The sequence below is a fragment of the Halopseudomonas sp. L-58 genome, assembly GCF_056859475.1.
Map to the genome: position 1 here is coordinate 1 of NZ_JBSXON010000086.1, position 57,671 is coordinate 57,671.

General features: G+C 62.5%; 51 protein-coding genes (1 of these 51 running past the window's edge). 31 read left to right on the forward strand and 20 right to left on the reverse strand.

Features of this window, described 5'->3' with window-relative positions; all coding sequences use genetic code 11:
• Positions 1-224: 224 nt before the first annotated feature.
• From AC13EY_RS17810 to thiI, 4 genes are all read right to left on the reverse strand, one after another.
• On the reverse strand, positions 225-1,283 hold the full coding sequence (locus AC13EY_RS17810; RefSeq protein WP_228247075.1) for an HD domain-containing phosphohydrolase: 1,059 nt from the start codon (positions 1,281-1,283) through the stop codon (positions 225-227).
• Positions 1,273-4,143: a sensor histidine kinase gene (locus AC13EY_RS17815; protein WP_228247076.1), complete on the reverse strand. Its 2,871-nt coding sequence runs from the start codon at positions 4,141-4,143 to the stop codon at positions 1,273-1,275. The genes AC13EY_RS17810 and AC13EY_RS17815 overlap by 11 nt, the downstream gene beginning before the upstream one ends.
• Positions 4,144-4,319: 176 nt before the next feature.
• A complete protein-coding gene (gene typA / locus AC13EY_RS17820; protein WP_228247077.1) occupies positions 4,320-6,131 on the reverse strand; it encodes a translational GTPase TypA in 1,812 nt (603 codons plus the stop codon).
• A 297-nt stretch (positions 6,132-6,428) separates the two neighbouring features.
• The gene (gene thiI / locus AC13EY_RS17825) at positions 6,429-7,883 is read right to left on the reverse strand and encodes a tRNA uracil 4-sulfurtransferase ThiI (RefSeq protein WP_228247078.1); all 1,455 of its coding nucleotides are present in this window, start codon (positions 7,881-7,883) and stop codon (positions 6,429-6,431) included.
• A gap of 311 nt (positions 7,884-8,194) precedes the next feature.
• Here thiI and glnA point away from each other — a divergent pair, with 311 nt between their 5' ends.
• The 5 genes from glnA (at position 8,195) to trmL (ending at position 14,077) form a co-directional block, all read left to right on the forward strand.
• Positions 8,195-9,598 (forward strand): glutamate--ammonia ligase, encoded by a 1,404-nt coding sequence (gene glnA, locus AC13EY_RS17830; RefSeq protein ID WP_228247079.1) that lies wholly within the window; start codon positions 8,195-8,197, stop codon positions 9,596-9,598.
• A gap of 144 nt (positions 9,599-9,742) precedes the next feature.
• Positions 9,743-10,378 carry a DUF4124 domain-containing protein gene (locus AC13EY_RS17835; RefSeq protein ID WP_228247080.1) on the forward strand — a complete coding sequence of 212 codons (636 nt, stop codon included), beginning with the start codon at positions 9,743-9,745 and terminating at the stop codon, positions 10,376-10,378.
• Between the two features lie 300 nt (positions 10,379-10,678).
• Entirely contained in the window at positions 10,679-11,758 is a 1,080-nt protein-coding gene (glnL, locus tag AC13EY_RS17840; protein ID WP_228247081.1) for a nitrogen regulation protein NR(II), read from the forward strand.
• A 123-nt stretch (positions 11,759-11,881) separates the two neighbouring features.
• Positions 11,882-13,324, forward strand: coding sequence for a nitrogen regulation protein NR(I) (gene ntrC, locus AC13EY_RS17845; protein WP_088276078.1), 1,443 nt, complete (start codon positions 11,882-11,884; stop codon positions 13,322-13,324).
• A gap of 288 nt (positions 13,325-13,612) precedes the next feature.
• A complete protein-coding gene (gene trmL, locus AC13EY_RS17850) occupies positions 13,613-14,077 on the forward strand; it encodes a tRNA (uridine(34)/cytosine(34)/5-carboxymethylaminomethyluridine(34)-2'-O)-methyltransferase TrmL (protein WP_088276077.1) in 465 nt (154 codons plus the stop codon).
• A 182-nt stretch (positions 14,078-14,259) separates the two neighbouring features.
• On the opposite strand, the gene AC13EY_RS17855 is transcribed toward trmL, so the two are convergent.
• Positions 14,260-15,237: an NADPH:quinone oxidoreductase family protein gene (locus AC13EY_RS17855; RefSeq protein WP_088276076.1), complete on the reverse strand. Its 978-nt coding sequence runs from the start codon at positions 15,235-15,237 to the stop codon at positions 14,260-14,262.
• Positions 15,238-15,410: 173 nt separating this feature from the next.
• Between AC13EY_RS17855 and AC13EY_RS17860 the strand changes: the two genes are divergently transcribed.
• Positions 15,411-15,815: a flagellar basal body-associated FliL family protein gene (locus AC13EY_RS17860; protein WP_228247082.1), complete on the forward strand. Its 405-nt coding sequence runs from the start codon at positions 15,411-15,413 to the stop codon at positions 15,813-15,815.
• 28 nt (positions 15,816-15,843) lie between these two features.
• Here the strand turns inward: AC13EY_RS17860 and gshA are convergent, their stop codons facing one another.
• The 3 genes from gshA to AC13EY_RS17875 all read right to left on the reverse strand — a co-directional run bounded on the left by gshA (position 15,844) and on the right by AC13EY_RS17875 (position 20,238).
• Positions 15,844-17,421, reverse strand: a complete 1,578-nt coding sequence (gene gshA / locus AC13EY_RS17865) for a glutamate--cysteine ligase (RefSeq protein WP_228247083.1) — start codon at positions 17,419-17,421, stop codon at positions 15,844-15,846.
• A gap of 77 nt (positions 17,422-17,498) precedes the next feature.
• On the reverse strand, positions 17,499-17,903 hold the full coding sequence (locus AC13EY_RS17870; protein ID WP_088276073.1) for a PaaI family thioesterase: 405 nt from the start codon (positions 17,901-17,903) through the stop codon (positions 17,499-17,501).
• 4 nt (positions 17,904-17,907) lie between these two features.
• On the reverse strand, positions 17,908-20,238 hold the full coding sequence (locus tag AC13EY_RS17875; RefSeq protein WP_228247084.1) for a Tex family protein: 2,331 nt from the start codon (positions 20,236-20,238) through the stop codon (positions 17,908-17,910).
• A 193-nt stretch (positions 20,239-20,431) separates the two neighbouring features.
• Between AC13EY_RS17875 and ompR the strand changes: the two genes are divergently transcribed.
• Positions 20,432-21,154 (forward strand): osmolarity response regulator transcription factor OmpR, encoded by a 723-nt coding sequence (gene ompR / locus AC13EY_RS17880; protein WP_088276071.1) that lies wholly within the window; start codon positions 20,432-20,434, stop codon positions 21,152-21,154.
• A 68-nt stretch (positions 21,155-21,222) separates the two neighbouring features.
• On the forward strand, positions 21,223-22,458 hold the full coding sequence (locus AC13EY_RS17885) for an ATP-binding protein (RefSeq protein ID WP_088276153.1): 1,236 nt from the start codon (positions 21,223-21,225) through the stop codon (positions 22,456-22,458).
• A gap of 10 nt (positions 22,459-22,468) precedes the next feature.
• On the opposite strand, the gene AC13EY_RS17890 is transcribed toward AC13EY_RS17885, so the two are convergent.
• The 8 genes from AC13EY_RS17890 to AC13EY_RS17925 all read right to left on the reverse strand — a co-directional run bounded on the left by AC13EY_RS17890 (position 22,469) and on the right by AC13EY_RS17925 (position 34,886).
• Positions 22,469-22,945 carry a chemotaxis protein CheW gene (locus AC13EY_RS17890; RefSeq protein ID WP_228247085.1) on the reverse strand — a complete coding sequence of 159 codons (477 nt, stop codon included), beginning with the start codon at positions 22,943-22,945 and terminating at the stop codon, positions 22,469-22,471.
• Positions 22,946-22,979: 34 nt separating this feature from the next.
• A complete protein-coding gene (locus tag AC13EY_RS17895) occupies positions 22,980-23,945 on the reverse strand; it encodes a chemotaxis protein CheB (protein WP_228247086.1) in 966 nt (321 codons plus the stop codon).
• Entirely contained in the window at positions 23,938-30,417 is a 6,480-nt protein-coding gene (locus AC13EY_RS17900) for a hybrid sensor histidine kinase/response regulator (RefSeq protein WP_482890429.1), read from the reverse strand. The genes AC13EY_RS17895 and AC13EY_RS17900 overlap by 8 nt, the downstream gene beginning before the upstream one ends.
• Positions 30,418-30,419: 2 nt before the next feature.
• Complete coding sequence (locus AC13EY_RS17905) at positions 30,420-31,304, reverse strand: CheR family methyltransferase (protein ID WP_269688462.1); 885 nt, start codon at positions 31,302-31,304, stop codon at positions 30,420-30,422.
• A gap of 55 nt (positions 31,305-31,359) precedes the next feature.
• Positions 31,360-33,399 (reverse strand): methyl-accepting chemotaxis protein, encoded by a 2,040-nt coding sequence (locus tag AC13EY_RS17910; protein ID WP_228247090.1) that lies wholly within the window; start codon positions 33,397-33,399, stop codon positions 31,360-31,362.
• Positions 33,400-33,487: 88 nt separating this feature from the next.
• Positions 33,488-34,024, reverse strand: a complete 537-nt coding sequence (locus AC13EY_RS17915) for a chemotaxis protein CheW (protein ID WP_088276065.1) — start codon at positions 34,022-34,024, stop codon at positions 33,488-33,490.
• A 45-nt stretch (positions 34,025-34,069) separates the two neighbouring features.
• Positions 34,070-34,435, reverse strand: coding sequence for a twitching motility response regulator PilH (pilH, locus tag AC13EY_RS17920; protein ID WP_088276064.1), 366 nt, complete (start codon positions 34,433-34,435; stop codon positions 34,070-34,072).
• 37 nt (positions 34,436-34,472) lie between these two features.
• The gene (locus AC13EY_RS17925; RefSeq protein ID WP_088276063.1) at positions 34,473-34,886 is read right to left on the reverse strand and encodes a response regulator; all 414 of its coding nucleotides are present in this window, start codon (positions 34,884-34,886) and stop codon (positions 34,473-34,475) included.
• Positions 34,887-35,113: 227 nt separating this feature from the next.
• On the opposite strand from AC13EY_RS17925, the gene gshB reads away from it, so the two are divergent.
• From gshB to siaD, 11 genes are all read left to right on the forward strand, one after another.
• Entirely contained in the window at positions 35,114-36,067 is a 954-nt protein-coding gene (gene gshB, locus AC13EY_RS17930; RefSeq protein ID WP_228247091.1) for a glutathione synthase, read from the forward strand.
• Positions 36,068-36,181: 114 nt separating this feature from the next.
• Complete coding sequence (locus tag AC13EY_RS17935) at positions 36,182-37,078, forward strand: energy transducer TonB (protein ID WP_228247144.1); 897 nt, start codon at positions 36,182-36,184, stop codon at positions 37,076-37,078.
• Between the two features lie 70 nt (positions 37,079-37,148).
• Positions 37,149-37,709 (forward strand): YqgE/AlgH family protein, encoded by a 561-nt coding sequence (locus AC13EY_RS17940; protein ID WP_228247145.1) that lies wholly within the window; start codon positions 37,149-37,151, stop codon positions 37,707-37,709.
• Entirely contained in the window at positions 37,709-38,149 is a 441-nt protein-coding gene (ruvX, locus tag AC13EY_RS17945) for a Holliday junction resolvase RuvX (RefSeq protein ID WP_088276060.1), read from the forward strand. Before AC13EY_RS17940 ends, ruvX begins: the two co-directional genes overlap by 1 nt.
• Positions 38,146-38,658 (forward strand): bifunctional pyr operon transcriptional regulator/uracil phosphoribosyltransferase PyrR, encoded by a 513-nt coding sequence (gene pyrR / locus AC13EY_RS17950; protein ID WP_228247092.1) that lies wholly within the window; start codon positions 38,146-38,148, stop codon positions 38,656-38,658. Before ruvX ends, pyrR begins: the two co-directional genes overlap by 4 nt.
• Positions 38,659-38,665: 7 nt before the next feature.
• Positions 38,666-39,661, forward strand: coding sequence for an aspartate carbamoyltransferase catalytic subunit (locus AC13EY_RS17955; RefSeq protein ID WP_088276058.1), 996 nt, complete (start codon positions 38,666-38,668; stop codon positions 39,659-39,661).
• 3 nt (positions 39,662-39,664) lie between these two features.
• On the forward strand, positions 39,665-40,939 hold the full coding sequence (locus AC13EY_RS17960; protein ID WP_088276057.1) for a dihydroorotase: 1,275 nt from the start codon (positions 39,665-39,667) through the stop codon (positions 40,937-40,939).
• 61 nt (positions 40,940-41,000) lie between these two features.
• Positions 41,001-42,992, forward strand: a complete 1,992-nt coding sequence (siaA, locus tag AC13EY_RS17965) for a biofilm regulation protein phosphatase SiaA (protein WP_228247093.1) — start codon at positions 41,001-41,003, stop codon at positions 42,990-42,992.
• A 28-nt stretch (positions 42,993-43,020) separates the two neighbouring features.
• Positions 43,021-43,563 carry a biofilm regulation protein kinase SiaB gene (gene siaB, locus AC13EY_RS17970; RefSeq protein WP_228247094.1) on the forward strand — a complete coding sequence of 181 codons (543 nt, stop codon included), beginning with the start codon at positions 43,021-43,023 and terminating at the stop codon, positions 43,561-43,563.
• Between the two features lie 22 nt (positions 43,564-43,585).
• Positions 43,586-43,963, forward strand: coding sequence for a biofilm regulation phosphoprotein SiaC (gene siaC, locus AC13EY_RS17975; protein ID WP_228247095.1), 378 nt, complete (start codon positions 43,586-43,588; stop codon positions 43,961-43,963).
• A gap of 7 nt (positions 43,964-43,970) precedes the next feature.
• The gene (gene siaD / locus AC13EY_RS17980) at positions 43,971-44,765 is read left to right on the forward strand and encodes a biofilm regulation diguanylate cyclase SiaD (RefSeq protein ID WP_228247096.1); all 795 of its coding nucleotides are present in this window, start codon (positions 43,971-43,973) and stop codon (positions 44,763-44,765) included.
• A gap of 19 nt (positions 44,766-44,784) precedes the next feature.
• Here siaD and AC13EY_RS17985 read toward each other — a convergent pair whose 3' ends face one another.
• Positions 44,785-45,939 carry a PilT/PilU family type 4a pilus ATPase gene (locus AC13EY_RS17985; protein WP_228247097.1) on the reverse strand — a complete coding sequence of 385 codons (1,155 nt, stop codon included), beginning with the start codon at positions 45,937-45,939 and terminating at the stop codon, positions 44,785-44,787.
• 61 nt (positions 45,940-46,000) lie between these two features.
• The gene (locus AC13EY_RS17990; RefSeq protein ID WP_088276051.1) at positions 46,001-47,035 is read right to left on the reverse strand and encodes a type IV pilus twitching motility protein PilT; all 1,035 of its coding nucleotides are present in this window, start codon (positions 47,033-47,035) and stop codon (positions 46,001-46,003) included.
• Between the two features lie 77 nt (positions 47,036-47,112).
• Between AC13EY_RS17990 and AC13EY_RS17995 the strand changes: the two genes are divergently transcribed.
• The 12 genes from AC13EY_RS17995 (at position 47,113) to AC13EY_RS18050 (ending at position 56,095) form a co-directional block, all read left to right on the forward strand.
• A complete protein-coding gene (locus AC13EY_RS17995) occupies positions 47,113-47,799 on the forward strand; it encodes a YggS family pyridoxal phosphate-dependent enzyme (protein ID WP_228247098.1) in 687 nt (228 codons plus the stop codon).
• A 23-nt stretch (positions 47,800-47,822) separates the two neighbouring features.
• Positions 47,823-48,641, forward strand: coding sequence for a pyrroline-5-carboxylate reductase (proC, locus tag AC13EY_RS18000; RefSeq protein WP_228247099.1), 819 nt, complete (start codon positions 47,823-47,825; stop codon positions 48,639-48,641).
• 13 nt (positions 48,642-48,654) lie between these two features.
• On the forward strand, positions 48,655-49,245 hold the full coding sequence (locus tag AC13EY_RS18005; RefSeq protein WP_228247100.1) for a YggT family protein: 591 nt from the start codon (positions 48,655-48,657) through the stop codon (positions 49,243-49,245).
• Positions 49,246-49,250: 5 nt separating this feature from the next.
• Complete coding sequence (locus AC13EY_RS18010) at positions 49,251-49,541, forward strand: DUF167 family protein (protein ID WP_228247101.1); 291 nt, start codon at positions 49,251-49,253, stop codon at positions 49,539-49,541.
• Positions 49,542-49,667: 126 nt separating this feature from the next.
• Positions 49,668-50,810 (forward strand): homoserine O-succinyltransferase MetX, encoded by a 1,143-nt coding sequence (gene metX, locus AC13EY_RS18015; RefSeq protein WP_228247102.1) that lies wholly within the window; start codon positions 49,668-49,670, stop codon positions 50,808-50,810.
• Between the two features lie 2 nt (positions 50,811-50,812).
• A complete protein-coding gene (metW, locus tag AC13EY_RS18020) occupies positions 50,813-51,403 on the forward strand; it encodes a methionine biosynthesis protein MetW (RefSeq protein WP_088276147.1) in 591 nt (196 codons plus the stop codon).
• Positions 51,404-51,425: 22 nt separating this feature from the next.
• On the forward strand, positions 51,426-51,857 hold the full coding sequence (locus tag AC13EY_RS18025) for a DUF4426 domain-containing protein (RefSeq protein WP_228247103.1): 432 nt from the start codon (positions 51,426-51,428) through the stop codon (positions 51,855-51,857).
• Positions 51,847-52,455 (forward strand): RdgB/HAM1 family non-canonical purine NTP pyrophosphatase, encoded by a 609-nt coding sequence (rdgB, locus tag AC13EY_RS18030; protein WP_228247104.1) that lies wholly within the window; start codon positions 51,847-51,849, stop codon positions 52,453-52,455. Before AC13EY_RS18025 ends, rdgB begins: the two co-directional genes overlap by 11 nt.
• 56 nt (positions 52,456-52,511) lie before the next feature.
• Positions 52,512-53,690 carry a radical SAM family heme chaperone HemW gene (gene hemW, locus AC13EY_RS18035; RefSeq protein ID WP_228247146.1) on the forward strand — a complete coding sequence of 393 codons (1,179 nt, stop codon included), beginning with the start codon at positions 52,512-52,514 and terminating at the stop codon, positions 53,688-53,690.
• A gap of 239 nt (positions 53,691-53,929) precedes the next feature.
• Positions 53,930-55,093: an iron-containing alcohol dehydrogenase gene (locus AC13EY_RS18040; RefSeq protein WP_228247105.1), complete on the forward strand. Its 1,164-nt coding sequence runs from the start codon at positions 53,930-53,932 to the stop codon at positions 55,091-55,093.
• A gap of 16 nt (positions 55,094-55,109) precedes the next feature.
• Positions 55,110-55,547 carry an acyl-CoA thioesterase gene (locus tag AC13EY_RS18045; RefSeq protein WP_228247106.1) on the forward strand — a complete coding sequence of 146 codons (438 nt, stop codon included), beginning with the start codon at positions 55,110-55,112 and terminating at the stop codon, positions 55,545-55,547.
• On the forward strand, positions 55,547-56,095 hold the full coding sequence (locus AC13EY_RS18050; RefSeq protein WP_228247107.1) for a DUF922 domain-containing protein: 549 nt from the start codon (positions 55,547-55,549) through the stop codon (positions 56,093-56,095). The genes AC13EY_RS18045 and AC13EY_RS18050 overlap by 1 nt, the downstream gene beginning before the upstream one ends.
• Before the next feature lie 164 nt (positions 56,096-56,259).
• Here the strand turns inward: AC13EY_RS18050 and gloA are convergent, their stop codons facing one another.
• Together gloA and AC13EY_RS18060 are read right to left on the reverse strand one after the other, a co-directional pair.
• The gene (gloA, locus tag AC13EY_RS18055) at positions 56,260-56,790 is read right to left on the reverse strand and encodes a lactoylglutathione lyase (RefSeq protein WP_228247108.1); all 531 of its coding nucleotides are present in this window, start codon (positions 56,788-56,790) and stop codon (positions 56,260-56,262) included.
• A gap of 250 nt (positions 56,791-57,040) precedes the next feature.
• Positions 57,041-57,671, reverse strand: the 3' portion of a protein-coding gene (locus AC13EY_RS18060) for a crotonase/enoyl-CoA hydratase family protein (protein ID WP_228247109.1). It continues 230 nt past the right edge of the window; the window shows 631 of its 861 coding nt (coding positions 231-861); the start codon falls outside the window, past its right edge; its stop codon occupies positions 57,041-57,043.

The window sequence follows — 57,671 nt, forward strand, 5'->3', positions numbered from 1 at the left end:
TCTCGCGACGCGTCTTGCGCTTCTTGGTCTGGTACTCGGCTTCGGAGAAGGTGATCTGATCCATGGCAGCAACGAATCCTATAGGTTTGGCGATGGATGTATTATCGCCGATTTCGGGGAGTTATTCAGACCTTCCCTAGCATTCTGTCTGCAGAAAACGAATCCCGTTGCCCGCCGCCGGACCTCAGGTTGCCACCCCCGTCCCGCTGCCGCCCCAAACCCCGTCAGGGGTCGCGCAACGAATCCCTGATGCGCTCAATTTCATCAAACAGCCCGGCCATGATCTCCACGCCCCTGGGGTCAAAGTGCTTGCCGGACTGTTCAAGAATGAATGCCTGCGTTTTTTCTACGCTCCAGCCCTGCTTGTAGGGACGAGAACTGCGCAGGGCGTCATAGACGTCACACAGGGCGACAATACGCGCAGAGATGGGAATTTCCTCCCCCTTGAGTCCGGCAGGATATCCGCTGCCATCCCACTTTTCATGGTGATTGAGGGCAATCTCCGCCGCCAACTCCAGCAGCGATGAACGCCCACTGTCAGCCAAAATGGCGTGCCCGATGCGCGCATGCTGCTTCATGATGTCGAATTCTTCAGGCGTCAGCTTGCCCGGTTTGAGCAGAATGTGGTCCGGGATCCCGATCTTGCCGACATCGTGCATGGGTGCAGCCAGCCGTAGCAGCTCGACCCAGGTTTCCGGCGCACCAATTTGCCGGGCCATCAGCGCTGCGGTCTCGCCGATGCGCATGATGTGATTGCCGGTCTCGTTATCCTTGTAGTCAGCTGCCCGCGCCAGCGCCCGAATCACCGCCTGATAGCTGTCGCGCAGCCGAGCGGTACGCTCCTGCACGCGCTCCTCCAGCGCCGCGCGCTCCTGCTCAAGCTGGCGGTGGGCATAACTCAGTTGCAGGCAATTGCGCACCCGCAACAGCAACTCCGGCAGATCAACCGGCTTGGTCAGATAGTCGTTCCCGCCCAGGTCAATACCGCGGCGGCGACTGGCGGCGTCGCCAAGCGCGGTGACCAGAATCACTTGCTGAGCCGTACGATCGCGCTCACTCAGCGCCTGCAGAATCGCGAAACCGTCCGGCGCCGGCATGTCCAGATCCAGCAGCAACAGATCCCAGGGGTTTTGCTGCAACCACTCGAGGCCGAGCGCCGAATCACTGAAACCATGCACCTGCCCCAGCCCCATAGTCCGCAGGCTTGATTCAAGCAGTCTCAGATTGGCCTGCACATCATCGATCACCACCACCCTGGCCTGCCGAAAAACCTCATTGGGCATCGCCCGTCTCCCCCTTCGTCAACAGCGCACTCACCAGCGCGTCAAGCTCATCACTGTCCACCGGCTTGCGCACCAGGCCCTGACACTCGCTCATCAACTGGGTTACCAGTTCCGACCCGAGCGTATCGGCCAGCAGCAGCACCGGTGGTACAGGGGCCGGCAGCTGCTGCCGCAGGCGCCTGAGCATCGGCAATGTCGAGGCATCCAGTGCCGCGCTGTCAATCAGCAGCAGCGCGGGAACAGGCTGTCCACCAGCATGATCAAGCAGGGTCACCGCATTGCCGACCTGCAGCTGCGCCCGCTCCGACAGCGCCTGACGTATCTGCTCAATCAACTGCGAATCCGAACTGAGGCAATAAATGAGCGGCCTGTGGCTTGAGGGCAGCGGTTGCACCGAACTGAGCGGCAGCTCCACCCAGAATCGACTGCCCCTGCCCGGCTCACTGTCCACGCCAATCTCTCCGCCCATGGCACGGGTATATTCCCGGCAGATAGACAACCCGATTCCGGTACCCTGAATGGCCGTATTCTCTCGACCCAGGCGCTGGAACGGCTCAAACAGCAGCGCCTGATCCTCGGGCTTGATGCCCATGCCGGTGTCTTCGACTACCAGCCGGAGGCGGCTACCGAGCACCTCACAGTAGAGCCGCACCGCCCCGCCGGTACTGTTGTACTTCTTGGCATTCGATAGCAGATTGATCATTACCTGCCGCAGCCGCCGCGGATCAGCCATCACGGTCAACCCTTCAGGTGCAGGCGTTACCTCGAAGGACAGCCCCTGCTCACTGATCGCAAGCCGGACCATCTCGGCGCTTTCACTCATGATCTGCCCCACATCGGTGGGCACCCGCTCGACCCTTCGCGCGTCCACCTGGATCGTCGACCAATCGAGAATGTCGCTGAGCAAGGTGTTGAGGTGCCGGCTGGCGAGCAGGATTTCTTCGACATGCTCCGAGGGCTGGCCCTTCTCCTGACTATCCAGTTCCATCAACTGGGCGAAACCGAGAATCGCATTCAATGGCGTGCGCAGCTCGTGGCTCATGCTGGAGATAAAGCGGGCCTTGGCCAGGTTGGCCGCTTCTGCTTCGTGGGTAGCCGAACGCAAGTCACTTTCGATGTGCTTGAGGTCGTCAATATCAACGTGGGTGCCGGCAACCAGCACCACTTTGCCGGTATCCGGATCACGCTCCAGTATCCGTCCGCGGCTCAGCAGCCAGTGATACAGCCCCTGCTCGTCGGCAAAGCGGAACTCGGCGGCGTAGTGACCGCCGCTGCGCAAGGCTAGCTGCTCGGCGTCCCGCACGCGGGTACGATCATCCGGGTGGATACGCAGCTGGAACTGCTCGAATGGGATTACCCCCCGGGGCAAGCCGAAACGCTCGCAGAAGCGTCCGCGCAACTCGATCAGGTTTTCATTAACATGCCACTCCCAGATGCTCTCGGTGGTGCTGTCGAGTACCAGCTCAATACGCTGCTGGGCGTTACGATTGTGCTGTTGGCTTTGCTCCAGTTGCAGGCCTATCTCATGGGTATGCTGCGCCATGCCGTCCAGCTCGGCGATCTCCGAACGCACTGGAGCAGGCCGCCAGCGTTCGGCGCCAATATCGGTCATCATCCGCGAGATACCGTCGATCGGCGCCAGCAGCCGGGCTGTCAAGCCCCGGGCCCGCACCCACAGAAAGGCAAAGAAGACAATGTAGAAGGCCACCAGCCCCGCGATCAGCCACATACCGACGCGGCGATACTCTTCGGCCAACGAGTTGGTCTGGGCGAACAGAGTCTCCTCGTCAACCACCGTCAGCAGCCGCCAGCCAGTCTGCTCAACCCGTTCCCAGCCGACCAGCAGTGCCCGGTCGTTCAGCTTTAACTGCTCAACACCCTGATCACGGGCTTGCAGCACCTCGGCCAGCCCGGCGGTTTCCGTGCGTTGCGCCAGGTTGAAGTCCGCCGGCTTGAAAATCTCGCGGCGAATTGCCTCCTGGTAGGTGTGACTGGTCAGCTCCTGGAGGCCAAAATCCTGCTCTGCCTTCGGTGGCATGGCCATGATATTCATGTCCGAACTGATCAGCATGGCATAGCCATCCCAAGGCACCGGCAGACCATTGATCTCACTCAGGATACCGTCGACGGTTACGTCAATACCCACCACACCCTCGAGAAAATCCCCACGATAGACCGGTGCAATGGCCGACATCATCCAGCCCTGCCCGGCCGGATCGAGATAGACGTCGGTCCATACCACGCCGCGACTGGGATTATGTTCAGCATCGGCCAAGTAGTAGAAATTGTAATCCGGGATGACCATGTCATGCGGATACTGCTCCGCCGTATGGAACCAGGGGTAGATATGATTGAGGCTGTCCCAGCTGTTGAAGTAGACGCTGGCAATCAGCGGGTTGCTGCGCTGCAGTTCGCGCATGACCGGGTCCAGCGTCGTTAGCCGGCGAACCTTGTCCAGGTCCTGCCGCTCTGGCGCCGTTGCGCCCGAGTAGAAAACCGCAGCGCCGCCGGCATCCCGAGGACTGAACATCACGCCGCTGTCGGTGCGATCGATCTCGACATCAGGTAACGTCATGGGTTTTGCCAGCGCCTCGGCTACCAGATTGCGATAACCATCGGTCAGCGCGGCCAACTGCTCAAGACGGCTGTTGATGACACGCGTCTCAAGCTGTGCGGCGCTGCTCAACTCGGTCAGCGCCGCCTGGCGCAGGTAGGAAGTCTGCTCGTCACGAATGGCCGCGTTGCTGAACAGATAGATGGCAATAAGGGCCGCTTCAACCAGCACCAGCGGAATCAGCGCACTGCGAACAAACGCGCGCCATATCCAGCGCTGCAGCCCAACCCGATTAGTTTCAGCCATCATCCGCCCCCACGGCAGTACGTTACGCAAAATCTGATATCACAATGATATCACTTTGAATTTTTTGTTTTGCCTTTATAAGCTAGCCATTGGTCGGGCATTGCGCCAACCCCGACCTTTGGACGCAAAAAAACCCGCGCCGGAATCCGGAGCGGGTTTCTTTACCAGCGGCAGCCTTAGTTCTTGCTGGCGCGCTTGCGGTCGGTTTCGCTGAGCAGCTTCTTGCGCAGACGAATGGACTTCGGCGTTACCTCAACCAGTTCGTCGTCATCGATGAACTCGAGCGCCTGCTCCAGGGTGAACTTGACCGGCGGCACCAGCTGGATGGTCTCATCCTTGCCGGAAGCACGCATGTTGTCGAGCTTCTTGCCCTTGGTCGGGTTGATGACCAGGTCGTTGTCACGGCTGTGAATACCGGCCAGCTGACCTTCATAGATCTCCTGACCAGGCTCCAGGAACAGCTTGCCGCGATCCTGCAGGGTTTCCAGCGAGTAGGTCAGCGCCTTGCCGGTTGCCATGGAGACCAGCACGCCGTTCTGACGGTGGCCCACGTCACCCTGCTTGATCGGCCCGTAGTGACTGAAGGTGCTGGTGATGATGCCGGTACCCGAGGTCATGGTCAGGAAGCTGTTACGGAAGCCGATCAGGCCGCGTGCCGGAACAACATACTCCAGGCGAATACGGCCCTTGCCATCCGGAACCATGTTACCCAGATCACCCTTGCGCAGGCCCATCTGCTCCATGATCGGACCCTGATGCTGCTCTTCAATGTCGATGGTGACATTCTCGTAGGGCTCCTGCTTTTCGCCATCCACTTCCTTGATGACTACCTCAGGACGGGAGATCCCCAACTCAAAGCCTTCACGACGCATGGTTTCAATCAGTACCGACAGGTGCAGCTCGCCACGACCGGAAACTTTGAACTTGTCGGCGCTGTCGCCCTCTTCAACGCGCAGAGCCACGTTGTGCAGCAGTTCCTTTTCCAGACGCTCCTTGATGTTGCGGCTGGTGACGAACTTGCCTTCCTTGCCGGCGAACGGCGAGTCATTGACCTGGAAGGTCATGCTTACGGTCGGCTCGTCGACCGTCAGTGCCGGCATGGCTTCAACGTTCTGCTGGTCGCACAGGGTGTCGGAGATGAACAGCGGATCAAAACCACTGATGCAGACGATGTCGCCAGCCTGCGCTTCTTCCACTTCAACGCGCTGCAGACCGTGGTGCCCCATGATCTTCAGGATACGGCCGTTGCGCTTCTTGCCCTGCGCATCGATAGAGGTGACGGGGGTGTTGGTCTTGACCTTGCCGCGACGGATGCGGCCGATACCGATCACACCCAGGAAGCTGTTGTAGTCCAGCGCCGAGATCTGCATCTGGAACGGACCGTCAAGGTCAACGTCAGGGGACGGCACACGGTCAACGATGGTCTGGAACAGCGGGGTCAGATCCTCGGCCATCTCGTCCGGGTCCATACCCGCGATGCCGTTGATCGCGGAGGCGTAGACGAACGGGAAATCCAGCTGCTCGTCGGTCGCACCCAGGCTGTCAAACAGGTCGAATACCTGATCGATTACCCAGTCAGGGCGAGCGCCCGGACGGTCAATCTTGTTTACCACCACGATCGGACGCAGACCGGCCTGGAAGGCCTTCTGGGTTACGAAGCGGGTTTGCGGCATCGGGCCGTCAACCGCATCAACCAGCAGCAGTACCGAATCAACCATGGACATTACGCGCTCAACCTCGCCACCAAAGTCGGCGTGGCCGGGGGTGTCGACGATGTTGATGTTGTAGCCGTTCCACTTGATGGCGGTGTTCTTCGCCAGAATGGTAATGCCGCGTTCCTTTTCCTGGTCGTTGGAATCCATGATCCGCTCGGAATCCAGTTCCTTACGATCCAGGGTACCGGATTGACGCAGCAGAGCGTCGACCAGCGTGGTTTTGCCGTGGTCAACGTGCGCGATGATGGCGATATTGCGGAGATTCTCGATCACTGTGGGCGTCCTGGGTGATGCGGCGACAGCCGGCATACTGAAAAAAAGAGGGAGGCATTATACAGATATGGGGGTTACAGTGTGTGTTTTTTGTGCAAGCGGGCGCGCGAGCTTCAAGCAGCAAGCCACAAGCTGGAAGCAAAACCGGCTCGCTCTTGACCTCTGAGAGCTTCTTGCAGCGTTGAAGCCAATTAAGAGCCTGACAACCCTTGCCGGCCCTTCTTCCCGGCACGCCCTGTTTTGCTTGCGGCTTGCGGCTTGCGGCTTGCGGCTCAAGCGGTAGCGCGAGCGCGAGCGCTAGCGCTTCGGCCTGAGCACCCGCACATTCCCATATCCCTCATCCAGCAAATACTGGGCATGCAACTGACTCATCACCCCTTTCTCGCAATAGAGCAGATAGGCGCGCGAAGGGTCGAGCTCGGCAAAACGGCTGTTGAGGGTGTAGAACGGAATCGACAGCACCTCGATGCCATCCAGCTGCACTGGGCGCAGTTCCTGTTCGTCGGGGTGACGGATATCGATCACGATCTGCCCGGTCAGCGCCTGCTCGACAATCTCGACCGGAGAACCACCCTCGAGCATCTCGCCCAGCTCGCTGCATTCGCTGTAAACCGCGCTTTCAATGGCCTGCGACAACACCTCGAAGTTGAACGATGCTTCGGCCGCTTCAACCCGCGCCACTGTGGTACGAATGGCCGGACTCACCGAGATAACACCGCAGTACTCAGGCATGCTGCTGGAAAACTCGAGCGTGCCGATGCGGCGGGCAACATCAATAATATCCAGCTTGCTGGTGGTAATCAGCGGACGAATGACCAGCCGCTCGGCCGCCTTGTCGATAACGCTCAGATTCGGCAGCGTCTGGCTGGCAACCTGGGCAATGGCCTCACCGGTGACCAGCGCATCGATACCCAGACGGTAGGCCACACGGTCCGCCGCCCGCAGCATCATGCGCTTGAGCACTACACCCATTTGGCTGTTTTCAACGTTCTGCAGAATCTCGGCGACTACGCCCTCGAACGGAACACTGACAAAGCGCAGGCGATGACTGCTGGCGTAGCGCTCCCAGAGGTAATGGGCAACCTGGCGCACGCCCAGCTCATGGGCACTACCGCCCAGGTTGAAGAACACGAAATGCGGCAGCAGACCGCGCTGGAGCATCTGATAGCTCGCCACAGTGGAGTCGAACCCCCCGGAAAGCAGGCTGAGCACCGGCTCCATGGTGCCCAGCGGGAAGCCGCCCATGCCCTCATGACGCGCCTGGATCAGATATATTTTCTGATCCCGAATCTCCACATGCACTTCTACTTCAGGATCTTTCAGCGACACACCTGCCGCGCCACAGCGGCTGTTAAGCGCGCTGCCAACCTTGATCGCCACGTCCTGCGAGGAGAACGGATGAGTGCCCACCCGCTTGCAGCGCACCGCGAAGGTCTTGCCGCGCAGCTGCTCGCCCACGCTGGACACGCACAGCTCAATCAACTCATCGATGCTGCCAAGCGGATACTCGTGCACCTCGAAGCAGTGCGAAATACCCGGCGTGTTGCGCAGACGCTCAATGCAGCGCTGCTGCAGCGCCGCATCAGGCCCCAGATTGACTTCAAGACTGTCCCAGTTCCCGTTGACCCGGGCCTGGGGGTCGACCGCCGACAACACCTTTTTCAGGTTGCCCTTCAATTGTGCGACAAAGCGTTTACGAACCTGGCGGCTCTTGATGGTGATTTCCGGGAAAAATTTGATGATCAGTTTCATGGGGCTGGCGTATCGTGCGCAAAGCGCTGCATTATACGCGCAGCAGGCGCTCGGCGCTCGGCTAACTGCCGCGTGCAACGTGCACCAAGTTGGGTCGCTAGCCACACCAACTGCACCAACAAGGTGCTCCAGAATGGTGCGAACCATCGGTTTATGGAGCAGAAGATGTCAAGAATGGGGCTTTCAGCCAATGCTCCGAAATGGCACACCTTTTGCTCACTTGTAATGCAACCGAACGGCGGCCTGTCCGCTAGACGTTATATGAGGCGCCAGACCCGCTGTCTGGCAAAAGATTCCTGTTGGAGGAAACCATGTCGAAAGCGATGCAACTGATCAACGAGCATGACGTGAAGTGGGTAGACCTGCGCTTCACCGATACCAAGGGCAAGCAGCAGCACGTCACCATGCCGGCACGTGATGTCAATGATGACTTCTTCGAAGACGGCAAGATGTTCGACGGCTCCTCGATTGCCGGCTGGAAAGGCATCGAAGCCTCCGACATGATCCTCATGCCCGATGACAGCACTGCCGTTCTGGACCCGTTCACCGAAGAGCCGACGCTGATCATCGTCTGCGACATCATTGAGCCCTCCACCATGCAGGGCTACGAGCGCGACCCGCGCGGTATCGCCAAGCGCGCCGAGGAATACCTGAAGTCCACCGGTATCGGTGACACCGTATTCGTTGGTCCGGAGCCGGAATTCTTCGTATTCGACGAAGTCAAATTCAAGTCCGACATCTCCGGCTCCATGTTCAAGATCTTCTCTGAGCAAGCTTCCTGGAACACCGACGCCGATTTCGAGACTGGCAACAAAGGTCATCGTCCTGGCGTCAAGGGCGGCTACTTCCCGGTTCCGCCGGTCGACCACGACCACGAAATCCGTACCGCCATGTGCAACGCACTGGAAGAAATGGGCCTGACCGTTGAAGTTCACCACCACGAAGTGGCAACTGCCGGCCAGAACGAAATCGGCGTGCTGTTCAACACCCTGGTGAAGAAGGCCGACGAAGTACAAACCCTGAAGTACTGCGTGCACAACGTTGCCGACGCGTTCGGCAAGACCGCTACCTTCATGCCGAAGCCGCTGTACGGCGACAACGGTTCCGGTATGCACGTTCACATGTCCATTTCCAAAGACGGCACCAACACCTTCGCTGGCGAAGGCTACTCCGGCCTGTCTGACACCGCCCTGTACTTCATCGGCGGCATCATCAAGCACGGCAAGGCGCTGAACGCGTTCACCAACCCGGCCACCAACTCCTACAAGCGTCTGGTTCCCGGCTTCGAAGCGCCGGTCATGCTGGCCTACTCCGCCCGCAACCGCTCTGCTTCCATCCGTATCCCGTACGTTTCCAGCCCGAAAGCACGCCGCATCGAAGCGCGCTTCCCGGACCCGGCAGCCAACCCCTACCTGTGCTTTGCTGCACTGCTGATGGCCGGCCTGGATGGTATCCAGAACAAGATCCACCCTGGCGATGCAGCCGACAAGAACCTGTACGATCTGCCGCCGGAAGAGTCCGCACAGATCCCGCAGGTTTGCGGCAGCCTGAAGGAAGCACTGGAATCGCTGGATGCAGACCGCGAATTCCTGACCAAGGGCGACGTGTTCACCAACGAGTTCATCGACGCCTACATCGACCTGAAGAGCGCCGAAGAAATCAAGGTTCGCACCTTCGTTCACCCGCTGGAATACGACCTGTACTACAGCGTCTGATCCAGAGACAGGCAACTGTCACAGCAAAAAGGGGCGCCCGGTCGGGCGCCCCTTTTTTACGTCTGTCGCCAAGGCAGACCGGAGCAGTTGCCAGCCCTCCCGGACGGTGCCAGCATGGGGGCATGTCTCAAGGAGAGTACGACAATGCCGCGCACGCTTATCTATGCCCTGTGCAGTGCCCTGATCTTCAGCCAGAGCGCCACCGCCGAGATCTATACCTGGACTGATGCCGAGGGCAATACCGTCTACTCGGACCAGCCCTCACCCAATGCCAGACGCATTGAGGTCAGCGCCCCAAACGCAATGGAGCCGCCACGCCCCTCACCATCCTACAATCAGCCCGACGAGAGCAGCAGCAACTCGGCTGCCGCCCAGGGCCGTTACCGGCGACTGGAGATCACCAGCCCTGCCAACGACAGTGCCGTGCGCGCCAATGACGGCAACCTGATTCTCGGCATTGCCATTGATCCTCCCTTGCGCACCGGTGCGCTGCTGCGCGCCCGGGTCGACGGCACCCTGTCAGCACAGGCGCTGCCGGGTTCGGGTCAGACCGAAGCCAGCCTGACCCTGCCGAACCTCGACCGGGGATCGCACCAGATTGAAGCCGTCATCACCAATACCAGCGGCGAGGAACTGAGCGCCAGCAGCCCCATTACCGTGCATGTGCAACGCACCTCGCTCAACCAGCCGGGGAGGATCAACTCACCGAATCAGGCGCCACGGGCACCGGCAGCCCCCACAGCGCCCAACGTACCCAAGCCACCCGCCAGCACCCCGTGACCCTCCTCAGCCCGAATGACGAGCGCACCATTTCGGTGCATACTCGTCGCTCGCGACTCCAATTCGCGCACCGTTGCAATGCGCCTGACCGACAACGCTTAACCCGACGAACGGCTAAAGCCTCTGTCAACGCCAGCCGGCGATAACAAGAAAGCCAGTAAATACAGGGCCTGCGCACGCCCCCGGGCATGGCAGACGCAAGCCGACAAACAAATGGGCAAGCGATTGCCCGCGTCGCCCCGAATGCGCCCCGAATTGGTTCGCTTCTTGCATTTCCCTGCCCAAACGACGGATATAGCCATGCTGCCAGACCGATTTCTACGCCAGATTCTCGATAACCTGACCACAGCGGTACTGCTGCTGGACAGCGACCTGCGCCTGAGCTTCATGAACCCCGCGGCGGAAATGCTGCTCGCTGTCAGCGGGCAAAGGGTGTATCAGCAGCCCGTGCAGGACCTGTTCACCGACAGTGCAGCGGCACTGGACTCACTGCACAACGCAGTCCAGAACGGACACCCCTTCACCAAGCGCGAAGCCCAACTGACCCTCAGCAACGGACAAAGCATGATGGCGGATTACTCGGTCACGCCGATCATAGCCGCCAATCGCAACTGGCTGCTGATGGAGCTGTACCCGCGTGATCGCCTGCTGCGCATCACCAAGGAAGAGGCACAGCTGTCCAAACAGGAAGTAACCAAAGTGCTGGTTCGCGGCCTGGCCCACGAGATCAAGAATCCGCTCGGCGGCATTCGCGGCGCCGCTCAGCTGCTGGCCCGGGAACTACCGGAAGACGGTCTCAAGGACTACACCGACGTCATCATTGAAGAGGCCGACCGCCTGCGTAATCTGGTCGACAGCATGCTTGGCCCGTACCGGCCACCGGCGCTGCGGCCGATCAACATTCACGAGATTACCGAGCGCGTCTGCAGCCTGATCGAGGCCGAAACCCAGGGCGCGCTGCATATCAAGCGCGACTACGATCCAAGTATTCCGGACGTGCAGGCCGACCGCGAGCAACTGATTCAGGCGCTGCTGAATATTGTCCGCAACGCCATGCAGGCACTCGCCGCCAACGGCCCGCTCGAACAGGGCCAGATCACCCTGCGCACCCGGACGCTGCGCCAGTTCACGATCGGCCAGACCCGTTACCGACTGGTGTGCCGGGTCGAAGTCATCGACAACGGCCCCGGCATCCCGGCCGATATTGCCGAAAGCATCTTCTACCCGATGGTCAGCGGTCGCGCCGAGGGTACCGGCCTCGGCCTGTCGATTACCCAGAACATCATCAGCCAGCATCAGGGGCTGATCGAGTGCGACAGCGTACCGGGAGAAACCACTTTCACCCTGTTTCTGCCACTGGAACAGGAGGGAGCCGACTGACATGACCAGCCGCCTCCGAAGAACAACGACAGCTGCCCCGCCGGCAGCTCGATCCTACGCATGCCTGCCTCTGCGCAATGCCTCAACTGCCTGCCGGCTGGACCGGACCTGGAGAACTGCTTTATGACCCGCTCACAGAATCGCGCCGAGAATGTCTGGATCGTTGACGACGATCGCTCCATCCGCTGGGTACTGGAGAAGGCATTGCAACAGGAAGGCATGGATCCGGTCGCCTTCGATAGCGCAGACGCCGCACTGGCGCGCCTGCAGCGCCAGCATCCGGATGTGCTGATCAGCGATATTCGCATGCCCGGCACCAGCGGGCTGGACCTGCTGGCTACCGTGCGCGAGCGCTACCCCAAGCTGCCGGTCATCATCATGACCGCCCATTCCGATCTGGACAGCGCCGTCGCCTCGTACCAAGGCGGCGCGTTCGAATACCTGCCCAAGCCGTTCGACGTGGACGAAGCCGTTGCCCTGGTCCGCCGCGCACTGGCCCACACCCATGAGCAGGAGGCGCAGGAAGAGGAAATCCTGCAGACTCGCACGCCGGAAATCATCGGTGAAGCGCCGGCAATGCAGGAAGTCTTCCGCGCCATCGGTCGCCTGTCGCACTCCAACATCACCGTACTGATCAACGGCGAATCCGGTACCGGTAAAGAACTGGTCGCCCACGCCCTGCACCGCCACAGCCCGCGTGCGCGCAACCCGTTTATTGCGCTGAACATGGCCGCGATTCCGAAGGATCTGATGGAGTCCGAGCTGTTTGGTCACGAGAAAGGCGCGTTCACCGGCGCCGCCGTGCAGCGCCGCGGCCGTTTTGAACAGGCCGACGGCGGTACACTGTTCCTTGACGAGATCGGCGACATGCCCGCCGAGACCCAGACCCGCCTGCTGCGCGTGCTGGCTGACGGTGAGTTCTACCGGGTCGGGGGTCATACCCCGATCAAGGTCGACGTCCGCATCATTGCCGCCACCCACCAGAACCTCGAAGGCCTGGTGCAGGCCGGCAAATTCCGCGAGGACTTGTTCCACCGCCTCAATGTCATCCGCATTCATATTCCCAAGCTGGCCGAACGCCGCGAGGACATCCCAGCGCTGGCACAGCACTTCCTCGCGCGCGCCGCACAGGAACTGGCCGTCGAACCGAAGACCCTCAAGCCGCAAACCCAGGACTATCTGCGCAACCTGCCGTGGCCCGGCAACGTGCGCCAGCTGGAAAATACCTGCCGCTGGATCACCGTCATGGCATCCAGCCGAGAAGTGCTGATCGAGGACCTGCCCCCGGAACTGCTCACCCAGCACCAGGACAGTGCGCCGGACGGCCATTGGGAGCACGGATTGCGCACCTGGGCCGACCAGGAACTGGCCCGTGGCGTGACCAACCTGCTGGATATCGCGGTACCCGCATTCGAGCGCATCATGATCGAAACCGCCCTCAAGCACACCGCCGGCAGACGCCGCGATGCCGCGCAGTTACTGGGCTGGGGCCGCAATACCCTGACCCGCAAGATCAAGGAACTGGGCATGAATGTCGACGGTTCCGACGACGATGAAAGTGAATAACGCACACCCACGGAGAAATTGGCACGCTTGATGCTAAATGACTAATGGGTGTATTTGGGGTGACCTCGGTTCAGGCAGGCTGGGGTCGCCTTTTTTTTGAGCTGCAAGCGGCAAGCCTCAAGCTACAAGCTACAAGCAACCCCAACCCCAAACCCTTCCAGCCTCTAGCCTTCAGACCAACACCAAGGCTCGCAGCACCACGGACTGCTTGCGGCTTGAAGCTTGAAGCTTGAAGCTTGAAGCTTGAACCGGGTAGCCTACCGCTCCGCCCTTGCGTAGCCGCCAGCCATGTTCCATATCGCCCTGCTCGAACCCGAAATCCCGCCGAACACCGGCAACATCATCCGCCTGTGCGCCAATACCGGCTGCCAGTTGCACCTGATAGAGCCGCTCGGTTTTGAGCTGGATGATAAGCGCCTGCGTCGCGCCGGGCTCGATTATCACGAGTTCGCGGCCGTGCGCAGTTACCCGGATCTGACCAGTTGTCTGGAACAGGTGCAGCCGAACCGGGTGTTCGCCCTGAGCACCAAAGGCACCCGCTGGTTCAGTGAGCCCGAGTATCAGGCGGGCGACCTGTTCCTGTTCGGGCCGGAGAGCCGCGGCCTGCCGGCAGAGATACGCGAATCCCTGCCAGCCGATCAGGTACTGCGCATCCCGATGCAGGCCAACAGCCGCAGCCTGAACCTCTCGAATAGCGCCGCGATCCTGATCTACGAAGCCTGGCGCCAGCAGGGGTACGACGGCGCGCTGTGAGCGCGCCCAGCCGCAAGCCGCTCAGTGTGTCCCTGACACTGATGCTGCCAAATGATATTTACCGGTTAGAGTGCCCTCGCGGCCCATGAAAAAACCCGCGCGATTCAGCACCGCACGGGTTTTTCTTGTAGCTTGCCGCTTGTGGCTTGTGGCTTCCCGCCAGGGCCAGCCTGCGGCTGGCGTCAGCGGGTCTTGACCACCACCTTGCCTACCGCCTGACGGGTGCTGAGAATGTTCAGCGCGGCTTCGTACTCGTTCAGCTCGAAGGTCTTGGAAACCAGCGGCTTGAGCTTGCCTTCGCTGTACCAGCGGAACATTTCCTGGAAGTTTTCCAGATTGACCTGCGGCTCGCGGGCAGCAAAGGCACCCCAGAACACACCAACGATGGACGAGCCTTTCAGCAGCGCCAGGTTGACCGGGAACTCCGGAATACGGCCGCTGGCGAAGCCGACAACCAGCAGACGGCCTTTCCAGTTGATGCAGCGCACCGCTTCGTCGAACAGGTCACCACCGACCGGATCATAGATCACATCGGCGCCCTGGCCGTTGGTCAGCTCCTTGACCGCATCCTTGAGGCTGACTTCACTGTAATTGATCAGCTCGTCGGCACCAGCCGCCTTGGCGACTTCCAGCTTTTCAGCACTGGAGGCTGCAGCAATGACGCGCGCGCCCATGGCCTTGCCCAGCTCAACCGCAGCCAGACCCACGCCACCGGAGGCGCCCAGCACCAGCAGGGTTTCGCCCGGTTTCAGCTCGCCGCGCTGCTTCAGCGCGTGCATGGAAGTACCATAGGTCATGCTGAAACCGGCGGCGGTGACAAAGTCCATGTCAGCGGGCATCGGCAGCACGCGCATCGCATCGGTTGCCACCTTCTCGGCAAAGCTGCCGAAGCCGGTCAGGCCCATCACACGGTCGCCGACTTTCAGGTGTTTGACGTTCTCGCCAACGCTGGCCACCACACCAGCCGCTTCGCCACCCGGAGAGAACGGAAACGGCGGCTTGACCTGGTACTTGCCTTCGATGATCAGGGTGTCAGGGAAGTTGACGCCGGCAGCATGGATGTCGATGACGACTTCGTTTTTCTTGGCAACCGGATCGGCGGTCTCTTCCAGCACCAGACTGCTGGCAGGACCGTAGGCTTTGCACAGTACCGCTTTCATTGTTGTCTCCTTGGCTAAAGCTAAACATTGACCACAGTCTAGTCGCGAACCGGGCCACAGGGTCAATCACCATGCCCCGAGGTGATAGGTACGCATAAGACCGAAGACACGGGCATTTGGCGCTGAACGGCGGCTCGGCTATCCTGTGCGGACTTTCATGGAGTTTCAACCCGATGCATTGCAAACCGCTGTATGCCCTGCTGCTGGCCCTGACGCTGACAGCTACCCCGGCCCTGGCCGAAGAAGACGCCGCCGCACCGACCGCCCAATACGTCGAACTCAAGCCGTCGTTTGTCGGCACCCTGGGAGGCGGCCCGAAGATTCAGTACCTCAAGGCCGACGTTGCGCTGCGCACCAACGACGCCGCGGCAGTGGAGCGCATCCACTACCATGATGCGCTGATCCGCAACGCACTGGTGTTTCTGTTCAGCGAACAGCTGCCGGAAAACCTGGGAACGCTGGAAGGCAAGGAAGCCCTGCGGGCCAGTGCGCTTGCCGTCGTGCAATCGGTGCTGGAAGAGGAAGAAGGTGCGCCGTTGGTTGACGACCTGCTGTTCACCAACCTGATCGTGCAGTGACGGCAGCAGGGGCTTGCGCCCCTGTGTCTCAGGCCTGCTGGCTCAGATAACGATCCACAAAGGTATCGAAGTCAACATCGTCGGCCGCCTCAATCGCGGCCTGATCGGCCAGTGACGCGGCCGCTTCGGCGGCCAGCCGCGCCTGCGCTTCGGCGTCCAGCGGGCGATTGCGGAAGTACGCATCGTGCTCTTGCGACTGCGCCAGGGCGAAACGGAAGAAACTGTCGCCCTGCTCGGCAATCGCCGCAAGCACCCGGGCCGAGGGCGTCAGGGAAGAGTCCTTGAGCTTGGCACGCTGGATCGCCAGCGCCTCTGCAAACACCGAGCCGCCCTGGGCCTGATCAAACAGCGCAGCGCACCCGGCAATCTCGTCGAGCAGCGCTTCACCCCATTCAGTCAGGCTGCGCTCACGACCGTTTTCGTTCAGCATCAGGCCTGGCTCACGCCCCCGCTTGACCGCCAGACTGAAATTGTTGGCAGCGTGCTCACATTCGCTGTCGCTCAGCTGCGGGCTGTCGCTGATAGCACAGTACAGCAGGAAGCTGTCGAGGAAGCGGGCCGTCGCCGGCTCGATTCCGAGCGGCACGAAGGGGTCGATATCCAGGCAGCGCACCTCGATATACTCGACTCCGCGCTCACGCAGGGCATGCACCGGCTTCTCGCCGCTGTTGGCAACCCGCTTGGGACGGATCGGGCTGTAGAACTCGTTTTCGATCTGCAGCAGATTGGTATTGAGCTGCTGCCACTGGCCGCTGGCGTCGTGGGTACCCAGCGCCGCATAGGGGGCGTAAGGCAGGCTGATTGCGTCCAGCATGCTGCTGATGTAGTTATCGAGGCTGTTGTAGCAGACGTTCAGGCCGGACTGGGCGTTATTGTTATAGCCCAGATCACTCATCCGCAGACTGGTTGCCCAGGGCAGGTAAAGGCTTTGCTCGCCGAGCGGCTGCAGGCGATGATCACGCCCTTGCAGGAAGCTGGCACACACCGCCGGAGAGGCGCCGAACAGGTACATCAGCAACCAGGCGTAGCGGCGGAAATTGCGAATCAGCGCAAAATAACGCTCGGACTGATAGTCCTGCGCGCTGCGGGTGTCGCCCTCCTGTGCCTGCAAAACCTGCCACAGCTGCGGCGGCAGCGAGAAGTTGTAGTGAATGCCGGCGATGCACTGCATGGCCTTGCCGTAACGCACCGCCAGCCCGCGCCGGTAGACGTATTTCAGGGTGCCAACGTTGGAGGTGCCATACCAGGCGATCGGAATCTCCTCGTCGGTGGCTGGCAGACGACAGGGCATGGACTCGGTCCACAGCCGCTCCTCGCCCAGAGCGCTGTAGGTAAAGCGGTGAATTTCGTCCAGCTGGCCGAACAGCTCGTCGATTTGCCGGCTGACCGGGGTGATCAGTTCCAGCAGCGCTTCGGAGTAATCGGTGGTGATCCGTGGATGAGTCAGCGCCGAGCCCAGCGCCGGCGGATGCGGCGTCTGCGCCAGCGTCCCGTCGGCGGAGATGCGCAGACTTTCCTTTTCGATACCGTGCTGACATTCGCTCAGCAATGAGCGGTTCGCGGGTGTCGCCAGCAGGGCGAGGCGTTCACGGAGCAGTGGTGACAAGGCGTCACTCCTCAGGCAATGGATCGACGCATGCCGTCGATCCGTTTGATCAGTATAGAAAGGCCACCGGGGCTCGCTCAGATACGGGCGAAGGTGCCCAGGCACTTGGCTACCAGCACGCCATCCTGCCACACCTCGCCGTCCACGACGATGGTGCGCGTACCGGCATGCATCACCTTGCCGGTGCATTCCAGCACACCGCCGGTGACTGCTCGGGTGTAGTTGATCTTGCACTCGATGGTGGCGGTGCTTTCATGCGGCTCCAGCACGCTGAACGCCGAGGCGCCCATCGCCGAGTCCAGCAGGGTAAACACCACACCGCCATGCACCCGGCCGGTGGAATTGAAGTGCTTGTCGTCGATCGGCAGACGCAGGGTGCACAACCCGCGCTCGATGGCCGCAAACTCGATGCCCACCAGGGCGGTGAACGCGCTGCTGCGCTCGGCAGCAAAGGCGGCCAATGCCGGATGCAATTCGCTCATGGGATCATTTCTTCTTCAGGTTCTTGGCATTGGCAAACAGGTTGGCGAAGGTGCCGCCCGCGTCGGTCGGGCGGGTATTGTTGCCGCCGGCATTACCGCGCGGCGCACTCTGCCGGCCACGATTGCGCTCACCTGGCTGCTGACGCTCACCGGCAGGCTGAGGCTTGTCGTCAAGGCGCATGGTCAGGCTGATGCGCTGGCGCGGGATATCCACCTCGAGCACCTTGACCTTGACGATATCACCGGCCTTGACCACGTCACGCGGGTCCTTGACGAACTGGTGCGAGAGCATGGAGATATGCACCAGACCGTCCTGATGCACGCCGATATCGACGAAGGCACCGAAGTTGGCGACGTTGGTAACCACCCCTTCCAGCGTCATGCCCGGCTTGAGGTCCTTCAGGCTCTCGACTCCTTCCTGAAATTCGGCCGCCTTGAACTCGGGGCGCGGATCGCGACCGGGCTTGTCCAGCTCGCGCAGGATGTCGGTAATGGTCGGGATACCGAAGTGTTCGTCGGTGTAGCGCGCCGGCTCAAGCTTGCGCAGAAACGCCGAGTCGCCAATCAGACCCCGGACATCGCGGCCGGTCTGCTCGGCGATCCGCTCGACCAGCGGATAGGCCTCCGGGTGCACTGCCGAGGCATCCAGCGGGTTATCGCCGTTCATCACACGCAGGAAGCCCGCGGCCTGCTCAAAGGTCTTTTCACCGAGGCGGCTGACCTTGAGCAGCTCACGACGGTTGCGAAAAGCGCCGTGGCTGTCGCGGTAATCGACGATGTTCTGGGCGATGCTCGGGTTCAGGCCGGAGACCCGGGTCAGCAGCGCCGCGGACGCGGTATTCAGGTCCACCCCAACGGCGTTCACACAGTCCTCGACCACCGCGTCCAGCCCGCGCGCCAGCTTCACCTGAGAAACATCGTGCTGATACTGGCCAACACCGATCGCCTTGGGCTCGATCTTCACCAGCTCGGCCAGCGGATCCTGCAGGCGACGAGCAATGGACACCGCGCCACGATAGGTCACGTCCAGATCAGGGAACTCGCGTGCCGCCAGCTCCGACGCCGAGTACACCGACGCACCCGCCTCGGAGACCATCACCTTCTGCATCTTCTGGCCACTGCACAGCTTGATCAGGTCGGCGGCCAGCTTGTCGGTTTCACGCGATGCCGTGCCGTTGCCGACGGCAATCAGGTCAACCTGATGCTTGCTGCACAGCGCTGCCAGGGTTGCCAGCGAGCGGTCCCAGTCATTGCGCGGCGCATGGGGGAAGATGGTGGCGGTGTCGAGCAGCTTGCCGGTAGCATCAACGACTACCGCCTTGACCCCGGTACGCAAGCCCGGGTCGAGCCCGAGGGTAACGCGCGGGCCGGCCGGCGCCGACAGCAGCAGGTCTTTCAGGTTACTGGCGAATACGCGGATCGCCTCGTCTTCGGCGGCTTCTCGCAGCTCGCCCAGTAATTCGGTTTCGAGGTGACCAAGCAGCTTGACCCGCCAGGTCCAGCGCACCACCTCGTTGAGCCAGCGATCAGCGGCGCGTCCCTGATTGACGATGCCAACGGTCTCGGCCACCAGCGCTTCGCAGGGATGCATGGTGCCGGGTGCCGGTTCGGCGTCGCCCAGCTCCAGCGCGATGCTCAATACACCCTCGTTGCGGCCGCGCAGAATCGCCAGCGCGCGGTGGGACGGCACCTTCTTCAGCGGCTCGTCGTATTCGAAATAGTCGGCAAACTTGGCGCCTTCCTGCTCCTTGCCGGCGACCACACGGGACACCACCCGACCGTCGTCACGCAGCGCGCTGCGCAGACGCTCCAGCAGACTGGCGTTCTCGGCAAAGCGCTCCATCAGGATGTACTTGGCCCCGTCCAGAGCTGCCTTGGCGTCCGCTACGCCCTTGTCGGCGTCAACATAACCGGCAGCAGTGCTCTCCGGATCCAGCGTCGGGTCGGCAAACAGCGCGTCAGCCAACGGCTCCAGGCCTGCCTCGATGGCGATCTGGCCCTTGGTACGGCGCTTGGGCTTGTAGGGCAGGTACAGGTCTTCCAGCCGGGTCTTGGTGTCCGCCTCGCGAATGTCGCGTTCCAGCTCGGGGCTCAGCTTGCCCTGTTCGGCAATGCTCGACAGCACCGCAGCACGACGGTCCTCCAGTTCACGCAGATAGCGCAGGCGCTCTTCGAGGTAGCGCAACTGGGTGTCGTCCAGACTGCCGGTTACTTCCTTGCGGTAACGGGCAATAAACGGAACGCTGGCGCCCTCATCCAGCAGGCTGACGGTAGCGGCGACCTGCTCGGGGCGAACCGCCAGTTCGCTGGCGATGCGCGAGGCGATACTCTGCATGGTAGGACACTTCCACTCTTGGCTATGACAGGGCGGGCAGTATACCCGACACAGAGGCTCTGGTCGGCCTTCATAAAGCGGCTGGATGATGGCGCCATAACAGGGTAAAAAGAAACCTCTTGTAACAATGGCCAGCCCGCAAGCTACGGGGGCTGGGTCACAATGCAGGCTCATTCACTCCAATAGGTGATACATGGCTGACGAAGGCGAAAAAATCCTGATTGTCGATGACGATGTGCGGTTGCGGCGGCTGCTCGAGCGCTTTCTCGGCGAGCAGGGCTATCGCGTTCGCGCCGTGGAAGATGTGGCACAGATGGACCGTCTGCTGGCCCGTGAAATCTACTCGCTGATCGTGCTCGATCTGATGCTGCCCGGCGAAGACGGCATGAGCGCCTGCGCACGCCTGCGGGCCGAGGGCAACACCACGCCGATCATCATGCTGACGGCCAAGGGCGATGAGACCAGCCGGATTCAGGGTCTGGAGATCGGTGCCGACGATTATCTGCCCAAGCCGTTCAATCCGCGCGAACTGGTTGCCCGCATGAAGGCCGTGCTGCGCCGGCAGGCGCCACAGGTACCGGGCGCCCCGAGCACCGACGACGATCAGGTCACCTTTGGCGAGTTCACCCTCAATCTGGCCACCCGCGAGCTGACCCGCGGCGACGAGGTCAACATGCTGACCACCGGCGAATTCGCCGTGCTCAAGGCGCTGGTGCGTCATCCGCGCGAGCCGCTGACCCGCGACAAGCTGATGCAGCTGGCTCGCGGCCGGGAGTGGGATGCGCTGGAACGCTCGATCGACGTGCAGATTTCCCGCCTGCGCCGCATGCTTGAGCCCGACCCGTCCAAGCCGCGCTACATCCAGACGGTCTGGGGCGTCGGCTACGTCTTTGTGCCGGACGGCAAGAATACGTGAAGGGCGGCCCCGGCTGGCACCCGCTGCTGCCACGGAGTTTTTTCGGTCGGACCATTCTGCTGGTACTGATGGTCACACTGTTCTCGCAGATCCTCACGCTGCTCTACCTGCTGAGCAACGAGGACCTGCTGGTCGACCGTCAGTACAGTCACGGCACCGCGATGCTGGTCCGCGCCTACTGGGCCAGCGGTCCGGATGCGCGCCGCGATATCGAAGAGATGACCGGCATCCGCATCACGGTGCCCGAGCAGGTCCCGCAGGGGGAAGTGCACTGGCCCTACTCCGGCATTTTTACCCACCAGCTGCGGGACGAACTGGGCGACCAGACCGAGGTACGGGTGCAAACCCAGGACCATCCGGCGGTCTGGATCCACCAGCCGATCTATGGCAACTACTGGCTCAAGGTCCCGCTGTATGCCCATCCCCTGCGCGGCCAACGGGTCTGGCTGGTAGTCACCTGGCTGGTACTGATCGGCATGCTGTCAACAGCCGCTGCCTGGCTGCTGGTCCGTCAGCTCAACCACCCGCTGAAGATGCTTGAGCGCGCGGCCCAGCGTATCGGCCGCGGCGAGAGCGTGCGGCTGCTGGACACCAGCGCGCCAGCGGAGATTTCCGAGGTCTACCGCGCCTTCAACCAGATGTCCCAGGATGTCGAGCAGGCCAACCGCGACCGCACCATGCTGCTGGCCGGCGTGTCCCATGACCTGCGTACGCCATTGACCCGGATGCGCCTGTCGACCGAGCTGCTGTCGGATGCAGAGCCCGAACTGACCGATGGCATGATTCGCGACATTGAGGACATGGACGCCATCCTTGAACAGTTCATGAGCTACATCCGCGATGGCAGTGCCGAACCGACCGAAGAGGGCGACATAAACGAACTGATTCGCGAGGTGGTAGCGCCGCTGAACAGCAATGGCGAGGTCGTGCGACTGTGTCTGGCCGAGGTACCGCTGCTGACCTTTCGCCGACTGTCACTCAAGCGGGTGCTGATCAACCTGATCGACAATGCACTGGTGCATGGCGGCAAGGGTGTGGAGGTCTGCACCTACGTCAATCGCGTCGGCGCCCAGCGCCAGCTTACGGTCAGCGTGCTGGATCGCGGCCCCGGCGTGGAGATTCTGGAGAACGATGCCCTGTTCAGCCCATTCATCCGTGGCGATCAGGCCCGCTCGACCAAGGGGACCGGCCTGGGCCTGGCCATCGTCAAACGCATTGCCGACAGCCACGGTGCCCGCGTGCAACTGCTGAACCGCGTCGGCGGCGGCACCGAGGCGCGCCTCAGCTTCCCGTTGACCGACTGAACCCGGTCGCTCAAGCTGCCCGGCGCAGCAGCCCGGCCTGATCCAGCACCCGCTCCAGTGCCTGCAGGTCGGGAATCAGCAGGTCCTCCGGCTCGTCGCTCAGGCTCACCTGCTGCAATGTCCACTCGGTTGCACCAGCGGTCGCCGTCAGATCGGCACGTTGCAACTTGCGCGCCCGGGGAATCCCCCAGACCCGCAGAGCGATGAAATGCACGCCCGGCGTACCGCCAATGGCGTTGAGAATCAGCGTCCGCGGCTGCACCTGCGGGATTGCCGCAGCCTCGCCCATCAACAGGTCAAGATCGACCATCGGCACCGGCTGATCCCGCCATAGTGTCCGCCCGAGAAACCAGTCTGGCCCGCCGCTTGCCTCTTCGCTCAGACGATAACCCACCAGTTCTGCTACCGCCACGTTGGGCAGCAGCAACAGCCGCTCACGCAACGGCACGATCAGACTGTTCAGTGTTTCAAGCGCATCAGACGCCATGTCCGCATTTCCTCAAGATGATCAAAGTTAGTGCTCAGCTTGCTGCCGACCATTCCCTTGCCAGCCAGCGCTCCAGCGCAGCTGCCAGTTCCTCGGGAGAGCCCTGGCGGTGGCTGAAGCCGGCATCGAGAACCGCGCTCGGCATGGTCGCACAGGCAGCGCTGACGGTATCCTGGGTCCAGACCTCGCTGCCCTGCTGACGCAGACGTCCGCAGGCAGCAACACCATCCTCGCCCATACCGCTGAAAATAATCGCCCCGCACGCCGGCCCGAATTGCCGGGAAACCAGATCCAGTACCGTTTCTATCGACGGCTGATAAGGGCCGGGCCAGGGCTCGTCACTGACGGCCAGGCTGCCATCCTCGGCAAAACCCAGTTGCCGGTTGATGGGCACAACCAGCACCTCGCCGGCCTGCAATCGGCTGCCCGGCCGGCAGTTGAGTATTTTCCAGTCGTTCTGCCGGCCAATCACCTGGGGTAGCTGCTGCTCGAATCCGGGATCAATATGCTGGGCGTAGACAAAAGCGAGCGGCAGACTCGCCGGCAGCGAGTCGAGAAAGCGCTTCACTGCTGACGGCCCACCCAGGGAGGCGCCCAGCACCCAGACGCAGATTGGATGCGCCTCCGGGTTTGGCGTCGGTGGCGCCGCAAGCGAAGGAGCCTGGCCCAGAGCCGGCGTGCCCAGTAGCGGCTGCAGCTTGCCATACAACCGGCATTGCCAACGCGGATAGTCCTCGCAATCAGCGGCAGGAATCTCGCCAGCACCCAGCAACACCGGCACATCGCTGTGCTCGAGCAGCCATTCGGTAAGCGGCGACTCATCCGCCAGCTCAAGCAGCCAGGCATCGACTTTGATTTGGGCCAGATCCTCGGGCTGCAGTGACGCAGGGTCCTCGGCAGACACAATGCGGTAGCCGAAGGTACTCAGCACCTGTACCAGTTGCTGACGCTGGCCCGCATCACAGGCCAGCAGCGCGATCCCGGGTGCCTGATCAGTCACCACTCTCTACCAGTTGATCGATCACCTCGAGCAGCTGGGACTCCTGATAAGGCTTGCCCAGATAGACATTCACGCCGATGCCGAGCGCCCTTTCACGGTGCTTCTCGCCGGTCCGCGAGGTGATCATCACGATTGGCAGCTTCTCAAGACGCGGATCGTGACGAACCAGTGTGGCCACCTCGAAGCCGTCCATGCGCGGCATCTCGATGTCCAGCAGCATGATGTCGGGGGTGATGTCCTGGAGCTTGGCAATGGCCTCGACCCCATCCTTGGCGGTAACCACCTCCATGCCATTACGCTCGAGCAGACGGCTGGTCACCTTGCGCACAGTGATCGAATCGTCGACGACCATCACCAGCGTCGGCCGTTCCTCTTCATACTCGCCAACCAGCGCGGCGCGCTCGGCGGCAAGCTGCAGTTGGGCCTGCTGCGCCTGCTGGGCACGGATCACCGCCAGCAGATCAAGAATCACCACCACGCGGCCGTCACCCAGAATGGTCGCACCGGAAATACCCGGCACTACCGCAAACTGCTTGCCGAGGTTCTTCACCACGATCTCGCGCGAGCCGGCCAGCGCGTCCACCTGAACCGCAACGCTGTGCTCGGCACCGCGGACCAGAATCACCGGCAAGGGCAGACTGTGACCGGACAGCTTGGGCTGCTGCCCGGTCACCAGCAGGTCACCGAGATAGCGCAGATCATAGGTTTTGCCGGCATACTCGAACGGCGGTGCATCCGGCGCGTAGTAAGCCTCCAGCTCATAACCGGAGACCCGCACAATACCCTCGATGGTGTTCAGCGGAATGGCGTAGAGATCTTCGCCGGAATAGACCATCAGCGCCCGGTTGACCGACACGGTAAACGGCAGTCGGATGGTGAAGGTCGAGCCGTTGCCCGGCTCGGTAGTCAGCGTCATGCTCCCGCCAAGCTGCTTGACCTCGGCGTTGACCACATCCATGCCCACACCGCGGCCGGAAATCTGGGTCACCTTCTCTGCCGTGGAGAAGCCCGCCTCAAGGATGTACTGCAGCACTTCCTGATCGGTCAGCTCGGTGTCGGCATCCATCAGCCCGCGCTCGATGGCCTTGCGGCGCACCGCTTCGAGATTGATACCGGCGCCGTCATCCTGCAGGGTCAGCACAATCTCGCCGCCCTCACGTTGCAGGTCCAGACGGATTCGGCCCTCACGCGCCTTGCCCACAGCCTCACGCTGCGCGGGCGCTTCAATACCGTGATCCACTGCGTTGCGCAGCATGTGTTCGAGCGGCCCGATCATGCGCTCCAGAACACTGCGATCCATTTCGCCTTCGGCGTTGCCAATGACAATATCGACCTGCTTGCCCAGTTCGCTGGCAACCTGACGCACCACCCGGCGCAAACGCGGCACCAGCCGCTCGAACGGCACCATGCGGGTGCGCATCAGACCTTCCTGCAGCTCGGTATTGACCCGCGCCTGCTGCAGCAGCAGGGTTTCGGCGTCGCGACTGCGGGTGGCCAGGGTTTCCTTCAGGTCGAGCAAGTCGGACGCGGACTCGAACAGCGAGCGCGACAGCTGCTGGAGCTGGGAATACTGGTCCATTTCCAGCGGGTCGAAGTCCTCATAGCCAGGCCCCATCTGATCCTGGTGGCGCGACAGAATCTGCGCCTGGGTCTCCATGTCCAGACGGCGCAGCTGATCACGTACCCGGTCGATGGTGCTTTCCACGTCTTCGAGGATCTGCCCAACGTCGGTGACCTGCTGCTCGATACGGCCGCGGAAGATGGAGGTTTCACCCGCCAGGTTGACCAGTTCCTCCAGCAGCGCAGCAGAAACCTTGACACTTTCCTGCGCAGCCGCGCGCTTGCTGCTGTCGGCGCTTGTCGGGCCTGAAGACTCCATCGCCTGCTTCAGGACCGCGTTAACCTCGGCGAGCGACATACCTTCTGCGGGCGCTGCCGGAACATCGCGCTGGGGCGCGGATGCAATGGGCGACGTCACCGGTGAACTTGCTGGCGCTGATGCAGGCAAAGACGCCGGCTCCTCCGCCTCGGGAGCAAGGTCTGCAACGGCACCATGCAGAGCAGCCAGTTCGGATGCCTGCGCTGAGCCATCTATCAGCGCCCCTTCCAGGCGCTTGGCCTGCTCGGCCAGGGCATGTTGACCAGCCAGGCGCGCACTGCCCTTGAGGGTCTGCACACGATGCAGCAGATTCGCCGCAGCGGCGGCGTCGTTGTCCTTCGCCGCAAACAACCCGTCGCAGGGAGCCAGAAGCTCGCGGGCTTCCTCGACAAACATGCCGAGCATACCCTGCATCGGCGATGCAACAGGCGACTCCAGCGGCCTTTCTTCCGGCTGCGGGCTGGCCACCGCCTCGTTATCCGGCAGGGTCGGTACGGTATTCGGATTCTTGCGGAAACCATTGATCGCAGCGATCAGCGCTGCGCCATCACTGATCGGCCTGGACGCGACCACCCCCTCAATCATCTCGGCGAGGGCATCATGGCAGGCGTGCAGCAACGCAATCAGACCATCGCTGGGCTCATAGCGCTGGTCGCACAGACCTTCGTAGACAAACTCCATTTCATGGGCCAGATCGCCTACCGGGCGAATCTCGGCCATACGCGCACCGCCCTTGAGGGTATGCAGATCACGCTGCAATGCTTCCACTGCCAGCGTGTTACCGGGGTCGGCAATCCACTTCTGCAAGCTGGCTGCGGCGCTGTCGATGATTTCCTGCGCTTCCTCGAGGAAGATATCAACCAGTTCGGCATCGGTACCCGCTTCACTCAGGCTCCAGCTGCCGCCTGCCGGAGCTGCCGGCGCGGACGCCGGAGCCGTGGCCGGCTGTTCAGCCAGCGCCCCGGGGATCAATACCTGCAGCGCGCGCAGCTCGGCATCAGCCGGCAACAGATGCTGATGGGCAGCAACCTGATCCATCATGCTGATCAGCCGCTCATGGGCCGCTGCCAGTGCATCCAGTACCGCCTCGTCCAGCGCCAGCGTACCGGCCCCAAGCCGCTCGTGTACCTGCTCAAGGGTATCGGCCAGACGCTCAAGTGGCGCCAGCTCGACCTCCGCTGCCACCTCGGCCAGGGCACGCAGGCTGGCAGCCAGCTCGCCGCTGTCGAATTCCGGCGTGCTGCCGGCAGAGCGCATGTTGAGATCGTCACTGACGTCGAGCAATAGATCGATGCCCTCGGTCAGGAAAATCGACATCAGATCCGCACCGGCCGCCCGATCCAGATCGGTGCGGCCGCTGTCACGGGCACTCAGGCCCTGCTCGCGTAGTTGCTCGATCCGCCGCAGGAAGGCATCGGTGCCAGGCAACGGTGCCTGCGGCGCCTGCACCAGTTGCTCAAGCCCGGCCTCGAACAGGGCCACGGCATCACCCAGCAGCTCGACCAGCGCCTGATCGGCAGGCACCAGGTTGGCCTTGAAATCCTTGGTCAGTTTTTCCAGCGGCGTAGCCAATAGAGCAATCGGTTGAATGCCCGCCATGTGGGCACTGCCCTTGAGTGTATGCAGGGCACGCTGCAATGCATCGCTCAACGCGCGCGGCGTGCCGTATTCGTGGCACTCACGCAGGTAGGCGTTGATCTGATCGATATGGTTACGGGTTTCGTTACGGAAGATATCCAGCAACACCGGATCCATGCCGCCAGTTGCTTCGTGTTCAGGCTCGGGCTCCGAAGCCACAACGCCCAGTCCGTCACTGTCAGCTGCGCTCGACCAAACAGGAGCCTCTTCATCCCCGGCCGACTCGTCGATGGCGCCGACGGACTCGTCCGGCTCGATCTCATTCGTCAGCTCGACTGCCTCGCGATCGCCTGGCTCGGAGACGGCCCGCGGTGCCTCGTCAAGGCTGGAGGTGTGCTCGGCGTCATCCAACACCGGCTCATCATCAAGCGAGGTGAAGGCGTCGTCTTCCGGCGCTGCGGACTCTTCAAGCTCCGGCAGTTCGAACTCGCTCAGATCGACCAGCTCAATGGCTTCGGCTTCGGCTTCGGCTTCGGCTTCGGCTTCGGCTTCGGCTTCGGCTTCGGCTTCGGCTTCGGCTTCGGCTTCGGCTTCGGCTTCGGTATTCAGTGTGTCTGCGGAGACCATCGGGTCAAGCGTTTCAGCCGCATCTTCACTGGCTATGCCGACATCGGCAGCCGGCGGGCCCGCGTCCGGCAACGCCTCACCCCGGGCCAACGCCTCGGCCTGAGCCGTCAGGCGCCCGACCTCCGGCAACGCCTGCTGCCGACCTGCGGCAAAGTCCTCTACCAGTCGCGGCATCAGTCCGCGAACGGCATTCACCACCTGGAAAAGGGCACCATCGGCTTCGATGCTGCGATCCAGCACGCGATTGAGCATGTTCTCTACGGCCCAGGCCAGCTCGGCCAGAACCCCTGCACGCACCATGCGGCCACTGCCCTTGAGCGTGTGGAAGGCACGCCGCACCTCGGCCAGCGCCTTGTCATCCTCAAGATCGGCCTGCCATTGGGGCGTATACTCGGCCAGGGTTTCCAGTACTTCCCCGGCCTCTTCGACGAAGATCTCTACCAGTTCTTCATCAAGCTCGTCTTCTTCCGCCGCCGGCGGCGGGCTGGGCGGCGCCACCGGTTGCAGTTCTGGCTCTGGCTCTGGCTCTGGCTCTGGCTCTGGCTCTGGCTCTGGCTCTGGCTCTGGCTCTGCAGGCTGCATCTGCTCGGCTGCCTCGGCAAGCGGTTCATCCGATATCGACACCTCGGATTCGGCCTCTTCCGCGTCCTCGACCGACGCCGGTTGCTCGGCGACCTCCTCTTCGGGCAGGTTCTGCGGGTGATAGCCCAACAGGCCAAGACGCTCCTCTGCGACATCCAAAATGCTGTCACCGCGACCGCTATCGTCCTCGGCCAGGCGTTCGAGGTAGTAGTCAATGCTGGTGATGACGTCAGCCAACGCGTCCAGCGCGGGCCAGTCCGGCACCAGAGAGCGGCCAATCAGCTGTTCGGTGATATAGCGACGGCACGCCGCTATCGCCGCGGCTGCGCGGGCCAGCGGCACCATGGCCAGACCGCCGCGCACGCTGGTAAGCAGGGCATCGACAGGGGCCAGCTGGCTGTGATCCCACTGATTGGCAATAAAGGCATTGATCGATTCGCGGGTTTCTTCCAGCGCGTTACGCGCTTCCTGCACCACCAGTTGATGGACCAGCGCTATATCCTGCGCTGCAGCAAGCCCCTGCATATCGCTGTCGGCAGCACCGTCCTGATCGCTGCGGTCAACGCCGAGAATGCCCTGCAGACTGGCTTCCACGTAGAGCATGCCACCGGCCACATCCATCAGGGCTGCATCGGTGATCGCCGACTGGCCCGACGCCAACCGCATGACCTGTTCGATCTGCTCGGTCAGCACCCGCCGCGGCTGGCCAAGCCCCAGCATCGCCAGCGTGTCGGCAATGCGCTTCATCACCGGCAACATGCCTTCCAGAGCGGTCAGGTCACGACGATCACTGCGTACGAACAGGTCGAGCTGATCCTTGACCTGCATAAGCTCTTCGCCCAGCGCCAGTGCGACCGACTGCATGGCCTCACGATCCGGACCGACCAGCCGATCACCGGCGCCGCGCTGCTCTTCGTTCCAGCTGCCCTTGAGCTGATAACGCTCCTTGAGGGCATCCAGCCGGGGGCTGCCGTCGGCACTCTTGGCAACATAAAACAGCAGGTTGCGCAGCAACTCACGGGGTGGAGCGCTTTGCAGCGCCGTCGCACCCCGCGCCATCAACTGACGCAGCTCCTGATCAGCCTGGCGCAGCAATTGGCGCACCGCCGCGCTGTTGTCGATGCTGCCGATTTCCAGACCTTCGGCAACGCCGGCAAAAATCGACCAGAGCTGGGCATAGGGGGCATCCGCACACAGCGCCTCAAGACGCACAAACACATTGCGCAAGTGCCGGCTATTCTGGGGCACATCCTGGCCACGGATCACATTGGCCTGCGCCATCTGCAGCGCCTGTCGCAGCTTGCGCAGCTGGCGCACACTGGCTTCATCACTCAAATCGGCGACAGCGGCACCGCGAGACGCGGACTCTGCACCGTCCAGCGCCGGACTGAAAACCGCATTCTCGGACAGCAGCTTGTCGCCACGGGCGGTGCGCATGTCGTTGAGCAGTGGCAGCAGTACCATCGGCAGGTCACGTCGCGCGCTCTGCACCCGATCCAAGTACGCCGGCATCTGCAGGATGGCCTGCATCAAGACTTCGAGTGCCTCGCCCTCGCGGCTGGCCGAGCCATTCATCAGCGCCTGGGCGAGCTGTTCCATTTCCTCTGCGAGCAGGGCTGCGCCATAGAACTCGACCATCTGCAGCGTGCCATGAACCTGGTGGATATAGGTCAGACAAAAGCGCAACCGGGTCGAGTCCTCGGGATTTTCGACAAAGGCTTCAAGCGCCTGACGCGCCTGATTCAGCGTTTCGGATATCTCGCCCTTGACCCAGTCAAGCGCGACATAATCATGCCGATCACCCATATTCACTCCAGACGTCCGTTGCTTTCCCGCCGCACATAGGCCTGCACCTGATCATCAGGCAGACGCTCGAGCAGCGGGTTGTTCCAGTCCACGATTTCACCCAGTCCGATAACCAGCATGCCACCTGGAGCCAGCCGTCTGGCGAGCAGGTTCAGCAGGTCGCGACGACGCCAGCGACGGAAGTAGATGAGCAGGTTCTGGCAGAAAATGATATCCAGGTCCTGAATCGGAGCCTGGGCCAGTTCAAGAATATTGACGCGGGCAAAACAGACCCGATCACGCAGGGCATAGGCCACTTCATAACGGTCGTTGGCCAGCGGCTGCAGCCACTCCCGACGCTCACGTTCGTTGAGTCCGCCCAGCCGGGCGCCCGGATACACGGCAGTACGCCCCTGCTCCAGCGCCTTGTGGCTGATATCGGTTGCCCAGATCCCGTAGCCGCCCGGATGACCACCTGCCCGGCGCAGGCTCTGCTCGACCATGATGGCCATCGAGTAGGCCTCTTCACCGCTGGCGCAGCCCACACTCCAGAGCTGCAGCGGCCGCTCCTTGTCGCGCCCCTTGAGCAGCAGGTCGAGGTGGCGCCCTACCGCTTCGAAGGACGGGCGATGGCGCATGAAGCTGGTTTCGCGCACGGTCAGACGCTCGATCAGTGCCGACCACTCGACGGCGCCAGCAGCGCCGTTGGTGACGTACTCGAAGTAGGTCTGATAGTCGGCCAGGTTGAGCTCGCGCATGCGCGCGCCCAGGCTAGTCTGCAGAAAGGTCTTGCGCTGGTCGCTGACGCACACGCCCGTACGCGCCTCCAGCAGCGTTTGCCACTGACGAAACTGCTGCCCATCCATTTCCGGCAGCGGTTGCAACGACCAGTTTTGCGTTGTCTGCACGTAAGCCCCTCGTACTCAGCGTCCTCGGGTGGCACCGGGTGCCACCCGTATCAGCTTAGTCGCCCTGCTGCGGCAAGGTGAAACCATCGACCGACTGACGCATCGCCTCGGCCAGTTTCGCCAACTCGCCAATGCTGCGAGCGGTCGCGGTCGTACCGGCAGACGTCTGCGAGGTAATTTCCTGAATCACGTTCATGGTGTTGGAAATGTGACCAGCGGACGACGCCTGCTGACGTGCTGCGTTGGAGATGTTCTGAATCAACGCCGCCAGACTGGTCGATACCTTTTCGATCTCTTCCAGGGCCACACCCGCGTCCTGAGCCAGGCGTGCACCACGTACCACCTCAGAGGTGGTCTGCTCCATCGAGATAACCGCTTCGTTGGTATCGGTCTGAATGGTTTTAACCAGCGCTTCGATCTGCTTGGTCGCACCGGAGGAACGTTCTGCGAGGCGCTGAACTTCGTCCGCAACCACCGCGAAGCCTCGACCGGCGTCACCGGCCATGGAGGCCTGGATCGCCGCGTTCAGAGCCAGAATGTTGGTCTGGTCGGCAATATCGTTAATCAGGCTGACGATGTCACCAATCTCCTGGGACGACTCACCAAGACGCTTGATCCGCTTGGAGGTGTCCTGAATCTGCTCGCGAATGGTATCCATGCCCACGATGGTGTTCTGCACCACCTCGTTACCCTTGTTGGCGATGGCTACCGAGCGCTCCGCTACCGCGGCCGACTCGGAGGCGTTGGCCGATACCTGGTCAATGGAGACCGCCATTTCGTTTACCGCCGCCGAGGCGCCCGCAATTTCCTGTGCCTGGTGCTCGGAGGCTTCGGCCAGATGCATCGCTGTGCCCTGGGTTTCCTGCGCGGCGCGCTCTACCTGCTGGGCGGTATGGTTGATGGTGCCTACCAGCGCACGCAGCTGGTCGATAGACTCGTTGATGGAGTCGGCAATCGCACCGGTAAAGTCTTCGGTTACCGTCGCCTGGGCCGTCAGGTCACCGTCGGCGAGATCGCCGATCTCGTCGAGCAGTCGCAGAATCGCGGCCTGGTCGCGCTGGGTTTTTTCCAGCGTCTCGTCCAGACGCAAACGGGTGTCGCGGGTCAGCTGGATACCGATCAACAGCAAACAGGTCAGCGCGATGGCGGCCAGCACGTAACCCAGGATGGTGTTGGCAACGCGTCCATCGGCATTGGCTTCAAAAGCCTGAGCCAGACTGGATGCATTCTCCAGCAGCGACTGCGAGTCGGTAAAGATATCGTTGGCGGCGGTACGTACCTGATACAGCTCAGGGGAAGTCAGCAGAATCTGGTCAACCGAATCGGACACATAGCGGAACAGTGACTGGATTTCCTGCAGCCGGCTGGCGGCGTCTGCATCCGCCACCCGGGTTATCCCGATACTGGCGTTACCCTCGATCATGCCCTGCAGTACGCGCCCGAACAGGCTGGCGTCACGCCCGAAGCTGTCGGCCGCCATCACCGCGTCTTCGTCACCTTCCAGTACCCGGTTCACCGAACCAAGAATCCGCTCGGCCAGCAGTGACTGGCGCTGGGCAATAGCGACCTGATCGGCCGGCGCATTGCTGGCGATCAGCACGTCTACCACATCTTCATACTCGACCTGCAGCTGCGGCACGGTATCGGACAGGGTTGCAGCAACTTCGTGCAGCGACAGAACCGTGCCCTGACTGGCGAGAATCGCGTCGGCATTGCGACGCACCTTGTCCCAGTCAGCCTGCAACTGGGCCTGCTGCCCGGCCATGCTGGCCGGCATCGGTGGCAAACCGGAGGCGGCGTCACCCTTGACCAGATAGTCCCAGCGTTGCTGGAAGTCGTTACGCGCGCTGAGCAACAGACCGAAGGCTTCCGGCGTACCGGTGGCAGCTTCGGTTGCCGACTTGGAGATCTGCTGGGACAGAACCCGCAGCTCGCCGGCGTGACCAATGTATTCGGTATCACGGGAGCTCTGCGTATTCAGGTACAGGAAGTTGGCGATCAGCAACACCAGCGACAGCAGCAGAATGGCACCCAGGCCAAGTACCGTCCGGTTGCTTCGCAAGGAAGACAGCGTCTGTGTATCAAGTATCTTCATTTTACTGGCCCCTACCTGGCCTACGGCTTTTTTCTGGCTAACATGCTCCGGCGCGACCGGCGTTCAGCACCGGTAGCGCCAATTCCGATCAGATGGCTACATCGAGAAAATCCTGATCACGTGCCAGTGCGCGAAAATTGAACACCAGCGCTTCACGCTCGCCCTGGTATCCCCCAACAACATAGGGCCGCACACGCGGCTCCAGCTCCGGCAGCTCGGTACTGAAGGTACTGACCGGCAGGTGCTGCATCCCCAGCACTTCATCCACCAGCAGACCGACAAACAGATCGTCACGGTCCAGCACCAGCACCCGGCGCTGCTTACGCCCGCCACTGGCAGCCACACCAAAGAAACGGCTCAGATCGATGATCGGTAACAGGCGTCCACGCACGTTCGCCACGCCCCGAACCCAGGCCTTGACCCTGGGCAGTGCGGTGTAGCGCGGTTCGTGAAGAATTTCGGTGATTTCGCCCATTGCGGCCAGCATGACGTGACCGGCAAGGCGAAAGCCGACACCACTCCAGGTTTCGCTGACCTCATCCTGCGATGGAAGGCCGGCCGCCTGCAGGCGGCACTGGTCAGCGAGTTGCTGCAGCAGTTCAAAAGGATGTTGAGTGTCTGACATGCCGTCCCTGTTCTCATTCTTATCCGGCACAGAAGGCGCCGGTAACTAGCTGCCGAGCACGGTTTTCAGCGTCTTGATCAGGGTGGACTCATCTACCGGCTTGGTCAGATAGTCCTTGGCGCCCTGCCGGGTACCCCAAACCTTGTCGGTTTCCTGATCCTTGGTAGTCACGATGATGACCGGAATATGATTGGTTTCGGGATCCTTGGTCAGTTGGCGCGTCGCCTGAAAACCGTTGAGCCCCGGCATGACGATATCCATCAGTACCGCGTCGGGCTTTTCCTGCCGGGCCAGCGCCACCCCATCGGCACCGTTCTCGGCCTTGAGGACCTCGTAACCGTGTTTCTCCAGCATGCCGGTCAGCTTGTACAGCTCGGTCGGCGAATCATCTACTACCAAAATGCGAGCCATCAGACTCCCCCGGGTTGTTCTTCGAATGAGTTAGTGCTCAGGCGCCAGCGGCGCCCGCAACATGACCGCCCTGCGGGACATGAGCGCGGATGGCTCCCAGCAGCTCTTCCTTGCTGAACGGTTTGGTCAGGTATTGATCGGAACCGACGATCCGGCCCTTGGCCTTGTCAAACAGACCGTCCTTGCTGGACAGCATGATCACCGGTGTCGCCCGGAAGGCACTGTTGTTCTTGATCAGGGCACAGGTCTGATAGCCGTCAAGGCGCGGCATCATGATGTCGACAAAGATGATGTCCGGGTGGTTGTCGGCAATCTTGGCCAGCGCGTCAAAGCCGTCAACCGCCGTGATTACATTACAGCCGACCTTCTTCAGCAGGGTCTCGGCCGTGCGTCTGATCGTCTTGCTGTCATCAATCACCATGACTTTGAGGCTTTCGAAATTTTCTTCCATAAGACCAGCCTTTGTTATTGATGGAGGGTCGATTCAGAAGGCTGCTGCGCGGCACCCCCTCGACCAGCCAATTCCCTTTCCGCGTACTTTTAGCATAGATTCGGCGGTCAATCTATAAAGCAGAAGCGCCACCGAGACAACATTGCACTCCTGTCCGCACTGGCTGCGCAGACCGTCTGGCGCTACACTCGACTCCCTTCCGAAACAGCCAGGAAAGCACACATTCTATGCGCATTCGCCTCGGTATCGTCATGGATCCCATCAGCGCGATCCAATACAAAAAGGACAGTTCTCTGGCCATGCTGCTGGCCGCCGCCGCCCGCGACTGGGAGCTCCTCTACATGGAGCCCCAGGACCTCTACCTCGCCAACGGCAAGGCCATGGGCTGCCTTCGTCCGCTCCAGGTACACGCCAACCCGGATCACTGGTATGACCTGGGCGAACAGCAACAGGCCCCGCTGGACTCCCTTGATGTGATCCTGATGCGCAAGGATCCGCCATTCGACAACGAATTCCTCTACGCGACACACATCCTGGAAGCGGCTGAGCGCGACGGTGTACTGATCGTCAACCGCCCGGCCAGTCTGCGCGACTGCAACGAGAAACTGTTCGCCACCCAGTTCCCGCAATGTGCACCGGATCACATCGTGACCCGCCGCGCGGACATTCTCCGCGAATTCGCCACCCGGCACCGTGACGTTATTCTCAAACCGCTCGACGGGATGGGCGGCTCCATGATTTTCCGTATAAGGGAGGGCGACCCCAACCTGAGCGTCATCATCGAGACCCTGACCGTGCATGGCACCCAGCAGATCATGGCTCAACGCTACCTGCCGGAGATCAAGGATGGCGACAAGCGCATCCTGATGATCAAGGGCGAGCCGGTGCCCTACTGCCTTGCACGCATCCCCCAGCAGGGCGAAACCCGTGGCAACCTGGCCGCCGGCGGCCGTGGCGAGGCGCGTCCGTTAACCGAGCGCGACCGCTGGATCGCCGAGCAGGTCGGCCCTGCGCTGCGCGAACGCGGGCTGTTGTTTGTCGGCCTGGATGTCATCGGCGATTATCTCACCGAGATCAACGTGACCAGCCCGACCTGCATCCGAGAGATCGACGCCGCCTACGATACCGATATCGGCGGCCGCCTGATGGATGCCATCGAGGAACTGCTGCAGGCCCGCTGACCGCCCTCACGCCGCCGGACAGCAAGATTCGGCGGCGTGACGCAGCACATGGACTTTTGCGGCCACCGCGGGCAGACTTCACCGGACAGTGACAGCACCCAGCACATGGATCGCATGAACAACGCAGCACCGCCCCTTGCCAGCAACAGCCCGCCGACCGTCACCTCCCGTGACCGTCTCGGCTTCACCCTGTTTCTGGCTGCGGTCCTGCACGCTTTGGTCATCCTTGGCATTACTTTCGATATCCCGACCCCCAGCGAGCTGTCGAAAAGCCTCGAAATCACCCTGGCCACCCAGCAAAGCGAAGCGCCCCCCGAGGACGCCGACTACCTCGCCCAGATGAACCAGCAGGGCAGCGGTACACTCGAAGAAAAGGCTGCCCCCAGCACCACCGAGGAAGCTCCCTTCCAGGACAGCGAAATCAACCGGGTCAGCCCGCCGCCGCAGGTCAGCGCGCCGCCGCCCGCGCCGGTGCAGCAAAAGACGGTGACGACTACCGCGCCGAGTCAGCAGCGGGTAACCACCGCACCGCCCAGCCCGAAGCCGCTGCCGGCACCCGCAGCGCAACTGCGCTTCGACATGAATGATCTGTCACGCGAAATCGCCAGCCTGGAAGCCCAGCTCGCCGAGGAGCGACAGGCCTACGCCAGACGGCCGCGCATCCTGCGCCTCAATGCCGCATCGACCATGCAGGACAAGGGGGCGTTCTACAAGGATGCCTGGCGGCGCAAGGTAGAGCAGGTCGGCAACCTCAACTATCCGGCGCAAGCCCGAGCCAACCGCATCTACGGCAGCCTGCGCCTGCTGGTGCAGATCAACCGCGACGGCACCCTGCGCGATGTGCAGATCCTCGAGTCCTCCGGTGAACAGGTTCTGGATCAGGCCGCCATGCGCATCGTACGCTTGGCCGCGCCCTTCATGCCCTTTACCGGCGACCTGATGGATATCGACGTGCTGGAGATCATTCGCACCTGGCGCTTCGAGCCGGGCGACCGGGTATCCAGTTTCTGACCGGAAAACCAGCGGCCAGACCGGCAATTCGGTCCTTGCCCTGCCCGGCCTTCGACCCAATACTATGGGCATTATGCAGACGACACCGAGCAACCTCACCCACCATTTCCTGATCGCCATGCCGCATATGGCTGATCCGCGTTTCGATCACAGCCTCATCTACCTTTGCGAGCACAGCCCGGAAGGCGCCATGGGCCTGATAGTCAACCAGCCAAGCGAACTCAACCTCAGTGATCTGCTCGACCAGCTGGCGCCAGATGTTACCGCGGGTATCGACGTCACCGTACTCAATGGCGGCCCGGTGGAAACCGAGCGCGGTTTCGTGCTGCACGACGGTGAGCGCAACTGGGAGTCGAGCGTGGATCTCGGCCCGCTGAAGCTGACCACATCGCGCGACATTCTCAGCGCCATGGCGCGGGGCGATGGCCCGGATCGAGTGCTGATTACCCTTGGCTACGCCGGCTGGGGTGCCGGCCAGCTGGAGCAGGAGCTGGCCGAAAACGTCTGGCTGAGCTGCCCGGCCGATCACGGCATCCTGTTCAATTTGCCCTGGGAGCAGCGCCTGACCGCCGCCGCACGCTCGCTCGGGGTGGACTGGAGCCTGCTGACCAGCCAGGCGGGCCACGCCTGATGCCGACCGCCCATCGCCGCGCCATGGCATTCGACTACGGCACCCGGCAGATCGGCGTTGCCGTCGGCCAGACCCTGACCGGCAGCGCCGAGCCACTGACCAACCTGCGCGCCCGTGACGGCGTGCCGGACTGGGAGCAGATCGCCCGACTGATTCGCGAGTGGGAGCCGAACGTCCTGGTCGTCGGTCTGCCCCTGAACATGGACGGCAGCGCCAGCGATATGAGCGAACGTGCCGCTCGCTTCGCCCGCCGCCTGAACGGCCGTTTTCAACTGCCGGTCGAGACCGTCGACGAGCGCCTTAGTACCTTTGAAGCCAAACAACACCTCAAGTCGCAGGGACGCACACCGAGCAGCTACCGGGATGACCCGGTCGACAGCCTCGCCGCCGCCCTGCTGCTGCAGACCTGGCTGAGCGGCCAGAGCAAGGAGACACCATGAGTACACTTCCCGCGGTCGACAGCCTGCTGAGCAGCATGGCCGACCAGTTGCGCGCCCATCTGGACGCGCGGCAGATCAGCGACCCGGCCTTTGTCGGCATTCATACCGGCGGTGTCTGGGTTGCCGATGCCCTGCATGCTGCCGTCGCACCCGAGGCGCCGATGGGCACGCTGGATATCGCCTTCTACCGCGATGACTTCGAGCAGCACGGCCTGCCGCAACGGGTACGCCCGTCCGAGCTGCCGTTCGGTGTCGACGACCGTCACATCATTCTGGTCGACGACGTGCTGATGACCGGACGCACCATCCGCGCCGCGCTCAACGAACTGTTCGATTACGGCCGCCCGGCCTCGGTAACCCTGGTCACCCTGATCGACGTCGACGCCCGCCAGCTGCCGATCCGCGCCGACATCCTTGGCGCCACTCTGGCCCTGACAGAAGGCCAGCGGGTAAAATTGACCGGACCCGCCCCGCTGCACCTGACCCTGACCGACGCCGCCACCAATTGAGATCGCCATGAGCCTGACGCCGCATCACCTGCAACTCAACCAACAGGGCCAGCTGCGCCACTTCCTGACCATTGAAGGGCTATCGCGCGAGCTGCTGACCGAACTGCTCGATACCGCCGACTCCTTCCTCGAAGTCGGTGAACGTGCGGTCAAAAAGGTCCCGCTGCTGCGCGGCAAGACGGTCTGCAACGTGTTCTTCGAGAACTCGACCCGGACCCGCACCACCTTCGAGCTGGCGGCCAAGCGGCTGTCGGCCGACGTACTCAACCTGAATATCTCGACCTCGTCGACCAGCAAGGGCGAAACCCTCTACGACACCCTGCAGAATCTGGAGGCGATGGCGGCCGACATGTTCGTGGTGCGTCACGGCGATTCCGGCGCGGCGCACTTTATCGCCGAGCGGGTCTGCCCGGACGTCGCCGTGATCAACGCCGGCGACGGCAACCACGCGCACCCGACCCAGGCGATGCTCGACATGCTGACCATCCGTCGCCACCGCGGCGACTTCGAGAACCTTTCGGTCGCCATCGTCGGCGACATCCTGCATTCGCGGGTCGCGCGCTCCAATATGCTCGCCCTGAAAACCCTTGGCTGCCCGGATATCCGCGTGATCGCCCCACGCACCCTGCTACCCGAAGGCATCGACCAGTACGGCGTACGGGTCTTCAACGATCTGCGTGTCGGGCTGCGCGACGTCGACGTGGTCATCATGCTGCGCCTGCAGAAGGAGCGCATGCAGAGCGGCCTGCTGCCCAGCGAGAGCGAGTTCTACAAACTCTACGGCCTGACCCGCGAGACTCTCGCGCTGGCCAAGCCCGATGCGCTGGTCATGCACCCGGGCCCGATCAACCGCGGCGTCGAAATCGAATCGGAAGTCGCCGACGGCCCGCAATCGGTGATTCTCAAGCAGGTGACCTACGGCATCGCCGTGCGCATGGCCGTCATGTCGATGGCCATGACCGGACAAACCACCCAGCGCCAGCTCAACCAGGAAGCGAACTGAACCATGCGACTGACGATTGAAGGCGCCCGGGTGATCGACCCCGCCAGCCAGTTTGATGAAATTACCGATCTGCATATCGCCGCCGGCCACATTCTGGCCCTCGGCGCTGCCCCCGAGGGCTTCAGCCCCAACCAGCGCATTGACGCCCGCGGCCTGATTGCCTGCCCGGGCCTGGTGGACCTCAACGTTTCCCTGCGCGAGCCCGGCTACAGTCGCAAGGGCAGTATCGCCAGCGAGACCCGTGCCGCCGCCGCCGGTGGCGTGACCACCCTGTGCTGCCCGCCGGACAGCCGCCCGGTGCTGGACACCCCGGCCGTGGCCGAGCTGATTCTGGATCGCAGCCAGGCTGCCGGCAACGCCCGCGTCCTGCCCATCGGCGCCCTGACCAAGGGACTGGAGGGCGAGCAACTGAGTGAACTGGTCGCCCTGCGCGACGCCGGCTGTGTCGCCTTTACCCAGGGGCTGCGCCCGATGGGGAGCAACCGTATTCTGCGCCGCGCGCTCGAATATGCGGCGACCTTCGGCCTGACCATCATTTTCACCCCGCAGGATGCCGACCTGGCCGAAGGCGGCATGGCCCATGAGGGTCCGACGGCCTCGCGGCTGGGTTTGGTGGGCATTCCGGAAAGCGCCGAAACCGTTGCCCTGGCCCGTGACCTGCTGCTGATCGAACAAACTGGTGTACGCGCCCACTTCAGCGGCCTGACCAGCGCCCGCGCGATGGATATGCTGGCCGACGCCCAGGCCCGCGGCCTGCCGGTGACCGCCGATGTTGCCGCTTACCAACTGCTGCTCTGCGACGAGGACCTGACCGGCTTCTCCAGCCAGCTGCACGTCATGCCTCCGCTGCGCTCCGCCGACGACCGGCGTGCTCTGCGCCAGGCCGTGCAGAGCGGCGTGGTGCAGGCCATCGCATCGCATCATCAGCCGCACGAAGCCGAAGCCAAGCGGGTGCCCTTTGCCGCCTCGGCACCGGGCATCAGCAGCGTCGAGATCCTTCTGCCGCTGACCATGACGCTGGTGGCCGACGGCCTGCTGGAAATGCCTGCAGCGCTGTCCCGGGTCACCACCGGACCGGCCGCTGCGCTCGGACTGTCAGCCGGCCAGCTGTCGCTGGGCGGCGCTGCCGACATCACCCTGTTCGACCCGGCTCAGGCCTGCGAAATCGGCCGCAACTGGCTGTCCCGCGGGGCCAACTGCCCGTTCATCGGCAAAGGTGCGCCGGTGGCCGTCACCCACACCCTGTACGGCGGAAAGCTGGTATATCAGACCCATTGACCCGAACGCCGGTCGAACGCCGCGCATGACACAACACTAAGCGATTGGAAGGAGCCCTGGCATGGCCGCATTCGGCTTGCGTGGCAAATCACTGCTGGCCCTGGTGCTGGCCTGCCTGCTGGCACTGGTACCTGCCGGCCTGATCGGCTGGTCGGTACTCAACGGCATTCACGAACACTTTGGCGAGGCCTACGCACGCAATGCGACGCTGCTGAGCCGGGAAAAGATCAGCGCGCCGATCAGCCGCGAGCTGGCGCTGTCGTTGCGCTTCGCCAATTCTGCGGTGACCCGTCAGTGGCTGCTTGATCCGGATGATCCGACCAAGGCTGATCTGTTCTTCCGTGAAGCGGAGCTGTACCGAGCCGACTTCCGCGACCATGCCTACTTTATCGGCCGCCTGGATAGCCTCGGTTACTACTTCAACGGTGGCGACCAGCCCCCCAGTACCGAGCCACGCTATATCCTCAATCCCGAATCCGACGCCGACAGCTGGTTCTTCAGCACCCTGCGCAACACAGATAACTACAACATCAACGTCGACACCAACCCCGAGCTGGACACCACCAAGGTCTGGCTCAACATGGTGGTCAAGGATGACGACGGCAGCGTGCTGGCGCTGGCGGGATCCGGGCTGGATCTGTCCACCTTCATTCGCGACTTCATCACCAGCGATGATCCGGGCGTCACCCCGATGATCATCGATGCCGACGGTGCCATCCAGGCGCACAGCGATCGCAGCCTGATCGCCCTCAACTCGGGTGCCGACGCCAACAAGGGCAGCGGCGCCAATCTGCTCAGTCTGGTCAGCGAACGTGACCGTGCAGCGGTTGCCGCAGCCATTGCCGAGGTCGCCACCGACCCGGGCGGAGTCCGCACCCTGCCGGTAGAGCTGCAGGGCACCACCGAGTTGCTGGCCCTGACCTTTATCCCGGAGCTGAACTGGTACGTGGTCAACGCCATCGACCTGACTACCGCCGAAGTCATCGACAGCACCTGGCTGACACCGCTGCTGATCGGGCTGGCCGCCCTGCTGATCCTGCTGGTGCTGATTTTTGCGGTCGCTATCGAGCGCCTGCTGCTCGGCCCGCTGCGCCAGCTCAAGCGCGGCGCGCAGGCGATGGCTGCAGGCAACTACGACGTTGCCATGCCGGCCGGCCGCGACGACGAGATCGGCGAATTGAGCGACGCTTTCGGCATCATGGCGGCCAAGGTCCGCAGTCACACCCAGGAACTGGAACAGCGGGTTCAGGAGCGCACCTGTGATCTGGAGCAGGTCAACCAGCAGATGCATGCGGCACGCAAGAAGATCGAGGACTCGATCGATTACGCCAGCCTGATCCAGCGCTCGATCCTGCCCAACCGCGAACTGGTCAATGCGCTCGGTGAACATCACGCCGTGCTCTGGCGCCCGCGGGACGTGGTCGGCGGCGACTTCTACATCTTCCGCAATGAGCAAAGTCACTGCCTGTTCGGTGTCGTCGACTGCGCCGGTCACGGTGTACCCGGCGCACTGATGACCATGCTGGCGCACGCAGCGCTGGACCAGGCCATCAACGATTGCGGCATGCACGACCCGGCAGCGATCCTGCGCCGTACCGATCAGATCGTCCGGCACATGCTCAGCGACTCGCCGGAGACCAAGTCGGTTGCCACCAATATGGACGTCGGCCTTGCCTATGTTGATCTGGAGCAACGCCAGGTCACCTTCGCCGGTGCGAAGATAGCGCTATATCACTGTGACGGTGGTACGGTTTCCCACTTGCCGGGAGCGCGCCGTGCGCTCGGCGACAAGCGACAGGGCGACTACCATAACCAGCAGATCGCATTGCAGCCCGGGCGCACCTTTTATCTGTGCACCGATGGCTTCCTTGACCAGGCCGGCGGCGAGCGCGGGTTCGGTTTCGGCAACAGCCGATTCGCCGATATGCTGCGCCGCCATGCCAGTCTGCCACTGAACGAGCAAAGTGCCGCCTTCAGCGATACACTGGCCGCCTATCAGGGCGACTATCCGCAGCGCGATGACATCACCATGCTGTGCTTCCGATTTGACTGAGCAAACGCCCGACCGCACAGGAGTTGTAATGGACCATATCGACCTGTTCGCGATGCGCGAACAATTCAACAGCCAGCAGATCCTGCTGTGCTTCAACGGCCCCATCTCGCGCAGCCTGATCGAAGAGATCGGCAACGCATTGCGTAACTATCTGGCCGCCGATAGCGCACCGACTTCCGCTGCCATGGATGTTTTTGCCGTCTACATCGAAATGACCCAGAATATCAGCCATTACACCCGGGCCAAGGGTTGGAACGAGCAGGAGGCTGGCGCCACCGTGGTCGTATCACGGGATGAGGACGGACGGTATATCGTGTCGGCAGGCAACCTGATCGAAAGCGCCGACGGGGAAAATCTGGTCAGTTCGATTGCCCGGCTGGCAGAACTGGACAAAGCCGGCCTGAAGGCAGCCTACAAGGAGCAACTGCGTCGCCCGCGCGACGCCGAGCGCCCCTCCGGCGCGGGCCTGGGCCTGATTGACATTGCCCGCAAATCCAGCGCCCCGCTGCAGGCCTCGCTGCAGCCCGTCGCCAACGGTCGCAGCTTTTTCAGCCTGCGCGCCGTGATCTGACCGAACCAAGAGCCAAGCACCTATGAACGATTTCAGCATCCCCAGCTCGCAATCTACACCGGAAGTACGCAGCGACTGGAACGCCGGCCATCTGCATATGGCCGGCGACTCCTATCCGGAAAATTCCTTTGACCTGTTTCAGCAGGTGTTCGACTGGATCGAGTCCTATCTCGATCAGGCAGGCGCTCCACTGAGCCTTGAGCTGCGTCTGCTGTACCTGAACACCAGCAGCGTGAAGGCCATGATGGACGTTTTCGACCTGCTGGAAGCCGCCCATCAGGACGGCAAGCAAGTTGCGGTCAACTGGTACTACGACCCGCAGAACGAGCGTGTCGCCGAGCTGGCAGAAGAATTCAAGGAAGACTGTACCTTCAATTTCAACATCATCAGTCACCCCTGAGCACGCCATGAAAGGAAACAAAGAGGACCTCGAAGCGCAGATTCCACGGCTACTGGAGCAAACCGAGCTCCAGCAGAGTCCTCTGTATGCGCCGCTGAACGAGCTGTGGTCAGCCCATCAGGATCTGGCCCGTCGAATCGACCGCATCAGTCACATCTCCGACGGATTCCAGAGCATGGCCCGGCAGCGCGAGCAGTCGCTGACCGAGCGACTGAACAAGCAATTGCGTCAACTGGAGAAGGTGGCCCGCATCTCGGACCGCTATCAGAACATGATGCGCGACCTGAACGAGGCGCTGCGCGAAGCCTCCACCCACGACGCACTGACCGGCCTGGGTAATCGCCGCCTGTTGGTAGACCGCCTGAAGAAGGAAGCCGAGCGCTTCATCCGCTATCAGCGCCCGTTCAGCATCGCCATGCTGGATGTCGACCACTTCAAGAGCATCAATGATCGTTATGGCCACGAAGTTGGCGACGGCGCACTGATTGAGCTGGCGCGAGTGCTGGATGCCGAAATTCGGGACAGCGACCTGTGCGGTCGCTGGGGGGGAGAAGAGTTCCTGATTCTGCTGCCGGAAACCGGTACCGCCGAGGCGACCCTGGTGATGGAGCGGGTACGGTCCGCTGTCGAGCGACTGACCATCCGGGTGCAGGACGAGTCGGTCGGCATGACCGTCAGTATCGGCATCGCACAGCACAGCCCGAATAACAGCTATTCCGACACCATCAGCCAGGCCGATCACGCCCTGCTGGAGGCCAAGCGCGGCGGGCGCAACCAGCTGCATACCGCGACGGCCGGCTAGTCAGCCGACCGTCAGCGACTCAGAACCGCCGCGTGCGCGAGGCGACTTCTTCCTCTTCTTCCAGCGACAGGCCGTGGCTCAGCTGGTCCTGCATCAGGTGCTGACCGTCGGTTTCCGAGCCCAGCTTGATCATCAGACGCAGGTCGTTCGCCGAGTCGGCGTGCAACAGCGCATCTTCATAGGTGATCTCGCCGGCACTGTAGAGCTTGTAGAGCGCCTGATCGAAGGTCTGCATGCCCAATTCATTGGAGCGGGCCATTAACGGCTTGAGCTCATGCACCTCACCCTTGCGAATCATGTCGGCGGCCAGCGGCGTATTAAGCAGCACTTCGATGGCAGCACGACGGCCCTTGCCATCGGGCGTGGGAATCAGCTGCTGGGCAACAATCGCCTTGAGATTCAGTGACAGGTCCATCCAGACCTGCTGATGCATCTCGGTCGGGAAGAAGTGAATGATGCGGTCCAGCGCCTGGTTGGCGTTGTTGGCGTGCAGGGTAGCCAGACACAGGTGGCCGGTTTCGGCAAAGGCCACCGCGTGATCCATGGTTTCCTTGGTCCGCACCTCACCGATCAGAATCACGTCCGGCGCCTGACGCAAGGTGTTCTTCAGCGCCACCTCGAACGAGTCGGTATCAATACCGACCTCGCGCTGGGTGACAATGCAGTTCTGATGCTGGTGAATAAATTCGATCGGATCTTCGATGGAGATGATGTGCCCGCTGGAGTGCTTGTTGCGGTAGCCGATCATTGAGGCCAGCGAGGTCGACTTGCCGGTACCGGTAGCGCCGACGAAGATCACCAGGCCGCGCTTGGTCATGGCCAGCTGCTTCAGCACCTCCGGCAGCCGCAGTTCTTCCATGGTCGGAATGTTGACCTCGATACGGCGCAACACCATGCCCACCAGATTGCGCTGATAGAACGAGCTGACCCGGAACCGGCCAATGCCGCGCGCACTGATGGCGAAGTTGCATTCGCGCTTCTCGGCGAACTCGCGACGCTGCGCTTCGGTCATCACGCCCAGCACGGTTTCGCGGGTCTGCTCCGGCGACAGCGGAGTTTTGGTAACCGGCAGGATCTTGCCATTCACCTTCATGCTCGGTGGCACACCGGCGGTAATGAACAGGTCGGACGCACCCTTCTCGACCATCAACCGCAACAGCTTCTCGAACTCCATGGGTTGCCTCTACTTTCCTTCATGGCGGCAGGCACACCGCCGCCGGCACTATTTGTTGAACTCAGAATCCGTCGGCGACCTTGGCTTTCTCACGGGCGCTTTCCTTGCTGACAAGGCCCTTGGCGACCAGCGACTTCAAACACATGTCGAGGGTCTGCATGCCGAGGTTGCCGCCGGTCTGGATCGCCGAGTACATCTGCGCAATCTTGTCTTCACGGATCAGGTTCCGGATCGCCGGTGTGCCGATCATGATTTCGTGCGCGGCGACCCGGCCGCCGCCGATCTTCTTCAGCAGCGTCTGGGAGATTACCGCCTGCAGTGACTCGGACAGCATCGAGCGCACCATGGCCTTTTCCTCACCGGGGAACACGTCGACGATACGGTCGATGGTCTTGGCCGCCGAGGTGGTATGCAGGGTGCCGAACACCAGGTGACCTGTTTCTGCCGCAGTCAGCGCCAGGCGAATGGTTTCCAGGTCGCGCATCTCGCCGACCAGAATGATATCCGGGTCTTCACGCAGTGCCGAGCGCAATGCTTCGGCAAAGCCAAGTGTGTCACGGTGCACTTCACGCTGGTTGACCAGACACTTCTTCGACTCGTGAACGAACTCGATCGGGTCCTCGATGGTCAGGATGTGCTGGTATTTGTTGCAATTGATGTAGTCGAGCATGGCCGCCAGACTGGTGGACTTGCCCGAGCCGGTCGGCCCGGTCACCAGCACCAGCCCGCGCGGCACATCGGAAATCTTCTTGAACACATCGCCCATGCCCAGATCTTCCATGGTCAGCACCTTGGAAGGAATGGTCCGGAACACCGCGCCTGCGCCACGATTCTGGTTGAACGCGTTAACCCGGAACCGGGCTACGCCGGGGACCTCGAACGAGAAGTCGGTCTCCAGGAACTCCTCGTAGTCCTTGCGCTGCTTGTCGTTCATGATGTCGTAGATCAGCGCATGAACCTGCTTGTGCTCCATCGCCGGTACGTTGATCCGGCGCACGTCGCCATCAACACGGATCATGGGCGGCAATCCTGCCGACAGGTGCAAGTCCGACGCGCCCTGTTTAGCGCTGAAGGCTAACAGCTCGGTAATATCCATAGGGTTCCCCATAACAACCTGCATGCATGTAGAATGCCCGCAGTGTCTATTCCATTGGCAAGGTATTAACGTCCGTAATGTCCACGATAGCAGAGAATATTGCAAACGTTCGTGAGCGCATCCGGCGGGCTGCAGAGGCGGCCGGACGGCCTCCGGAAGCGATCACCCTGCTGGCCGTCAGCAAGACCCGGCCCACCAGCGCCATTCGCGACGCCTGGGCCGCCGGGCTGAAGGATATCGGCGAAAACTACCTGCAGGAAGCCCTCGACAAGATGGCCGAGCTGAGTGATCTGCCCTTGCACTGGCACTTCATCGGCCCCATTCAATCGAACAAGACGCGTCCCATCGCCGAGCACTTCGACTGGGTGCACAGCGTCGATCGCCTGAAAATCGCCCAGCGCCTCTCTGACCAGCGCCCGGAACATCTGCCGCCACTGAATGTCTGCCTGCAGGTGAACATCAGCGCCGAAGACAGCAAATCCGGCGTATCGCTGGCCGAACTGCCCGAGCTGGCTGCCGCGGTCGCGGCGCTGCCGCGCATCCGGCTGCGCGGGCTGATGGCCATTCCGGCACCGGCCGAGACCAGCGAGGCACGCCGCGCGCCGCTGGCTGCGCTGCGCCAGGCTGCCCAAAGCCTGCCGCTGGACCTGGACACCCTGTCGATGGGCATGAGCGACGACCTGACCGAAGCGGTGCAGGAAGGCGCCACCATAGTGCGTATCGGCACCGCCCTGTTCGGGCAACGCCAGTACGCCAACACCTAACGCATGCTGAACGAGGTTTCCCTATGACTGCACCCGTAATCGGATTCATCGGCGCCGGCAACATGGCCACCAGCCTGATCGGCGGCATGCTGCAGAAGAACGTCAAGCCGGCAAACCTGATCGCCAGCGACACCAAGGCCGAGCAATGCGCGGCCCTGGAGCGCCAGTTCCATATCCGCACGACCACCGATAACGCGGTGCTGGCAGCCGAGTGCGACATCCTGCTGCTGGCGGTCAAGCCGCAGGTCATGCAGGACGTCTGCCGCGCCCTGCCGCGCAGCCGCAAGCCCGGCCAGCTGATCATTTCCATCGCCGCCGGCATCACCTGCAGCAGCCTGGAAAACTGGCTCGGCGCCGGTACCGCCATCGTCCGCTGCATGCCCAATACGCCGTCGCTGCGCGGCCAGGGCGTCAGCGGCCTGTATGCCAACGCCGCGGTCAGCGACGAGCAGCGTGAGCAGGCCGAAGGCATCCTCAACGCGGTCGGCATCAGTGTCTGGCTGGATGAGGAAAAGCTGATCGACGCCGTCACCGCGGTCTCCGGCAGTGGCCCGGCCTACTTCTTCTACCTGATGGAAGCGATGATCGACGCCGGCGAAAAACTTGGCCTGCCGCGCGACACCGCCGAGCGACTGGCGCTGTTCACCGGCCTGGGCGCCGCCGACATGGCGGTACACAGCGACGTCGACGTTGCCGAGCTGCGCCGTCGCGTCTGCTCACCCAACGGCACCACCGAACGCGCCATCGAAACCTTCCGCAGCCAGGGGTTGCCGAAGATGGTCGACGACGCCATGCAGGCCTGTGCCGACCGCGCAGCCGAAATGTCCCGCGAGCTTGCCTGAGGATTGATTGCCCATGAACAGCCTGAACACGGCCGCCATCTACCTGCTGCAAACCCTCGGCAATCTCTACCTGCTGGTAGTACTGCTGCGCTTTCTGCTGCAGCTGGTCCGCGCCGACTTCTATAACCCGATCTCGCAGTTCATCGTCCGTGCCACCAAGCCGCTGCTGATGCTGCTGCGCCGGATTATTCCCGGTTACGGCGGGCTGGACTTCGCCTCGCTGGTCCTGGCGCTGGCAATCCAGCTGGTGCTGATGGTGCTGATCATCAAGTTGATGGGCTACGCGCTGCCGAACATTATCCTGCTGGTCGCCTGGTCGGCCATTGGCATCCTCGCGCTGTTCGCCAAGATCTTCTTCTTCGCGCTGATCATCAGTGTAATCCTGTCGTGGGTCGCCCAGGGCAGCTACAACCCGGCGGTAACGCTGATCAACCAGTTGTGCGAGCCGCTGCTGGCACCGATCCGCAAGATCCTGCCGGCACTGGGCGGGCTGGACCTGTCACCGATCTTTGCCTTTATCGCCATTCGGCTGTTCGACATGCTGGTCATCGCCAACCTGGCAGCCGCGGCCAGCATGCCCCGTGGCCTGACGCTGGCACTCTGACGCCAGTGCCGTTCTACCACTGGCAAGGCGAGGATCTGATCCTCGACTGCCATCTGCAGCCCGGCGCCAAGCGCGCCGAGTTTGCCGGCCAGCATGGCGAACGGCTGAAGATCCGCATCAGCGCACCGCCCGTCGACGGCAAGGCCAACGACGCGCTGATGCGCTTTCTGGCCGACGCCTTTGCGGTCAGCCGCCAGCAGGTCAGCCTGCTCAGCGGCCAGAGCAGCCGGCAAAAACGCCTGCTGATAAAGCAGCCGCAGCAACTGCCCGAGGATCTGGGTATCAGCCGCGGCTGAATGTTGCACCGGGCCAACGCCCTCTTTAGACTGGCGCATCCATAATTGGCCCTTCGCCTGCCTGCTGTATCCCGGGAGTGATCCTCCCTACGAAGTCCGGCCAAGCGACACAGGAACAGGTTACCGATGTCCCGACTACCTGCTGACTCCGTCGGCCTGGTCACCCCCCAGCGCCAGACGTTTACCGACCCTCTTCCCCTGGCCTGCGGCACGCCGCTGAACAGCTACGAGCTGGTCTACGAGACCTACGGTGAGCTCAACGCCAGCGCCAGCAACGCGGTGCTGATCTGCCACGCCCTGTCCGGCCATCACCACGCCGCCGGCTACCACAGCGCCGACGATCGCAAACCGGGCTGGTGGGACAACTGCATCGGCCCCGGTAAGGCCATCGACACCAATCGCTTCTTCGTCGTCAGCCTGAACAACCTCGGCGGCTGCCACGGCTCCACCGGCCCGTCCAGCATCAACCCGGAAACCGGCAAGAGCTACGGCGCCAGTTTTCCGGTCGTTACCGTCGAAGACTGGGTGCACAGCCAGGCCAGGCTGGCCGACGTGCTGGGCATTCAGCAGTGGGCTGCGGTGGTGGGCGGCAGTCTTGGCGGCATGCAGGCGCTGCAGTGGGCGATCAGCTACCCGGAGCGCGTGCGTCACTGCGTGGCCATTGCCACCGCGCCCAAGCTGTCGGCACAGAACATCGCCTTCAACGAGGTGGCCCGGCAGGCAATCATTACCGATCCGGACTTCCACAACGGCGACTACGCCGCCTTTGGCGTGATCCCCAAGCGCGGCCTGATGCTGGCGCGCATGGTCGGCCACATTACCTACCTGTCGGACGACTCGATGGGCGCCAAGTTCGGCCGCGATCTGCGCTCCGATCAGCTCAACTACGACCTGACCAGCGTCGAGTTCGAGGTGGAAAGCTACCTGCGCTATCAGGGTCAGGAGTTCTCCGGTCGCTTCGATGCCAATACCTACCTGCTGATGACCAAGGCGCTGGACTACTTTGACCCGGCCGCGGCCAACGGTGGTGATCTGGCGCGCACACTGGCGGTGGTCCAGGCTCGCTGTCTGGTGATGTCGTTCACTACCGACTGGCGCTTCTCGCCGGCGCGCTCGCGCGAACTGGTCGACGGCCTGCTCGCCGCCCGCAAGGACGTCAGCTATCTGGAGATCGAAGCCGCCCAGGGCCACGACGCCTTCCTGCTGCCGATTCCCCGCTATATCGAGGCCCTGAGTGGCTACATGAACCGCATCGAGGTGAACCAATGAGCCTGCGCGCCGATCTGGAGATCATCCAGCAATGGATTCGCCCGGGCAGCCGGGTACTAGACCTGGGCTGCGGCGAGGGCCAGTTGCTGCGCCACCTGCGCGATCACAAGCAGGTGCAGGGCTACGGCCTGGAAATCGACCCGGACAAGATCAGCAGCTGTATCCGACACGGCGTCAACGTGATGGAGCAGAACCTCGACGAAAGCCTCGACAACTTCGAGGACAACAGCTTCGACACCGTGGTCATGACCCAGTCACTGCAGGCCATGCACTACCCCGACCGGGTACTGGAAGACATGCTGCGCATCGGCCACGAAGGCATTCTGACCTTCCCCAACTTTGCCCACTGGCGCTGCCGCTGGTATCTGGGCACCAAGGGCCGCATGCCGGTGTCCGAGTTCATGCCCTACACTTGGTACAACACCCCGAACATCCACTTCTGCACCTTCAAGGACTTCGAGCAGCTGTGCCGGGAGCGCAACATCAAGGTGCTGAACCGCCTGGTGGTCGACCAGACCCACCAGAGCAGCTGGTTGAGCGGCCTGTGGCCCAACATGCTGGGTGAAGTCGCGATCTACCGGGTCAGTCGCTAGTCCACTTTCGAGGAGAACTGCCATGTTTCGTCGTCTCTGCCTGCTGAGCCTGATGCTGCTCAGCCTCAACGTGTTCGCCGGCCCCGAGCCCACTCGCTTCGGTGATCTGGTGGTCTACCACAACGTATTCAACAGCACCCTGCTGCAGCCCGACATCGCCGCCAACGCCGGCCTCAAGCGCGGCCCGACCCACGGCGTGATCAACGTCGCCGTGCAGCGGCCGGACGGCAGCGCGGTCGACGCTATCCTCAAGGGCGAAGTGCGCAGCCTGATCGGCCAGCCGGTCGCGCTCGACTTCAACCGTATTCAGGAAGGCGACGCCATCTACTTTGTCGCCAACTACACCTCTACCCAGCGCGGCATTTTGCTGTTCAAAGTCGATATCCAGGCCGAAGAAGGCGCCATGGTGCACAGCCTGAGCTTCCAGCAGGAATTCTTCCCCGATGACCAATAAAACTGCCCTGCCCTTCAGTGAGTTGGTGCTCGCCAGCAACAACAAGGGCAAGCTCGCTGAACTCCAGGCCATGCTGGGTGACAGCATCACCGTCCGCCCGCAAAGCGACTTCACCGATATCGAAGCCGAGGAAACCGGCCTGACCTTCGTCGAAAACGCCCTGATCAAGGCGCGTCACGCCGCCCGCATCTCGGGCCTGCCGGCGCTGGCCGACGACTCCGGACTCGCGGTCGACGCCCTGGGCGGCGCACCCGGCATCTACTCTGCCCGCTACGCCGGCGGTGGCGGTGATGCCGCCAACAACGCCAAGCTGCTTGAAGCATTGAAGGACGTACCGGACGCCGAGCGCGGCGCCCAGTTCATCTGCGCACTGGCCCTGCTGCGCCACGCCGAAGATCCCATTCCCGTCATCTGCGAAGGCGCCTGGCAAGGCCGCATCCTGCATGCGCCCAGCGGCGAGCACGGTTTTGGCTACGATCCGCTGTTCTGGGTGCCGGAGCGCGACTGCTCCAGCGCCGAACTCAGTCCGCAAGAGAAGAATCAGTTGAGCCACCGGGCACGCGCCATGGCGCTGTTGAAAACCAGGCTGGGCCTGTGAAGCCACAAGCGGCAAGCGGCAAGCGGCAAGCAAACCCAAACGCCAGCACGGACCGCTTGCAGCTTGAGGGGGCAACGCCCCCGTCTTGTGGCTTGCAGCCGCCGCCCCTGGCGGCGTACATCCACATCCCCTGGTGCGTAAAGAAGTGCCCCTACTGCGACTTCAATTCGCACACCAGTCTCGATACCCTGCCCGAAGCAGAGTACGTTGACGCGCTGATCGAGGATCTGGAGCAGGACCTGCGCTTGCTCGACGGCCTGCCCGCCCGGCCGCTGACCTCAATTTTCTTCGGAGGCGGCACGCCGAGCCTGTTCTCAGCTGCGGCCCTGGACCGCTTTCTGCAGGCGCTGAACCAGCGCGTGCCGTTCGCCGATGAAATCGAAATCACCCTCGAAGCCAACCCCGGCACCTTCGAGCAGGCCAAGTTTCGCGACTACCGGCTGGCGGGCATCAATCGCCTGTCGATTGGCATCCAGAGCTTCAATGCCGGCCATCTCAAGGCCCTTGGCCGCATCCATGACGACCGCGAAGCCCTCGGTGCGGTCGAGATGGCGCGCCGCGCCGGCTTCGACAACCTGAACCTCGACCTGATGCACGGCCTGCCGAATCAGGAGCACGCCCAGGCGATGGCCGATCTGGATCAGGCCATGGCGCTCGCACCCGAGCACCTGTCCTGGTATCAGCTGACGCTGGAACCCAACACCGTGTTCTACTCGCGCCCGCCCACGCTGCCCGAGGAAGACATTCTCTGGTCGATTCAGGAGGCCGGGCTGCAACGGCTGGCCGCCGGCGGCTACGCCCAGTACGAGATTTCGGCCTATGCCAAGGGCGGCCACCGCGCCCGCCATAACCTCAATTACTGGCAGTACGGCGACTTTCTCGGCCTGGGTGCCGGTGCCCACGGCAAGCTGACCGACGCCAATGGCAAGGTGCAGCGCTACTGGAAGACCCGCCTGCCCAAGGACTACCTGAATCCGGACAAAGCCTATCTGGCCGGCAGCAAGACGCTGGACGCAGACGAGCTGCCGTTCGATTTCCTGATGAACGCCCTGCGGCTGGTCGATGGCGTGCCTAGCGCCTGGTACGCCGAGCGTACCGGCCAGTCGCTGGAGCAGATCGCCGGCACCCTGAACCAGGCCGAGGCCAAGGGCCTGCTCGAGCCCTGGCGCCAGCAACTGCGCCCGACCGAACGCGGCCGGCTGTTCCTCAACGACCTGCTGGAGATGTTCCTCTAGGCCGCTTGGGAAGGCCGCGTTCCGACTCGGCCAACAAGGGCGCTCCACTATCACCGGGCTGTGAATGACCATCGCCAACATCAATAGCCCTTGCCGCATGAACGCACAGTCAGCAGAATTGACTCAGTCTGGAAACTGATTTCGATCTCGCCAGCCGGAAAGCCACCGGCGATGAATGCACAACAACCGCGGCCCACGGGCACGCAGCAGATCGAACCCGCACCCAACCCGGAGGCCCGATGAATCCCTTCAGCTTTGCCACCACCGCGCAGATCCTCTGCGAATCCGGTTCCGCCAGCCAGCTCGGCGAGCTGTGCAAGGTCCGCGACGCCCACCGCGTGCTGATTGTCACCGACCCCGGCATTACCAAGATTGGCCTGCTCAGCGGCGTACTGCCAACCTTGAGCAGCGCCGGCATTGCTGTTGAGGTATTCGATCAGGTTGAGGCCGATCCGCCGGAATCCGTGGTATTAGCGGCCGTTGAACAGGCCAAGGCCATGCAGGCCGAGCTGATCATCGGCTTCGGTGGCGGCAGCTCGATGGACGTGGCCAAGCTGGTTGCCCTGCTCGCGCACCCGAGCTGCACGCAGACCCTGCAGGACATCTACGGCGTCGGCAATGCCCGCGGCCAGCGCCTGCCGCTGATTCAGGTGCCGACCACCGCCGGCACCGGCTCGGAAGTCACCCAGATTGCGATCATCACCACCGGCGCCACCACCAAGATGGGCGTCGTGTCACCGATTCTGCTGCCGGATCTGGCGCTGCTGGATGCCGACCTGACCCTCGGGCTGCCCGCCCACGTCACCGCCGCCACCGGCATCGACGCCATGGTGCACGCCATCGAGGCCTACACCAGCAAACTGAAGAAGAACCCGCTGTCCGACATGCTCGCCCGCGAGGCCCTGCGCCTGCTGGCCGGCAACCTGGATGCGGTGGTGGAGGACGGCGGCAACCGCGAAGCCCGCCAGGCCATGCTGCTCGGCGCCCTGCTCGCCGGCCAGGCCTTCGCCAACGCGCCGGTCGCTGCGGTCCACGCACTGGCCTACCCGCTTGGCGGTCACTTCCACATTCCGCACGGCCTGTCGAACGCGCTGGTGCTGCCAACGGTGGTTGAATTCAACGCTCCGGCCGCCGCGCCGCTGTATGCCGAACTGGCACCGCTGATCGTCGGCCCCGGCCTGGTTGCCGGTGACACCGACAGCCTGACCGCGCAGATGATCAGCGCACTGGCCGAGCTGAGCCCGCGCGGTGGCCTGCCGAGCCGTCTGCGCGACGCCGGTGTGCCAAAGGACGCACTGGAAATGCTGGCCAGGGACGCCATGCTGCAGCAGCGTCTGCTGGTCAACAACCCACGCGAGGTCACCGAAGCGGACGCGCTGGCCATCTACAACCAGGCTTACTGAGCCAAGCGGAGCATTCATGAGTACGAGCAAGCCCACGCGCAGCGATTACCCCTACCTGCACGCCATCACCACCCGCTGGCACGACAACGACATCTACGGTCACGTCAACAATGTGACCTACTACAGCTACTTCGACAGCGCGGTAAACAGCTGGCTGATCGCCGAAGGCGGGCTGGACATCCATACCGGCGATCAGGTCGCCTTTGTGGTCAGCTCCAACTGCGACTACTTCGCGCCCATCGCCTTTCCTGACGCCATCGAGATTGGCGTCAAGGTCGCGCGCCTGGGCAGCAGCTCGGTACATTACGAACTGGCCGTATTCAAGCAGGGCCGTGACGAGGCCTGCGCAGCGGGTCGTTTCGTCCATGTATTCGTGGACCGCGCCAGCAATACCGCCTTCCCGATCCCCAACCGTTGCCGCGCTGCCCTAGAGCGCCTGATGGACCCGATCTGATGCACAAACGATTGCTGTTACCGCTGCTGCTGAGCCCGCTGCTGATCGCTGCGGGGCAAAGCTACGCCGAACCACGACTGCAAAGCCGGGTGGAAAGTTTTGATGTCAGCGGCGCTACCGTCGACACCATTCGCGCCAGCCTGAACCGCAATCGTCAGCACAGCGCCAACCGGGTCAACTGGAACTTCCGCTGGGAGTCCACGCCCGGTCAGTGCCGCATCACCGAAGCGACCACCGACGTCAGCGTGACCTCGTATATCCCGCGCCTGCAACCCGACCCGCAGCGCGCCGCCAGCGTGCAGCAGCAATGGGACAGCTACCTGCTCGCCCTGCAGCTGCATCAGGATGGTCATGTGGATTTGGCGATGAATGCCGCCAGACAGATCGAGCAGGCGATTCTCAATCTGCCGCCAGCAGCCTCCTGCGAGCAACTGCAACAAGCTGCCAACGCCGCCGGCCGCCGCCTGCTGGAACAGCTCGCCGTCGACGACCGCGAGTACGACAAGCGCACCCAGCAGGGGACGCTGGAAGGCGCGCACTTCCCCTGACACCCGCAGGACCACAGCAAGAGCGGGGGCAGGTAAAAGCGTTGCCGAGGCAGGCAGCGCAAGGCAAAAACCAGCGAGGCAGCGGAGTTTACGAGCTGTAAATGAGCATGCCGAGCTGGTTTTTAACGCCGCGATGGCAACGCAGGTAGCTTTTAACGCTCCCGTCAGGCCATCCCGCCCGGCGCAAAGATCTCAATCCAATACCCATCCGGATCACGGATAAAGGCGATGTTGTGCATCTTGCCGTCCTGCGGACGCTTGACGAAGGACACACCCAGCTCCTCAAAGCGCGCGCAGGCCGCCTCCAGATCCGGCACGGCAAAGCCGATGTGGCCGAAGCCGCGCGGCTCTTCGTTACCGTTGTGATAGCTGAACTCCGGATCGTCTTCGGTGCCCCAGTTGTGGGTCAGCTCCAGCATGGCCGGACGGCCGAAGGTCTGGTGGGTGCGCTCAACAGGATCGTCAGACCAGCTGTCCAGCGCGTTACTGTCGACAGCGGCCAGAAAATACAGACTAAACTTGCCGGCCGGAAAATCCAGCTTCTTCACCAGCGTCATGCCCATCACGCGGGTATAGAAATCCAGCGTCGCCTTCGGGTCCTTGATGCGCAGCATGGTCTGGTTGAAGACAAACCCCTCGGTAGCCGGATCGCGGTTCTCGCACAGGCCCGGGGCGGATTCAAAGTGACGACTCATGGCAACAGCTCCCATTGGGTAGAAAAAGCCAAAGCCTAACACTGAAACGCCCGCACACAGAACCTGCGCGGGCGTCGTATCCGATCAGCATTACGCCGTGCTGCCGGCAAACAATAAAAGCGTCACCGAGGCAGGCAGTGCAAGGCGAAGTGAAGACCAAAAAGCGATCGGAGTCGCGCCCGACCTTACAAAGAGTAAGTGAGCATTTTTGGCCTTTGCTTCAACGCAGCAATGCCAACGCAGGTAGCTTTTATCGGAATTTGCGCTCTTCCCACCACGGGAAAAACTCAGGCTTGTCCGAGCTCGGACGCAGCTTGAACTCCGGCGCGCGCTTCTCCAGGAACGAGCTGACGCCCTCTTTCGCATCTTCGGACTCACCCATAAAGGCAATCGCGCGCGAGTCGATGATATGCGCTTCCATCGGATGATCCGCCGCCATCATGCGCCACAGCAGCTGACGGTTCAGCGCGGCAGACATGGCCGAGGTGTTGTCGGCAATCTCACGGGCCAGCTCGCGCGCCGCCGGCAGCAGCTCGTCCGGCTCGTGGACGCTGCGCAGCAGACCGCCCTTGAGCGCTTCTTCGGCGCTGAAGACGCGGCCGGTATAGACCCACTCGGCGGCCTGCATCGGGCCAACGAGGCGCGGCAGGAACCAGCTGGAGCAGGCTTCCATGGTGATGCCGCGACGGGCGAACACGAAACCGAACTTGGCATTGGTCGAGGCCATGCGAATATCCGCCGGCAGGCTCATGGTCACACCGACGCCGACAGCCGCGCCGTTGAAGGCAACGATGACCGGCTTGATGCACTCGTAGATACGCAGTGAGACAGTACCGCCGCCATCACGCAGATCATCACCCTCGGGCTGATCCTGACGCTTG

Excerpts from the sequence above, each read along its gene's own strand:
- trmL (WP_088276077.1), top strand. The coding sequence starts at position 13,613 with ATGTTCCATATCGCCCTGCTCGAACCCGAAATCCCGCCGAACACCGGC.
- AC13EY_RS17935 (WP_228247144.1), top strand. The coding sequence starts at position 36,182 with ATGAACAACGCAGCACCGCCCCTTGCCAGCAACAGCCCGCCGACCGTC.
- pilH (WP_088276064.1), bottom strand. The coding sequence starts at position 34,435 with ATGGCTCGCATTTTGGTAGTAGATGATTCGCCGACCGAGCTGTACAAG.
- AC13EY_RS18025 (WP_228247103.1), top strand. The coding sequence starts at position 51,426 with ATGTTTCGTCGTCTCTGCCTGCTGAGCCTGATGCTGCTCAGCCTCAAC.
- AC13EY_RS18005 (WP_228247100.1), top strand. The coding sequence starts at position 48,655 with ATGAACAGCCTGAACACGGCCGCCATCTACCTGCTGCAAACCCTCGGC.
- AC13EY_RS17860 (WP_228247082.1), top strand. The coding sequence starts at position 15,411 with ATGCATTGCAAACCGCTGTATGCCCTGCTGCTGGCCCTGACGCTGACA.
- AC13EY_RS17835 (WP_228247080.1), top strand. The coding sequence starts at position 9,743 with ATGCCGCGCACGCTTATCTATGCCCTGTGCAGTGCCCTGATCTTCAGC.
- AC13EY_RS17960 (WP_088276057.1), top strand. The coding sequence starts at position 39,665 with ATGCGACTGACGATTGAAGGCGCCCGGGTGATCGACCCCGCCAGCCAG.
- AC13EY_RS17815 (WP_228247076.1), bottom strand. The coding sequence starts at position 4,143 with ATGGCTGAAACTAATCGGGTTGGGCTGCAGCGCTGGATATGGCGCGCG.
- AC13EY_RS17955 (WP_088276058.1), top strand. The coding sequence starts at position 38,666 with ATGAGCCTGACGCCGCATCACCTGCAACTCAACCAACAGGGCCAGCTG.
- siaB (WP_228247094.1), top strand. The coding sequence starts at position 43,021 with ATGGACCATATCGACCTGTTCGCGATGCGCGAACAATTCAACAGCCAG.
- AC13EY_RS17985 (WP_228247097.1), bottom strand. The coding sequence starts at position 45,939 with ATGGAGTTCGAGAAGCTGTTGCGGTTGATGGTCGAGAAGGGTGCGTCC.
- ruvX (WP_088276060.1), top strand. The coding sequence starts at position 37,709 with ATGCCGACCGCCCATCGCCGCGCCATGGCATTCGACTACGGCACCCGG.
- AC13EY_RS18040 (WP_228247105.1), top strand. The coding sequence starts at position 53,930 with ATGAATCCCTTCAGCTTTGCCACCACCGCGCAGATCCTCTGCGAATCC.
- AC13EY_RS17890 (WP_228247085.1), bottom strand. The coding sequence starts at position 22,945 with ATGGCGTCTGATGCGCTTGAAACACTGAACAGTCTGATCGTGCCGTTG.
- AC13EY_RS17900 (WP_482890429.1), bottom strand. The coding sequence starts at position 30,417 with ATGGGTGATCGGCATGATTATGTCGCGCTTGACTGGGTCAAGGGCGAG.
- AC13EY_RS17855 (WP_088276076.1), bottom strand. The coding sequence starts at position 15,237 with ATGAAAGCGGTACTGTGCAAAGCCTACGGTCCTGCCAGCAGTCTGGTG.
- AC13EY_RS17885 (WP_088276153.1), top strand. The coding sequence starts at position 21,223 with ATGGTCACACTGTTCTCGCAGATCCTCACGCTGCTCTACCTGCTGAGC.
- AC13EY_RS18050 (WP_228247107.1), top strand. The coding sequence starts at position 55,547 with ATGCACAAACGATTGCTGTTACCGCTGCTGCTGAGCCCGCTGCTGATC.
- siaD (WP_228247096.1), top strand. The coding sequence starts at position 43,971 with ATGAAAGGAAACAAAGAGGACCTCGAAGCGCAGATTCCACGGCTACTG.
- glnA (WP_228247079.1), top strand. The coding sequence starts at position 8,195 with ATGTCGAAAGCGATGCAACTGATCAACGAGCATGACGTGAAGTGGGTA.
- AC13EY_RS17915 (WP_088276065.1), bottom strand. The coding sequence starts at position 34,024 with ATGTCAGACACTCAACATCCTTTTGAACTGCTGCAGCAACTCGCTGAC.
- AC13EY_RS17870 (WP_088276073.1), bottom strand. The coding sequence starts at position 17,903 with ATGAGCGAATTGCATCCGGCATTGGCCGCCTTTGCTGCCGAGCGCAGC.
- siaC (WP_228247095.1), top strand. The coding sequence starts at position 43,586 with ATGAACGATTTCAGCATCCCCAGCTCGCAATCTACACCGGAAGTACGC.
- AC13EY_RS18045 (WP_228247106.1), top strand. The coding sequence starts at position 55,110 with ATGAGTACGAGCAAGCCCACGCGCAGCGATTACCCCTACCTGCACGCC.
- siaA (WP_228247093.1), top strand. The coding sequence starts at position 41,001 with ATGGCCGCATTCGGCTTGCGTGGCAAATCACTGCTGGCCCTGGTGCTG.
- AC13EY_RS17910 (WP_228247090.1), bottom strand. The coding sequence starts at position 33,399 with ATGAAGATACTTGATACACAGACGCTGTCTTCCTTGCGAAGCAACCGG.
- AC13EY_RS17925 (WP_088276063.1), bottom strand. The coding sequence starts at position 34,886 with ATGGAAGAAAATTTCGAAAGCCTCAAAGTCATGGTGATTGATGACAGC.
- AC13EY_RS17990 (WP_088276051.1), bottom strand. The coding sequence starts at position 47,035 with ATGGATATTACCGAGCTGTTAGCCTTCAGCGCTAAACAGGGCGCGTCG.
- pyrR (WP_228247092.1), top strand. The coding sequence starts at position 38,146 with ATGAGTACACTTCCCGCGGTCGACAGCCTGCTGAGCAGCATGGCCGAC.
- gshB (WP_228247091.1), top strand. The coding sequence starts at position 35,114 with ATGCGCATTCGCCTCGGTATCGTCATGGATCCCATCAGCGCGATCCAA.
- ntrC (WP_088276078.1), top strand. The coding sequence starts at position 11,882 with ATGACCCGCTCACAGAATCGCGCCGAGAATGTCTGGATCGTTGACGAC.
- ompR (WP_088276071.1), top strand. The coding sequence starts at position 20,432 with ATGGCTGACGAAGGCGAAAAAATCCTGATTGTCGATGACGATGTGCGG.
- AC13EY_RS17875 (WP_228247084.1), bottom strand. The coding sequence starts at position 20,238 with ATGCAGAGTATCGCCTCGCGCATCGCCAGCGAACTGGCGGTTCGCCCC.
- AC13EY_RS17995 (WP_228247098.1), top strand. The coding sequence starts at position 47,113 with ATGTCCACGATAGCAGAGAATATTGCAAACGTTCGTGAGCGCATCCGG.
- AC13EY_RS17810 (WP_228247075.1), bottom strand. The coding sequence starts at position 1,283 with ATGCCCAATGAGGTTTTTCGGCAGGCCAGGGTGGTGGTGATCGATGAT.
- rdgB (WP_228247104.1), top strand. The coding sequence starts at position 51,847 with ATGACCAATAAAACTGCCCTGCCCTTCAGTGAGTTGGTGCTCGCCAGC.
- glnL (WP_228247081.1), top strand. The coding sequence starts at position 10,679 with ATGCTGCCAGACCGATTTCTACGCCAGATTCTCGATAACCTGACCACA.
- metX (WP_228247102.1), top strand. The coding sequence starts at position 49,668 with ATGTCCCGACTACCTGCTGACTCCGTCGGCCTGGTCACCCCCCAGCGC.
- proC (WP_228247099.1), top strand. The coding sequence starts at position 47,823 with ATGACTGCACCCGTAATCGGATTCATCGGCGCCGGCAACATGGCCACC.
- gloA (WP_228247108.1), bottom strand. The coding sequence starts at position 56,790 with ATGAGTCGTCACTTTGAATCCGCCCCGGGCCTGTGCGAGAACCGCGAT.
- thiI (WP_228247078.1), bottom strand. The coding sequence starts at position 7,883 with ATGAAACTGATCATCAAATTTTTCCCGGAAATCACCATCAAGAGCCGC.